The sequence below is a fragment of the Altibacter sp. genome (assembly GCF_019913785.1).
Classification (GTDB): Bacteria; Bacteroidota; Bacteroidia; order Flavobacteriales; family Flavobacteriaceae; genus Altibacter.
The window spans coordinates 1-48,864 of record NZ_JAIOHK010000012.1; the positions used below are offsets into that span (position 1 = coordinate 1).

Genomic DNA, 48,864 nt, shown 5'->3' on the forward strand with positions numbered 1-48,864 from the left:
CCGGAAGAAGTCGTTGCATTTTTAGAAAAGCTGGATGTAAAAAAATTCTACGGCGTAGGAAAGGTGACAAAGGAAAAAATGTATTTGCTGGGGATTTATACCGGAAAGGACCTAAAAAGTAAGTCTCGAGAGTTCTTGGAAGAACATTTTGGCAAAAGTGGCAGCTATTATTACAAGGTTTCGAGAGGAATTCACAACAGCAGGGTAAGTCCGGACCACACGCGGAAATCCTTGGCCGCGGAGCGCACTTTTAATGAAAATATCGCATCAGAATTGTTTATGATGGAGCGTTTGGAGGAAATCGCAAAAGAGGTGGAAAAGCGATTGCTAAAAAGTAAAGTGGCCGGAAAAACGATTACGCTTAAAATTAAATACAGTGATTTTACGTTACAGACTAGGAGCAAGACCCTGCCTTTATATGTTTCGAGCAAGGCCTTAATTATGGAGACTGTTAAAGATTTGTTATTTCAGGAGAAAATGAAAGATTCGGTACGTTTGTTGGGAATCTCTATATCAAATCTCAACAACGAAGATAAGAAAGAGGTGAAACCACCTCCCGATAAAACCATAGACGTACAACTTAAATTAGACTTTTAAATGCTGTGAAAACTACTTGATTTTGATTATTAACTAAAACCTTTTATGTTATGAAAAAAGTAGTTTTTTTCCTCCTCGCAGTTGCCTTATTAACTGCCTTCGTTTCGTGCAAGAACGAAACCAAAGACCCTCAAGCCGATCCGGCCGCCAACGATTTGGCCATTGCCGATTCGGTTCCTGAAACTTCCACTCCAGAATTTCTGTATGTTACCGCAGCCAGCGGACTCAGCCTTCGGGAATTCAACAACTTAAACAGTGAAAAGTTGGCCGTGATGCCTTATGGTACCAAATTAAAAATAATTGCTGCCGAATCCAATGCAACGATGACCGTTGGTGGAATAAAAGGCGGCATGAACGAAGTGGAATTCAATCACAAAAAGGGATATGCCTTTAATGGGTATTTGTCGAAATTTTTCCCGCCTGAACCGGATATTTCGGCGAAAAGCTATGTAGAAGAATTGCAAAAATTATTTCCGAAGGTTTCATATACTGAAACAACAGGAGGTACCGCTAGCAAACCTTCCAATACAGAAACCGTCCTATTGCCAACAACTCACTGGCACGAAGCCTTCTTTGTAGCACAACAGCTCTTCGATTTTCCGAAGGAATTTGCCTTCCCCGAACCCAAAGGCAAGGACGAACAGGTCATCAAAGACAAAAAACATAAGAAAGATGTCTGGGTAAGTGAACTTCTGGTAAATAGAATAGATGACAATCTTGAAAAAATTGCCTATATCTATAAAACAAAGCAATTTGCCACCACCGTAACCATTACCAAGGTAAACGATATGATGCAGCTAGAAAAGACCGAAGTTGTTGAATAGCCTATTTCACCTGCGAAACCCGTAGTGTATTTACCATTCCCTTGTCTACAATGGGCATGGCCGCCAAGTTAATTAAGTAGTCGCCTTTGGACACAAAACCACGTTCGAAGGCGATTTTATTAATGTCCTCCACGGTTTCATCGGTGCTCACAAACTTGTCGTAATAAAAGGCTTTCACTCCCCATAATAGATTGAGTCGGGAAAGAATACGGTGGTTTGAGGTATATACTAAAATATGTGCGGCCGGGCGCCAAGCAGAGATTTGAAAGGCGGTATAACCACTATTGGTCAAGGTACAGATCGCCTTTGCTTCAATTTCGTTGGCCATATGGGCTGCATGATAGCAAATAGATTTTGTAATATATCTATTGGTCCGTATCGTGGGTGGTTCTTGTGGTACCGTAATTAAAGAAGAGTTTTCTACGCTTTTTAAGATCTTTGACATGGTTTTAATCACTTCTACAGGGTATTTTCCAATAGAGGTCTCTCCGCTCAACATTACCGCATCTGCGCCATCCATAACAGAGTTAGCAACATCATTCACCTCGGCTCTAGTTGGAGTCAATGACGTAATCATGGTTTCCATCATTTGGGTAGCGATAATTACGGGAATCCGCGCCCGTTTGGCTGTAAGTACCAGTTCTTTTTGAATTAACGGCACCTCTTCGGCAGGCACCTCAACCCCTAGATCGCCTCGTGCCACCATCAACCCATCACAGAAGGCAATAATCGTATCGATATTGGCCACCGCTTCGGGTTTTTCGATTTTCGCAATGATGGGAATCTTATATTCACTATGCGCTTCTATAATTGCCTGGAGTTCCTTCAAATCGTCTGCGTTCCGCACAAAAGAAAGCGCGATCCAATCCACCTCCTGAGAAATAGCGAAGATGGCGTCTTTTTTGTCTTTGGCCGTCAGGGCCGGCAATGACACCTTAGTATTTGGAAGATTTACTCCTTTCTTCGACTGTAACGGACCACCTTGTACTACGATGGCCTTTACTTCATTTTTATTATTGGTTTCGAGGACTTTAAAAATGAGTTTTCCATCGTCAAGCAAGACACGTTCTCCGGGATTTACGTCTTTCGGAAACTTATTATAATTCATAAAGACCCTATCCCGTGTGCCTTCAAATTCTTCACCTGTACAAAACGTGATTTCATCACCTGGTTCCACGACCACTTCTTCTTTCATCACACCAACCCTCAATTTTGGGCCTTGAAGATCGGCCAAAATAGCGGTAGAAGTCCCCAGCTCCTCTCCAACTTTTCGGATCATGGCAATAGTATCTTTTACATTGTCATAATCGGCATGAGAAAAATTCACCCGAAACACATTGGCGCCTTCCAAGATCATCTCTCGAATGATCTCTTTGGAGGAACAGGCCGGACCTAGGGTGGCAACGATTTTGGTTTTTTTCTCTTTTGGCATCAGTCAAAAATTAGGTTACTTTTAGATTTTACGGACTCTGTATCGATTACATACGCCGAAATGACTTGTTTTATTTCGTTGATCCCTGCGACCAACTTCCGAATGGGTATCAGTTCAAAATCGGATGAAATCTTCAAAAAAAAATCTACTTTCTTATATTCGGGAAGCAGATAGGTTGTTACTGTTTCCGATGCAGTATCGCTAAACAGTCCGCTCGAGCTTTGCACATTTGCCACCAGCGACTTGCATTTATTCGCTACGAGATTATACGTAGTGTATTGCATTTCATTCTCATATTCATAGAGGGCAAAGGTAATTTCCAAACCGTTGTTGGAATACTCCAGATCCACTTCTCTGCGCTGCAGGTGTAATCCTATAAATTTGTTCAATAAATAAGCCATTTTATACGCCTCTTCACTACAATGCACCGCAATTAAGGAAAAAGGTTCCTTAAAATCATCATCTAATATAAGTTTGTGGTGTGCCATCGCCCAATTTAGCTATAAATGTAAGCGTTCCTAATCGGAATTTAAAAAAGATTATTCTCTTTCGGCATCTATTTTTGTTTGCAGCTTAAAGTAGGCTCGTTTGGCTGCCCGTTCTTCGGCCTTCTTTTTTGACGTCGCTCTCGCCTTGGCAACGGTAACACTTTCCAACTGTAACTTTACGGCAAAATGTTTAAGTGCATCGTTGCCGGTATCTTCATAGATGGCAAACTTAAAGTGTTTTTTATTTTTCTGACACCACTCGATGAATAAACTTTTGTAACTAATCACTTTCCCTTCCAGTTTTTCAATATCTACGTAGGGTCTAATCACGCGTTTGTGAATGAATTTTTCACAATAGGAAAACCCCCTATCTTGATAAATAGCGCCAATTAATGCTTCAAAAACATTCCCGTGAATATTTCCGCCAAATTGTTGGGTTGGAATCGTGGTTTTTACAAATTGAATAAGGTTGAGGTCCCTTCCCAATTCATTGAGATGTTCTCTACTCACCACCTTAGAGCGCATCTTGGTGAGGTAGCCTTCGTTTCCTCCCGGTACTTTTTTAAACAAGTGTGAAGCGATCACTGCGCCCAGCATGGCATCACCTAAAAATTCGAGGCGTTCGTAGTTTTGCGAATGACCCGCACTTGTTTTTTCGTTGGTTGATCGATGCGTAAAGGCTATTTCATAGATAGTGATATCTCTTGGTTTAAAGCCCAAAATTCGTTTTACAGCATAAAAAAAATCCCCGTCCTTTTCAGCACGGGAATTAAATATGTTTTTAATAGATGCCATTTATTTTTAGGCGTCCAACTTCTTAAAGAGGACACAGGCATTATGGCCTCCAAATCCGAATGTATTACTCATGGCTACTTTAATCTCCCTTTGCTGAGCTTTATTTAAGGTAAGATTTAAGGAGGGGTCAATTTCGGTATCGACTGTAGTATGATTAATAGTAGGGGGAACTAAGCTGTTTCTCATGGCCAGAATCGATGCGATCGCCTCAATGGCACCTGCAGCTCCTAATAAATGCCCGGTCATGGACTTGGTTGAATTAATATTAATGTCCTTGGCGTGTGCTCCAAATACCTTCCCAATAGCGATTAATTCGGCTACATCTCCAAGGGGTGTGGAGGTTCCATGCGTATTGATAGCATCTACATCTTCCGGTTTCATTCCGGCGTCATTCAGGCAGTTTATCATTACGCGTTCAACGCCAATTCCGTCAGGATGCGGAGCGGTCATATGGTAGGCATCGCTAGACATGCCACCGCCAACCACTTCGGCATAGATTTTTGCTCCACGCTTTTTTGCGTGTTCGTATTCTTCCAGAATAAGCGCTCCTGCTCCTTCTCCCAATACAAACCCATCACGGGTTGCATCGAAAGGTCTGGAAGCTGTTTCCGGGCTTTCATTTCGAGTGGATAGGGCATGCATGGCATTAAACCCGCCCATTCCGGCTTTGGTTACTGCGGCTTCACTTCCTCCGGTGACAATAATATCGCAATGACCTAAACGAATATAGTTTAAGGCATCGATCATGGCATTGGCAGAAGAGGCACAGGCCGAGACCGTCGTATAGTTTGGACCCATAAAACCATGTTTGATGGAAATATTTCCGGGGGCTATATCGGCGATCATTTTAGGAATAAAGAAGGGGTTGAAACGCGGTGTTCCATCCCCTTCTGCAAAATTTATTACTTCATCTTGAAAGGTTTCCAAGCCACCAATTCCAGCGCCCCAAATTACCCCAACTCTAAATTTATCTACCTCTTCAAGATTGATTCCGGCATCTATGATGGCTTCATCACTTGAAACTAAGGCGTATTGAGCAAATCGGTCCAGTTTTCTGGCTTCTTTCCTGTCAAAATGATTTAATGGATCGAAATTTTTAACTTCACAAGCGAATTTTGTTTTGAACTTTTCAGTATCAAAATACGTTATTGGCGCACAACCGCTCATCCCATTTTTTAATCCGTCCCAATATTCTGCAATATTGTTACCAATGGGGGTAAGGGCTCCAAGGCCTGTAACTACAACTCGCTTTAATTCCATAAAGAAGTTTTTTTATTTCGCTTCTTCGATATATGAAATTGCTTGACCTACTGTGGCAATGTTTTCAGCTTGATCGTCTGGAATTTGAATATCAAATTCTTTTTCAAATTCCATAATAAGCTCAACCGTATCTAGTGAGTCTGCTCCTAAGTCGTTCGTGAAGCTCGCTTCGTTTACAACTTCGTTTTCGTCAACACCTAATTTGTCTACGATTATCGCTTTTACTCTTGATGCAATGTCTGACATAATTCTTGATTTTTAAATTTAAGTATAAGTGGCAAAAATAAAATATTTTAATTTAAAACACCATTTTAAGTATAAAATGTGAAAGCAAATTAAACAATTTTGAGCGAAGTAAAACTCTATTGCCGTACTTTTGTTATTATTATTTTAAATACTTCTGTAAACACCCAAAGAAACTCTAAATGAAGAAGCGCATTGTTATTTTTGCTTCAGGTAGTGGTACCAATACTCAAAACATAATTCAACACTTTCAGCAAGGAGAAGTTGCCGAGGTTGTTCTCGTGCTCTCAAACAAGAAGGATGCCAAAGTCTTAAGCCGTTCTAAAAATCTGAATGTCAACACCTTCCATTTTACAAAGGAAGAATTAATTTCAGAAAAAGGGGTGCTGAAGCAATTAATAGATGTGCAGCCCGATCTAATTGTTCTTGCGGGCTTTCTATTAAAATTTCCCGATCTTATTCTGAAAGCCTTTCCAAATAAAGTTATAAATATTCATCCCGCCCTGCTTCCTAAATATGGGGGGAAAGGAATGTATGGACATCACGTACATGAAGCCGTTGTGGCAAATAGTGAAAAAGAAACAGGTATTACGATTCACTACGTGAATGAAAAATACGATGACGGGAAAATAATTTTTCAAAAAAGCGTGCCCGTTTCCATGATGGACACTCCCGAGAGTGTGGCTGAAAAAATTCACCAATTAGAATACGAATTCTTCCCAAAAGTAATTGAATCAATTTTACAAACTGACAAAGCAGCTTCGCGTAATGACTAAGAAAAAGGAGAAATTCTATGTAGTATGGTACGGAAATCCTGCCGGGATTTTTGGAAGCTGGGAAGAATGCAAAAGATCCATTAAGGGCGTTAAGGGCGCTCAATATATGTCGTTCGACTCTTTCGTCGAAGCAAAAAAAGCGTATAATAAAGAATATGCCGATTATAAGGGTAAAGGGGGTAAAAAGAAGAAGCTTCCTTCTGAAGAAGAACTGAAAAAGATAGGCGATCCCAACTTGTACTCCATAGCTGTTGATGCGGCATCGAGTGGAAATCCAGGAAAAATGGAATACCGCGGCGTAGATACACAAACTCACAAACAACTGTTTCATCAAGGACCTTTTCAACAAGGAACTAACAATGTGGGAGAATTTCTAGCGTTGGTACATGGTCTTGCCTTTCTAAAACAACAAAACAGCGATCGTATTCTCTATACCGATTCCCGAATTGCAATGGGGTGGGTCAAGAAAAAAAAATGCAATACCAAGCTCAAGGCTACTTCAAAAAATAAAAACCTCTTTGAGCTGATAGCCCGTGCTGAGCTCTGGTTGAAAAACACTGCATATACTACCAAAATTGTAAAATGGGAAACCAAAGCCTGGGGTGAAATTCCTGCAGATTTTGGACGAAAATAGCCCAATTATTATTTTGGTATATCAGGCAACAAAACTGTATCTTTGCAGCTTCTTAAAACGCTAGTATGAGTAAACTTGTAATCGTGGGAACCGTTGCGTTCGATGCTATTGAAACTCCCTTTGGAAAGACGGATAAAATCTTGGGTGGCGCTGCCACCTATATAGGATTGGCTGCCTCTCAATTTAATGTCGAAGGAGCCATTGTTTCGATAGTTGGGGGCGATTTTCCAAAAGAATACATCGACATGTTGGCGGCCAAAGGAATGGATGTTACCGGACTCGAAGTAGTAAAAGACGGCAAAACCTTCTTCTGGAGCGGAAAATATCACAACGATATGAATTCTCGCGATACGCTAGCCACCGAATTAAACGTACTGGCCGATTTTAATCCGAAAGTACCTAATGCCTATACCAGAGCTGAAGTGGTGATGTTGGGGAATTTACATCCGTTAGTTCAGCTAGGAGTTATCGACCAAATGGTAAATCCGAAGCTTGTTGTCTTAGATACCATGAACTTTTGGATGGATAATACATTAAAAGAATTGATGCAGGTAATTGCTAGAGTAGACGTAATTACTATCAACGATGAGGAAGCCAGACAGTTATCGGGAGAGTATTCTTTGGTAAACGCAGCTAAAAAGATCATGGAAATGGGGCCCAAATTTGTGGTAATCAAAAAAGGAGAACACGGCGCATTATTGTTTCACAAGGATGAGATGTTCTATGCACCTGCCCTGCCTTTAGCCGAGGTATTTGACCCAACCGGAGCCGGTGACACCTTCGCAGGAGGATTTTCAGGCTATTTGGCCAAAACGGAAGATTACAGTTATGAAAATATGAAGAACGCCATTATTTACGGAGCTGCATTAGCTTCGTTCTGTGTTGAAAAGTTTGGCACAGAGCGAATGCTTCAGCTAACAAATAAGCAAGTACACAAACGCTTGCAACAATTTAAGAGTTTAACACAATTTGATATCGAACTAACATAAAAAAACGCCCTGAACATTCGGGGCGTTTTTTGTAGCTTTAATAGATAAATCATTTCAGAAAAATGAGCGACGCTTTAAAACATGAATGTGGAATTGCCGTAGTGAGGTTGCTAAAACCATTGGAATACTACAAAGAAAAGTACGGGACCGCTTTCTACGGAATTAACAAAATGTACTTGATGATGGAAAAGCAGCACAACCGTGGACAAGACGGTGCAGGCTTTGCCAGTATTAAGTTGAACGTAAATCCCGGAGAACGCTATATAAGTAGAGTCCGTTCCAACGCAGCGCAACCCATTCAGGACATTTTCGCTCAAATTAATGATCGCATCAATCTCGAATTTGAAACAAACCCCGAATACAAAGAGGATGTCACTGCTCAAAAAAAGCATATCCCCTACATTGGTGAATTGTATTTAGGTCATGTGCGCTATGGTACTTTTGGCATTAACAGTGTTGAAAATGTACATCCATTTTTACGGCAGAATAACTGGATGCACCGAAATCTGATCATTGCGGGAAATTTTAATATGACCAATACGACCGAACTTTTTGATAGCCTTATAAAACTGGGAATGCACCCCAAGGAAAAGGCCGATACGGTTACGGTAATGGAAAAAATTGGTCATTTTTTAGACGATGCCGTCCGAAAATTATACAAAAAGGCAAAATCCAAGGGAATGACAAAAATAGAAGCCTCCCCTTATATAGCTGAAAATTTGAATTTGGCTAAAATCCTTCGGAAATCTGCAAAGAACTGGGACGGCGGTTATGCCATGGCCGGTTTATTAGGACACGGTGATTCTTTTGTACTACGAGATCCGGCCGGAATACGGCCCGCCTATTATTACCAAGACGACGAAGTAATTGTTGTGGCTTCAGAAAGGCCTGCGATCCAGACTGTTTTCAATGTCCCTTTTGAATCCATTCGCGAAATTGAACCTGGAAATGCCCTTATCATTAAAAAGGACGGAAGTTTCGAAACATCAGAGATCTTAGAGCCTTTAGAACGAAAATCATGTTCTTTCGAGCGTATTTATTTTTCAAGAGGTAGTGATGCCGAAATCTATCAAGAACGAAAAAAATTAGGTCGGTTGGTGATGCCAAAAGTGTTGAAGGCAATCGATTACGATACGGAGAATTCGGTCTTCTCGTTTATTCCTAATACAGCTGAAACTTCCTTTTATGGGATGTTGGATGCGGCGCAAAACGAACTCAACAAACAAAAGAATGAAGCTATCCTAAAAGAGAAAGATAGTTTGACCGAAGCGCGGCTTGAGCAAATACAGGCGCATAAGATTCGCACAGAGAAGATTGCAATCAAGGACGTCAAGCTTCGCACTTTTATTACCGATGACAGTAGTCGGGACGACTTGGTGGCACATGTATACGATGTCACCTATGGTGTGGTAAAGCCAACAGACAATTTGGTGATTATAGACGATAGCATTGTTCGTGGTACCACCTTAAAAAAGAGTATTTTAAAAATGTTGGATCGTCTAAATCCAAAACAGATTGTGGTGGTTTCTTCGGCACCTCAAATACGATATCCCGACTGTTATGGCATTGACATGGCGCGTTTGGAGCATTTGATCGCGTTTAATGCGGCCTTGGCATTACACAAGGATAGAGGAACCTATGATATCGTAGAAGAGATCTATCACAAATGTAAAAAGCAATTGGAATTGGTGGACAGTGAGGTGATCAATCATGTAAAAGAGCTATATGCCCCTTTTAGTGATGAAGAAATTTCAGACAAGATTGCCCATATTATTGGTGATAACAATATCAATGCAAAGGTTAAACTGATATTTCAATCGGTAAGTGACCTACACAAAGCCTGTCCAAATAATTTGGGTGATTGGTACTTTACCGGAGAATATCCAACGGCTGGTGGAAACAGGGTGGTGAATAAAGCCTTTATACATTTCTACGAAGGAAATCCTGAAAGAGCCTATTAAGACGTTAAATCTTCTTCAAAACAGGTCAAAAGCTGCTCTTTATCGAATATAGAAATCACTTTATCCAAAAGTAGGAAAAATCTGTAATTGAGATGCTTTTTTGACATATATTTGCTTCATACCATAGCATAAGTAGGTTAAGTTCATGGTAAGATTTGGGGCAAAAAGGTAAACATCTTGTTTACCTTTTTTTTTTGCCCCAAATCGTGGGGTGGCGACCGAAGGGAGCCGTTTTCTTTCTTCTACGCCTTGTTTACCTATTTGATTACTGTATGCCGCTGACGTGGGTATCTCTGTCAAAGGTCCACCCACCTTCGCGCTTTGTGTTATTTTGGGCAAGCCGGATCTTAGGTTTTGTCAAACAAAACTACACGCGGTTAGATGGCGACCGAAAGGAGCCGTTTTCTTTCTTCTACGCCTTGTTTACCTATTTGATTACTGCATGCCACTGACGTGGGTATCTCTGTCAAAGGTCCACCCACCTTCGCGCCTTGTGTTATTTTGGGCAAGCAGGGTCTTCGTTTTTGGAGATTAAGAGCTGAATCTGCCGAAAATTTTATAAATTTATGAAGTATTCTATCTTGCAAGTCATAAAGAATTTGGCAACGTTTTTTTATTATCCTACTGACTTAATAGATGATTCCTATACAATAACTGCTTTTCAACGAAAAAAACCGTTATTGGTCTAAAAGTTTATTTTATCAAAAAAATTATCGCATATATTTGATTATACCATAGCATAAGTAGGTTAAGTTCATGGTAGATTTGGGGCAAAAAAAGGTAAACGCTTGTTTACCTTTTTTTATGCGCCAAATCGTAGGGGTGGCGACCGAAGGGAGCCGTTTTCTTTTCCTCGACTGCATGTTTACCAATTTCATTACTGCTAGCCACTGACGCGGGTATCTTTATCAAATGTCCACCCAGCTTCAAGCTTTGCACTATTTTGGGTAAGCCGGATCTTAGGTTTTGTCAAACAAAAAAGTGGGCGACCGAAGGGAGCCGTTTTCTTTTCTTCGATTGCTTGTTTACTAATTTGATTACTGCTAGCAGCTGACGTGGGTTTCTTCATCAAATGTCCACTCACCTTCGCGCTTTGCGCTATTTTGGGCAAGCTGGATATTCGATTTTGCTGCGTAAAATTTCATTTCGATAAGGTGGCGACCGAAGGGAGCCGTTTCTCTTCTGTTACGACTTGTCTTCTAATTTAATTATTAAAAAACAAAAAGCCCACCAATGGTGGGCTTTTCAATAAATCTAAATCTAAGATTATTTACTTTTTTGATATCGCGCCGATACCTCTGTCCAATTGATTACATTGAAAAAAGCATTGACATAATCGGGTCTGCGATTTTGATAATTCAGATAGTACGCATGCTCCCAAACATCGAGTCCCAATATTGGCGTCCCGTTACATTTCACACCGGGCATTAAAGGGTTATCTTGATTTGGCGTAGAACACACAGTTACATCTCCTCCTTTATGAACACATAACCAAGCCCAACCCGATCCAAACTGAGTTTTCGCAGCATTTGAAAAGGCTTCTTTAAAGGCGTCAAAATTTCCGTACGCCTTTTTAATGGCGTCAGCCAATTCGCCGGTAGGCGCTCCGCCACCATTTGGTGACATCACCGCCCAAAACAAGCTGTGATTGTAATAACCACCGCCATTATTTCGAACAGCCATATTATTCATATCTAAATTCAATAGAATATTTTCGATGGTTTTACCTTCCAAATCGGTTCCGGCGATGGCCCCGTTTAAATTGTTGGTATATCCCTGGTGGTGTTTTCCGTGATGGATCTCCATCGTTCTGGCATCAATATGTGGTTCTAATGCATTATGAGCATAAGGTAAGTTTGGTAATTCAAATGACATGATTTTACTTTTTTTGGTGAGTACTTCATTTATAATTTCAAAAATACGTATTAATACCTTGAAAAACTGTTATAGCTTTTATAAGATTTCTATACATCTATAGATAATCTTGATAAAACAATGCTATACCTTCACTTTTTAATATCTTAGTAAAAAAGTCGTTTGCAAGAATCCGCCGCATTTACAATTTATAATGCCTCTGCCGGGAGCGGTAAAACCTTTACCCTGGTAAAGGAGTACCTCAAGCTCATATTACAGTCGCAAAAAGTAGGCTATTACAAGCATCTTTTGGCTATCACCTTTACGAATAAGGCCGTCGCCGAAATGAAACAGAGAATCATTAATAATCTCGTATTGTTTTCAGAACCTGAAGTGCTTTCAAATCCTCCCGAAATGTTACTCTTACTCAGTGAAGAAACAACCCTCTCTGTTGCTGAATTACACGAGCGATCTCAAAAAATACTGAAACACCTGCTCCACAACTATGCAGGGTTTACCATCGAAACCATTGATAGGTTTAATCATCAACTGTTGCGAACCTTTGCCAAAGACCTAAAACTGCCTCAAAACTTTGAAGTAAGTCTGGAAGCACCTCAATTACTTGCTGAAGCAGTGGACCAACTCATAGCCAGAGCGGGGATTAATGATGAAATCACCAGCGTCTTACTGGATTTTGCTATAGAAAAGACCGACGATGACAAATCCTGGGATATTGCCAAGGATATTGCCGAAGCTGCACAAATTATTCTGAATGAGAACGATGCACCCCATCTGGCGAAACTAAAGGACAAATCGTTAGCTGATTTTATAGCGTTTAAGAAGCAGCTTGTTGCCGGCAAATTGCAACTATCAGAAAAAATTAAAACAAAGGCTTCAGAAACATTGCAACTTATTGAAGAGGCAGGATTGCAATTTGATGATTTCAGCAGTGGCTATTTGCCAAAACATTTTCAGCATCTCGCTTCAGAGAACTTTGGGGTAAATTTTGGCGCCAAATGGCAAGAAACACTAAAGGACAAGCCACTGTATCCGGGGAGGGTGGCAAAAGAAACTCCGGAATTAGTTCCCGTTATAGATGAATTAGCCCCGGTATTTGCTGCAAATTTTGAATCTACCAAAGAATGGGTTTTTCAGGTATTCCTTTATGAAACTGTCTTAAAAAATATCACGCCGCTTTCGGTAGTGAATTTGGTGAATCAAGAATTGGAAACTATAAAAACAGAGAGAGGCTTGTTGCCGATTTCCGAATTTAACGCACTCATCAACAACGAAATAAAAAATCAGCCGGCTCCTTTTATCTATGAACGCCTGGGAGAGAAATACCGTCACTTTTTTATTGACGAATTTCAAGACACCTCCTTATTACAATGGCAGAATCTAATTCCGTTGATCGACAATGCACTCTCACAACAAACGGTAGATGAAGAACAAGGCAGTTTAATGCTTGTAGGAGATGCGAAACAGGCTATTTATCGCTGGAGAGGGGGGCTTCCCGAACAGTTTATTAATTTATATGGTACCGAAAACCCCTTTTCTATTTCCGAAAAAAAAGTGCTCAATTTGGAGACCAATTACCGCAGTTGTGATACCGTAATCGATTTCAACAATGCATTTTTCAGTTTTACGGCAGCCTATTTTGGGAATATAAACCACCAAGACCTTTATAAAATTGGGAACAACCAACATACTACTCAAAAAAAGGGCGGTTATGTAAAATTCGAATTTATTACGCCCGAAAACAAATCGGAAGCACACGAACAATACGCCGAAAAAGTTGTTGATACTATTAAAAATGTAACGGATAACGGTTTTAAATTTGGTGATATCTGTGTGTTGACCCGAACTAAAAAGGAGGGCATCTTGCTGGGAGCTTCGTTACTGGAACAGGAGATTCCCATTATTTCTTCGGAAACATTGCTGCTGCAACATTCTCCTTTGGCACAATGTGTTTTAGACGCTATTTCACTTCATGTATATCCCGAAAATGAAGAAGTGAAAATGAGCTTATTGACCTTTTTACATGAGCATTTTGAAATTTCTGAACCCAAACACACCTTTTTTAACAAACTACTTCCCAGATCACCCGAAGCATTCGAACAAGGCCTTAATGCCTACGGGATTACCTTTAGTTTTGAGGCATTGCGATCGATTTCCTTATACGAAAGTTGTGAATACTGTATCGAACGATTTCAATTGTATAAAAAAGCAGATGGTTACTTACTGGGCTTTATGGACCTAGTTCATGAATTTCAGCAGCAACCACAAGCCGGAAAATTGGCATTTATAAAATATTGGGAAACCAAAAAAGATACGGCCAGTGCCACTTCCGGTCTTGCCACCAATGCAGTCCAATTAATGACCATTCACAAGGCAAAAGGGTTGGAATTTCCGGTGGTTATATTTCCCTATGCCGATGTAGCCCTATATACCGAACGCAATGCAAAGACCTGGTACCCTTGGTTAGACGAAACCGATATCTTTGATGAAGTCTATATAAATTTCAATAAAAACATAGCCGAATTTGGAGATATTGGCGCTTCCATATACCAAGAACGGAGGGAAACCCTAGAATTAGACAATATTAATCTGCTGTATGTCACACTCACTCGAGCAATCGAGCAGCTGTATATCTTTTCAGAAATTCCAAAGCAAAGCAAAGCCGAAGCGCCAAAAACCTTCAATGACTTGTTTGGTGCCTTTTTAAAGGAACGTGGAATGTGGAACGAAAATATGTTGTTTGCCGAATTTGGCTCAGCCGAAAGATCTCTTCAGGCAGAAAAAGACGTACATATAGATCAGGTTTCTTTAGACTATCTGGTAAGCTCCCCCAATGCTCATGATTTGCGAATTGTATCTGCCGAGGCACGGTTATGGGACACAGATACCGAAACAGCCATTGCGATTGGAAATTTATTACATGAGACCATGGCACTCATTAAAACAACTGCCGATGTGCGTATTGTCCTCGACGCATTGAAGAAGAGGGCGATATATACGCCCGAAGAAATCGAAAGACTTCGAAAACTGGTCCTATCTATTGTAGAACAGCCCGAACTGATTCATTTATTTACAGCGTCTCAAGAGCAGGTAGAGAACGAGCGTGATATTATCACGGCCAAAGAAGAGGTTCTTCGTCCCGATCGTTTAATTTTTCATGATAATACTTCTGTAAGTATTGTAGACTACAAGACCGGACTTCCTAACGAATTGCACGAGTCGCAAATAAACAGATACGCTTCGGCATTAGAAGAAATGAATTTCAATATTTCAGAAAAAATATTGGTTTATGTTTCCGAAGAAAGCATTTTCATAAATAAAGTATAAATTTGAACTCTCAAAATTGAGCATAGTATGTACGGAAAAATAAAAGAACATCTTCAAAACGAATTACAGGATATAAAGGACAACGGCCTTTATAAAAAAGAACGGATTATCACATCTGCACAAGGCGCCGAAATTACCATTTCAACGGGGCAAAAAGTGATTAATTTTTGTGCTAACAATTATTTGGGGCTTTCCTCCGATAAAGAAGTAATTCAGGCTGCCAAAGACACCATGGATACACATGGTTTTGGGGTATCCTCGGTGCGTTTTATCTGTGGCACGCAAGACATTCACAAAGAATTAGAAAAAAAGATCGCCGATTTTTACAACACAGAAGACACAATTCTATATGCTGCCGCATTCGACGCTAATGGCGGTGCTTTCGAGCCACTTTTAGGCCCCGAAGATGCGATAATTTCAGATTCGCTTAACCACGCGTCTATTATCGATGGCGTACGTTTGTGTAAGGCAGCCCGTTATCGCTATGAAAATAATAATATGGCAGACCTCGAAAAGCAACTCATCGCCGCTAATGAAGCAGGTGCCCGATTTAAAATAATTGTTACCGATGGTGTTTTCTCCATGGATGGCTTGGTAGCTCCTCTCGACAAGATTTGTGATCTGGCTGATGCTTATGATGCCATGGTAATGATCGACGAATGTCACGCCACCGGATTTATTGGAGAAACTGGACGAGGAACCCTCGAAGAAAAGGGTGTTATGGGTAGAATTGATATCATCACAGGCACTCTAGGGAAGGCCTTAGGAGGTGCAATGGGGGGATATACTACCGGAAAAAAAGAGATTATTGAAATTTTACGGCAAAGATCGCGTCCATATTTATTCTCAAATTCGCTGGCACCGGCTATTGTTGGTGCATCTATTAAGGTATTTGATATGTTGTCGAAAGACACCCAACTTCGTGATAGGCTAGCACAAAATACTGCCTATTTTAAGAAGGGTATGAAAGACGCCGGATTTGATATAATAGATGGAGATTCGGCCATTGTTCCGGTGATGTTATACGACGCGCAACTATCTCAAAACATGGCAGATATGCTGTTGGAAGAAGGGATTTACGTGATCGGTTTCTTCTTTCCGGTAGTACCCAAAGGAAAAGCTAGAATTAGAGTGCAATTATCGGCTGCCCACACTAAGAATCACCTGGATAAAGCAATTGCTGCCTTTAAAAAAGTAGGGGTAAAACTTAATATAATTGAAGGATAAGTAGTTTTATTTATATATTATTGCATTTATATTTATAAAAATTTTAATAGATTTGCTTTTGTTTATAAGTTTTAACAACTTACTTTTGCTCTAATTAACACTTAAAAATTAAACAATCGAATATGAAACATCTTAACACTTTTTTAGTTGCTACACTTTTGCTTTTAGGAGTTGGAGTAGCTAACGCACAAGACGAAAACAATCCTTGGGCAATCGAGGTTGGTGCAAACGCTGTTGACACTTTCCCAGTAGGTCTAAGAGATGGTCAAACAGACTCTGATGCACTCAACGGAGACCTTTTTGAAGAATTTTATAATGTAAACGATCACTGGAATATTATTCCATCTGTTTCAAAAGTATCTATCGGTAGATACATTGGTAGTGGATTCACATTCGCTGCGGTTGGAACCGTGAATAAAATTGAAACAATGGGTGATGTACCTGTTGATGATTTATCATACATTGGTGTAGACGGTGAAATTAAGTACAGCTTCAGAGACTTGCTTGGTGGTAGCTGGTTAGATCCATCTATTGGTATAGGTGGTGGTTACACTTGGATTGATGATATCGGATTTGGTACTGCCAATGGTCTTGTATCTGTTCGTATTTGGTTAGCTGAAAACCTTGGCGTTAACTTACAATCTGCTTATAAGCACGCTTTCGAAGATGCATACGGTGTAAAACACTTCCAGCACTCTGCTGGTGTAGTGTTCAAATTCGGTGGAAAAGATACAGATGGTGACGGAATATTCGATAAGGACGATGAGTGTCCTGAAACTCCTGGTTTACCAGAATTCAACGGATGTCCTGATACTGACGGTGATGGAATCGAAGATAGAAATGACGCTTGTCCTAACACTCCTGGTTTAGCTGAGTTTAACGGATGTCCTGATACCGACGGTGACGGAATCCCAGATCCTCAAGATGCTTGTCCTACAGTTCCTGGTCTTGCCTCTTTGAATGGTTGTCCTGATGCGGACGGTGATGGTATTACCGATGCTGAAGATGCTTGTCCTAACGAAGCTGGTCCAAAATCTAACAACGGATGTCCTTACCAAGATAGAGATGGTGACGGTGTTCTTGACAAAGACGATCAGTGTCCAGATGTTCCTGGTACTGTTGCTAACAAAGGTTGTCCTGAAGTAACTGTTGAAATTATCCAACAATTGAATGACTACTCTAAAACAGTATTGTTCGATCTAGGTAAATCTACAATTCGTCAAGAATCGTACGCTGTTCTTCAAAACATCGCGAACATCATGAAGGAATATCCTAATGCTGATTTCGTAATTGAAGGTCACACAGATAGTCAAGGTAGTGATAAAACAAACCAAAAACTTTCTGATGATAGAGCTGCTTCTGTAAGAAACTATCTTACTACCATTGGTATGGATGCTAGCAGATTGTCTTCAATTGGTTATGGTGAGTCAAGACCTATCGCAACCAATGCTACTAAAGCAGGTAGACAACAAAACAGACGTGTTGAAATTTCTTTGAAGAAATAAGTAAACACCTTAATAAAATAGTAAGAAACGCCTCCATAAACGGAGGCGTTTTTTTATTTTAGTGGTATGCTAACATTTCTGGAAGAGACCCTGCAATCCATTAAAAGAAATCACTCCAATTTTTCTGAACTTACCCTTATTCTGCCCAGTAAACGCGCCTGTGGATTTTTACTGAATTACCTTCGCAAATCAAGTATTACAACCTCCTTCGCTCCCAAAATATATAGTGTTGAAGAGTTTATAGAGACACTCTCCGATTTAAAGATTATTTCAACTACCGAAATGCTTTTTAAAAGCTATGAGGCCTATCTAAACACCCATAGTATTTCAGAAAAGGAAGATTTTGAAACCTATACAACCTGGGCCACTACGCTCTTAAACGACTTTAACGAGATAGACCGGTATCTGGTAGAACCAACTGCCTTCTTCAGTTATTTAGGTAGCATTAAAGCACTTGAAAAGTGGAACGTCAAAGAACAGGATAAAACCGATCTAATCGAGCGATATTTACAATTCTGGGAACAACTTCCCGAGTTTTATGAAAACCTAAAAGAATTACTTATAACAGCCGGTGAGGGCTACCAAGGCCTTGTCTATAGGAAAGCTTCAGAAGATATCGAACACTACATCCAGCAGCACGGAAACAGCAAACACCTGTTTATTGGTTTTAATGCTTTAAACAATGCCGAACAACATATTTTTCAGGAATTATTAGAAACAGGAAATACCGAAATCTATTGGGATACCGATTCCTATTTCTACCTCGACAAAAAACACAGTGCCTCCCTTTTTTTTAGAAATTATACCAGCAATTGGCCCTACTATAGAAAAAATCCTCAATTAAGGCTTTCTTCTCATTTTGAGACCGAAAAATCATTTCAATTTGTTGAAGTCCAAAAGAATATCGGGCAGGCAAAGTATCTGGGATCTTTACTTTCTCAATATTCTCCTGAACAGCTGGACAAAACAGCCATCGTTTTGGCCGACGAAAAATTATTGCTGCCGGTGTTAACTTCGTTGCCTCAAAATATCCAACAAGTGAACATCACAATGGGTGTCTCTCTAAAAACCTTCCCGGCGGCCATTTTCTTTGAAACCCTACTTCACTTCCATCAAAAACCCTCGAATAGCCTTTACTATCAGGAGGTATTGGCTATTTTAAATCATCCACTGGCCAGTTTTATAATAGAAAGTCCGCAGGAAATCACTTCAAAAATAGTAGCGCGGAATAGCGCCTATCTATCTCTCGAGCAACTAGAAGAATTAGCCGGAGCGGCCAATATGGAATACATTCAATTACTATTTGGTAATTGGAAAAATAATAGTGTAATAGCCTTAACATCTTGCATCAAATTATTATTAAAGGCGAAAGAACAAGCTCCACAAAACGCTATAGACCGAATTGTTCTGTTCAAATTGTATTCGGTATTTATACAAATTCACGCCCTGAACGGTAAATACGCCCACTTAAAAACCATCAAAACCATCCATGGACTCTTTGTTGAACTTATTTCGACCACTTCACTCGATTTTGAAGGAGACGCTTATCATGGGCTTCAGATTATGGGAATTTTAGAAACAAGAGTGTTGGACTTTGAAAATATTATCATGCTGTCCGTAAATGAAGGCATTATCCCTGCCGGTAAATCAAATGCTTCCTTTATCACCTACGATTTGAAACAACAATTCAAGCTGCCCTCCTATTACGAAAAAGACGCCATTTACACCTATCATTTTTACCGCCTTTTACATCGTGCAAAAAATATAACGCTCGTTTACAACGCCCACGCCGAAGGGCTCAATACAGGAGAAAAAAGCCGATTTCTACTACAACTGGAAATAGAAAATCACCCCAAACATACTATAAAGCACCTGGTTGTAAGTCCGCCGGTTTCTTCCCTGTCTAAAACGCTTAAAACCGTCGAAAAAACCGAAGCGGTCATGGTGCGTCTTCGTGAGATTGCCGGAAAAGGCTTTTCGCCCTCCGCCTTGACCAATTATATTCGCAATCCGTTGGACTTCTATTATCAAAAAATTCTCAGAATAAATGAATTTCAAGAAGTGGAGGAAACAGTGGCTTATAACACATTGGGAACCATCGTTCACGACACCCTTCAGGAATTCTATGAGCCATGGGAGGGCACTTTTTTAACGGTGGAACTCCTTCAGAACAGAAAAGCTCAAATTGACACCGAAGTAAGGCGACAGTTTAAAAAAACTTTTAAAGAGGGTGATTTTACCAAAGGGAAAAACCTCATCGTATTTGAAGTGGCCAAGCGGTATATTTCAAATTTTATAGCCCGTGAAATTGCCGAAGTCAAAGCAGGTAACCAGATTAAAATCCTACAGGTTGAAAGTGAATTAAAAACCGAAATAGCCATACCAGAAATCAATTTTCCTGTACATATTGGCGGTAAGGTGGACCGGGTAGATGAATTTAATGGGATGCTACGGATTATTGACTATAAAACCGGCATGGTGAAGCAAGGCGAATTGGAAGTGGTAGATTGGGAACCCATCACCCAAGATTACAAGTACAGCAAAGCGTTTCAGGTACTTGCCTATGCACTTATGATAAACCATACCAATCCCATTGTAAAAGCCGAAGCTGGGATATTTTCCTTTAAAAACCTCAACAGTGGCTTTTTAAAATTCGGAACAAAGGAAAAGCCGGGAAGCCGCACAAAAGACCAATTGATAACACAGGAAACCCTCGCCTTGTTTATTTCTGAACTGAAAAAATTAATCGTCGAAATCTGTAACCCGGAACTACCATTTACCGAAAAAGAAATTGAATAAGATGCGCATTAAAAAGAATCGAATACTAAAAGCTGAAAGGAAAAAACCGATACTCTATGACCTGTATCAAAATGACGCCTTGGACGCAAAGCATGTGATCCTTTTTTGCCATGGTTATAAGGGCTTTAAAGATTGGGGCGCCTGGCATCTCGTTGCCGAAGCATTTGCTGAAGCGGGATACAGTTTTTTGAAATTTAATTTCTCCCATAATGGAGGAACGGTTGACCAACCCATCGACTTTCCCGATTTGGAAGCCTTCGCTCAAAATAATTTTTCCAAAGAACTAGATGATCTGGAGCGAGTTCTAGCTTTTGTTACGAACGAATTACACCCCGACTCCATAAGTGTAGTTGCCCATAGTCGTGGCAGTGGTATTGCACTAATTAAAACCGAAGAAGATTCCCGAATTAAAAACGTAATTACATGGGCCGGTGTATGCGACTATAAAATATTCTTTCATGAAGGGACTGAAACATTTCAGCAATGGAAGAAGACAGGACGCACCTTCGTTGAAAACACAAGAACCAAACAACGCATGCCTCACGATTGGCAATTTTATGAAGATTTTAAAGCGCATGAAGACCGTTTGACCATCCATCGTGCTGTAAAAAATCTAGACAAACCCCTACTTATTGTTCATGGAAGTGAAGATGCTACTATTCCGGTAAATGTGTCGCAACTACTCCATAGTTGGAATCCAACTAGTGAATTGGTTATTTTGGAGGGAGCCGACCATGTTTTTGGAGCATCTCACCCTTGGGAAAATGATGAGCTCCCCACCGATTTACGAAAGGCGGTAACGGCTTCCCTAAACTTCTTGAAATAAAAAATCCGTACTTCCGTACGGATTTCCTGCTTGATGAGGAGAATATCGGAGTCCCTGCGGCTTTCGCTCAGGATGAACTTCTCCTCCTGCTTTTTTGTAAACAAAAAAAGCAATGCGAAAGCATTGCTTCTTCTCCTGTGGAGAATATCGGAGTCCCTGCGGCTTTCGCTCAGGATAAACTTCTCCTCCTGTTTTTTTGTAAACAAAAAAAGCAATGCTTTCGCATTGCTTCTTCTCCTGTGGAGAATATCGGAGTCGAACCGATGACCTCTACGCTGCCAGCGTAGCGCTCTAGCCAGCTGAGCTAATCCCCCTGACAAATAATGCTGCGAATATATAAAAAATTATTCTTGTACAGGTAAAACCAACAAAGGTTTACTGGTGTGAAATTCACGCTTCATGATTTCATTTTTCTCCCATAACTTCTTAAAGAAACCTCTTCTTCTTCGAACCACACAAAGCATATCGGGGTGAAAGTGTTGAAAATGTTCTAAAACCGCTTGAAAGGTTGTCGCGTTTTCCGCAACAGTATACGATGTTTGCAATGCCTTTAGGTTTTCTGTCACCTGCATTAATTCTTCGGTGCTTTCGGGAGTTTCTACATGTAACATATGAACCTGTGTCTGAAAATAATTCACGAACTTATGTACAGGCTCTAACATATAATCCTTTTCAAAGTTCCCGTTCTTAAATGCCATAAGCATGGTCTTAGGTTCCGAAAAAACAGCCCCTTCAGGAACCACAAGTATTGGGATATTGGTGTGTTTGAGCAATTTGCCGGACGTTTTTCCTAAAAAAACTTCTTCTTTGATAGAATTACTGCGAGGTGCTAACACCATAAGGTCAATAGGTACTTGCTTATTCACCCGGTTAATGCCTTCCAAAACTTCTCCCTTGATAGGATGAGCGATCACCGAAACTCCCTTGTGATCGACCTTTGAAACTACTTCATCCAAATGCTGCTCCGTCTCCTCTTTTAAAATCGCATTTACTTTTGACAGGCCCGCCACCTTAGACAATTCTTGAAAGACCGAAACAACATATACATTTGCATCTATTGCCTTTGCAAGGTCGATGGCGTATTGTAAATTACTACCCGAATTTTCTGATGACCCAACAGGAACTAATATATTCTTCATCGCTATTAAAATTCTTTTATCTTTAATTCTGAGCTGCTACCGTAGGTAAACAGCTGCAAAATTAATTCATTCTATATGATTCGGCACGCGAAACCTTCAGAAATTGAGAAAATTATAACAATTACTCGTGCCTGTGCGGCTAAAATGATTGCTGCGTCCATTTTCCAATGGAATGAGCACTATCCCAATGCCGATGCCTTTCAGAAAGATCTCGCCAAAAATGAATTGTATGTTTTAGAAAAGGCCGAAACTATTTTGGGGTGTATTGTAATTTCTACCGAAAAGGACAAAGAGTACGATAAGGTTACTTGGCTGACAGAGGATACGAATCATTACTATATTCACAGGTTGGCCATTGACCCGATGTTTCAAGGGCAAGGCTGCGCAAGAAAGCTTATGGACTTTGCCGAAGCACTCGCTCTAAAAAACAAAATCACCTCTATTCGTTTAGACACCTTCAGTAAAAATATTCGCAATCAACGGTTTTATGAGGCGCGTGGTTATCAACGCCTTGGAAACATTTATTTCCCCAAACAGAGTGAGCATCCTTTTTACTGTTATGAGTTGCTGCTTCCCCCATCCTGATTGCAATAAATCCCCCTTACAATAAGATTGATTAAACCAATCTGTTTTAGTCGTTTTAAGAACCAAGAATCTCTATTTTTGTGCTATTCCAATGGAGAAAACAAACATTTCCTTTAAGCGCATTCAACAACTCGCCATTCCTGCTGTTCTCGCGGGTATTGCAGAGCCGGTACTTTCCAGTACCGATGCCGCAATCGTTGGAAACATTCCCGAGTTTGGCACCGAGGCATTGGCCGCTGTGGGTATTGTAGGCTCCTTCCTCTCCATGCTCATATGGATTCTAGCACAAAGTAAAAGCGCGATTTCGGCCATCGTATCCCAAAATCTGGGCGCGGGGAAATTGAGCGATCTACAAAACTTTCCTGCCCAAGCCATCTATTTCAATATCGCACTTAGTTTTATCGTATTATTTTCCACCTATTTTTTTGTGGAAGAGATTTTTGCCTTATTGAATGCCGACGGTTTAATATTACAGTACAGTATAGACTATTACAATATTCGCGTTTGGGGGTTTCCTTTAACACTCTTCACCTTTGCAGTTTTTGGACTTTTCAGAGGCTTACAAAATACCTTTTGGCCAATGATTATCGCAACTTCTGGAGCCGTATTAAACATAGGTTTGGATTTTGCCCTAGTGTACGGAGTTGACAACTATATTCCTGCGATGGGAATTGAAGGAGCAGCCTGGGCAAGTTTGATTTCCCAAATTATCATGGCGTTATTGGCGCTCCTTTTCCTTTTGAAAAAAACAGAAGTGAGTCTCCGTTTACGATTCCCGCTACACCCCGAAATAAAACGCCTGGTAACAATGTGTGTCAACCTATTTGTAAGATCACTTGCATTAAACATTGCTTTAATGCTTGCCGTTCGAGAAGCAACCGGGCTGGGAAAAGAATATATTGCGGCCCACGCCATCGCCATTAACGTCTGGCTGTTTACTGCCTTCTTTATAGATGGCTATGGTGCTGCCGGAAACATTCTGGGGGGAAAATTATTGGGAGCCAAAGATTATACAAACCTATGGAAGCTCACCAAAAAAGTAAATGTATACAATTTGGGAGTAGCTTTGTTTTTAATTGTTGTCGGTTTGATCTTTTATAAACCCCTCGGACTGTTATTCAACAAAGACCCTGAAGTGCTTACCATTTTCTACGGCATGTTCTTTATGGTGCTATTAAGTCAGCCATTCAACGCCATTGCCTTTACATTGGATGCGCTATTTAAGGGCTTGGGTGAAATGAGCTATCTGCGGAATGTCTTGCTGGGCGCCACCATATTAGGCTTTATTCCTATATTGTATCTCTCTAAATATATGGGTTGGGGGCTCATCGGTATTTGGGCGGCCATTCTAGTCTGGATAGGCTATCGCGCGGTGGCACTCGTAGTCAAATTCTGGAGAAAATACATCCCATTAGTAGAAAAATAAATACATTTACTCAAAAAATTAAACGATGGATTTTTTGCGTTTTTTAAGTGGAACCGGCCTCTTTCTTATCCTTGGAATTGTACTAATTATTGTGTTTATCTATAAAAAAATAAAGAAACGCTAGTGGTCTCCATTTAAAGCTTCACCCAGCACTTAATCGCTCTGAAGTTTTATCACTTTTACAAATACCGTATCTTTATACCCCAATAAAAATGTATGAGCAATATTCGCATTACCAAGCAATTTTCTTTTGAAACGGGACACGCCCTGTACGGTTATGACGGGAAGTGCCGAAATGTCCACGGACATAGCTACCGTCTGTCGGTAACGGTCTTTGGGGAACCAATAAGCGATACATCGCATGTAAAATATGGGATGGTTATTGATTTCAGCGACCTAAAAAAAATAGTAAAAGAAGAAATCGTGGATGTGTTTGATCATGCCACGGTCTTCAATAAAAACACCCCACACGTAGAATTGGCTAAGGAGCTCGCAGACCGTGGGCATAATGTATTATTGGTGAATTATCAACCTACCAGTGAAATGATGGTAATTGATTTTGCTGAAAAAATCAAGGCCCGACTTCCAAATAACATCTGGTTACATTCTTTAAGGTTACAAGAAACGGCTACCAGTTATGCCGAATGGTATGCTTCTGAAAATTAATCCTCTTCGTTGGAGTTGAAACTGATGTTTCCTTTTTAGTTATCTTTACGCAATGCAAATCCCGCAAGGAAAAAAGATTTATTTCTCCAGCGATAATCACCTCGGCGCCCCTTCGGCTGCCGAAAGTCTTCCGCGTGAAAAGAAATTTGTGAAATGGCTCGATACAGTGAAGGAAGACGCAGCAGCAATCTTTTTGTTGGGCGATCTTTTCGATTTTTGGTTCGAGTATAAAACAGTGGTGCCCAAAGGCTTTGTCCGAGTTCTGGGGAAACTCGCAGAACTAAGCGACAGTGGTATTCCAATCTATTTTTTTGTAGGGAATCACGATCTATGGATGCGTGACTATTTCGAAAAAGAACTACACATACCAACCTATCGAGATTCCAAAGAATTCACCTTTAACGGCAAGACATTTTTTATTGGCCATGGTGATGGAAAAGGCCCGGGAGATAAAGGCTACAAGCGCATGAAAAAGGTCTTTACCAATCCGTTTTTCAGGTGGTGTTTCCGATGGTTTCATCCCGAATTGGGTATGCGGTTGGCACAATACCTTTCCGTGAAGAATAAATTGATTTCGGGAGATGATGATAAAAAATTCCTAGGCGATGACAATGAGTGGCTCGCACAATACGCCAAGCGCAAACTAGAGACCAAGCACTATGACTATTTTATCTTTGGCCACCGGCATTTACCTATGGAAATTAAAGTGGGTGAAAATTCGACCTACTTCAATTTGGGGGATTGGATCTCGCATTACACCTATGGGGTCTTCGATGGAGAAAAATTTGAACTCAAGAGCTTCACACCCTAATATCTTTTAGCCGAAACTGAAGACTCACATTCCCCTGCCATTCGTTTTCGTCAATCACATAAGCCGCTTTAAACGGTTTCCCACTACAGGCGATTTCTTGTTTGTCGGCCATTCCGAAGCCGATACAGGTAAACGTGGGTGAATTCCCCTGTTGCACGACGAGTCGTAAATGCGTTTTATCTTCCCCTACCGCCTTTCCCCAGCCGGTATCCTTCAAGTGTTGCGTCATAAAGACCGGGGCCATATTTCCGGGACCAAAAGGAGCAAATTGCTTCAGTATCCGATAAAATTTCGGGCTTATATCCTTCAAATTAATTTCGGCGTCAATTTTTATTTCCGGGATCAAAAGCTTGGGATCTATGGTTTCAGAAACTACCTTTTCAAACTCCGCTTTAAATTTTTCAAAATCATCTTCCAACAAGGTAAGTCCAGCCGCGTATTTATGTCCGCCAAATTGCTCGATATATTCTGCGCAGGCTTCTAAAGCATTATACACATCGAAATCCCGCACAGAACGCGCCGAAGCGGCCAACTTCTCACCACTTTTCGTAAAGACCAGGGTAGGACGATAGTAAGTTTCTGTAAGTCGGGAAGCAACAATACCTATCACTCCCTTATGCCAATTTTCATCATAAACCACCGTGGTCATTCGGTTCTCTTCTTTATGCTCAATAATTTTTTGAAGTGCTTCCTCGGTGATTTGTTGATCCGCCTCCTTCCTATCCGTATTAAATTGTTCAATCTCTTCTGCCCAAAGCATTGCTTTATCCATATCGGTTTCTGTAAGTAAACGCACGGCATGATTCCCGTGTTTCATACGGCCCGCAGCATTGATACGCGGAGCGATGATAAAGACCACATCGGTAATGGTAAGGGTTTCCTTTTTTACCTGCTTCAGAATGGCTTTTATCCCTGTTCGCGGATTTGAATTAATAACTTTCAATCCATAATGTGCCAGAATTCTATTTTCGCCCGTAATGGGCACGATATCGGCCCCGATTGCTGTTGCGACTAGGTCGAGATAAAGCAATAGGTCGTCTATGGTCAATCCTCTTTTTACCGACAAGGCCTGAATGAGTTTAAAACCTACACCACAACCGCAGAGTTCTTTATAGGGATAGAGACAGTCATCCCGTTTGGGGTCCAATACGGCCACTGCCTTAGGCAACTCGGATCCTGGTCGATGGTGATCGCAAATGATAAAATCGATTCCTTTTTCGGAAGCATAGGCCACTTTTTCTATCGCTTTTATACCACAATCCAGTGCGATGATGAGTGAAAAATCATTGTCGGAGGCAAAGTCAATTCCTTTATAGGAAATTCCATAACCCTCGTCATATCGATCGGGTATGTACGTTGCCACATTTGGGTAATACGATGTTAAATAAGAAGAAAGCAAGGCCACGCTCGTTGTTCCATCGACATCGTAATCTCCATAAACTAAGATGTTCTCTTTAGCGGCTATGGCTTTTTCAATTCGCGCCACGGCTCTGTCCATGTCCTTCATTAAAAATGGATCGTGCAAATCATCAAGACTTGGACGAAAGAATTTCTTGGCCGCTTCAAAAGATCCGATACCTCGTTGTAATAATAAAATAGCAATTGTGTTTTCAACCCCTAATGCAGTCGCAAGGTCCTCAACTTTTTGAGAAGGGGGTTTTGGTTGTACTGTCCAGCGCATGTATTCTTGAAAGGATTAATTGGGGAGCGAAGGATAAAAATACAACTATTTTGGAATTAATACTGTTCCTTTTCATGTTCCGGAAAAGATTATTGCGTATTTTAGTTACTCCTAACCTGTAAAATTCCTAAAGGAAAGACCCTTAGATGGTTTCGATTGGTTTAAACAACAAGTTATGAATACTAAATATTCTTGGCCTATCATTGTTTTGATTCTCCTCCCTTCCTTGTTATTTTCTCAAGACGGGACTTTAGACACTTCATTTGGAGATAACGGTATAGTAGTCACTAATTTTAACGTAGAGTCCGATTTTGGATATACGGTGGCTGAGCAAGATAATGGCAGATTGGTAGTGGTGGGCGCTTCTACTCATTCGGTACAGGGAACAGAACCATTGGTTCTTCGATTCTTATCGAATGGTGATATCGACAATTCATTTGGGACAAATGGTATGGTTTTTACAGATTATGGCGACGGCTACAATCGTTATGAAGGAGTCGCTTTTCAGAGTGATGGAAAAATCATTGCGCATGGAATAATTGGCAATTCTCCCAATAGGAATTTTATCGCAGTTCGTTATTTGGCGTCAGGTGATCTTGATTCAGCATTTGCCACAAATGGTATTTTAACCATAAGTCAACAGGACTGGGTTGTGAGCGAGATGTTGGTACTAAATGACGATTCTTTATTATTGGCAGGTTTGACTAATAATGATACTTCTATAACATTTGCACACTACATGTCCGATGGGACTTTAGATTTAAATTATGGAGATAGTGGTTACGCAACTTCCGCTAATCCTGATGGATTTTTTTCCCTCAAACAACTTAAAAATCTTGATAACAATACCTTTATGGTACTTGGAACCAGAGATCTTGAAAATTTTACGCAAACTTTATTAATCAAATTCTTATCAACTGGGTATTTGGAAACAGGTTTCGGCGATAATGGTTTCGCCGTCCACAATTATGAAATGGTCTCCAGTGATGATTTTATGAGTGCAGGGTTTGATATAACATCAAATGGGAAAATTGTAATTGGCGGGAGTTTTGGCACCTGCGAAGGAAACTCAATCCCAATATTTCAACCTTTTTTATCACGTTATTCAGCAACCGGAATGTTGGATCCTTCTTTTGGAAATAACGGAATTGTTTTGCTCTCTGCCGGAAATTATATAATCAAGAAAATATTCAATCAGCAGAATGGGAGGTTGCTGGTTCAAGGAGTTTTACCCGATTGTTTTGAGGGATCGGTGTATAAATTACATCGTTATTTCTCAGATGGCTTTCCGGATTCTTCATTTGATGATAGCAATATTTTGGAATTTTACGACTTCGATACCATTATTCAAGAAGACGGTAAAATATTAGGGGTGGGTGCTACCTGGTGGTATAATGGCTCCGAAGACGTCTTCCTAGCGCGCTATAACAACGATGTTCTAGGTGTAGATGATTTTTCTTCTTATGGTTTCAAAGTGTTTCCAAACCCTTCCGAAGGCATTTTCAATCTATCCCATACTTTAACCGATTTTGAAACTATCCCTTATCAGGTGAGTGATATTTCAAGAAAAATTATTCAAAATGGAACTTTGGAGGGTGCGCATACTCAAATTAACCTTTCAATGGCACAAAGCGGTATGTATTTTCTGAAAGCTTTAAATCACACCATCCGGCTCATTAAAAATTAGCTGTTTTTAGTGATTGACTTTCGGAATTCGTATTTTCGAAACATCACAAAAACTAAATTCCATGCCGCTAGTCACTCCCTTATCCGCAGATCACGATCTTGAAACCAAAAAGCTCGCCGAATTTTTTAACGAAACACTTGGGTTCTGCCCCAACAGCGTATTAACCATGCAACGCCGCCCTGCCATCAGCAAGGCCTTTATCAATTTGAATAAGGCCGTCATGGCAAATGAAGGAAATGTGACTTCCGCCCTGAAGCGAATGATCGCCTGGGTGAGCAGCAATGCCACCGGCTGCCGTTATTGTCAGGCGCATGCCATACGCGCCGCAGAGCGATATGGTGCCGAACAGGAGCAACTAGACAATATCTGGGAGTACCGAACTCACCCGGCCTTTAACGAAGCCGAACGTGCCGCTTTGGATTTTTCGTTGGCGGCATCACAGGTGCCCAATGCTGTTACTGAAGACATTAAAACCCGCCTCTATCAACATTGGAACGAGGGTGACATTGTAGAAATGTTAGGTGTAATTTCCCTCTTTGGTTATTTAAACCGATGGAACGATTCCATGGGAACCTCCATCGAGGAAGGTGCTGTGGAAAGTGGCACGCAATATTTAGGGAAACATGGGTGGAATAAAGGGAAGCATGTATGATGGGAGACGAAAGTTATAAAATGAATTGAATACGTTTCTGTAATGCCGAAACTACTTCCTCTTCAAACCACGGATTCTTCGAAAGCCAAAACCGATTTCTAGGCGATGGATGTGGTAAGGGTAAATAATCTGGGAGGTAATCTTTATAGTGTTTTACGGTTTCAGTAAGTGTGTTTTTGGCATGCTGCTTTAAGTAATATTGCTGTGCATACATTCCTATTAAAAGCGTCAATTGTAGGTTGGGCATTTTTGAAAGCAGCGCATGATGCCACTGTGGCGCACATTCGGGACGGGGTGGTAGATCGCCGCTTTTCCCCTTCCCCGGATAACAAAACCCCATAGGGACTAGCGCGATCTTAGCAGGATTGTAAAAATCGTCGTTGGAAACGCCCAACCACTTTCGCAATTGATTGCCGCTTGGGTCGTCCCAAGGAATGCCCGTTTTATGAACTTTGATCCCCGGAGCCTGCCCAATGATAACAAGCTTAGCCTCGGGATGAGCTGCCACAATAGGACGTGGTCCTAGGGGTAAATACGCCTTGCAAATTTCACATGCTCGTATGTTCTTTAGTAAGGTTTTCATTGTTTTTTCCCGGCCAAGACCACGACAATTTCCCCTTTGGGCGGCTTCGTAGTAAAATGAGCCAGCACTTCGGAAATGGTTCCTCGGATAGTTTCTTCATGTAATTTGCTCAATTCCCGAGAAACGGAAATACTTCGGTCTTCACCAAAAAATTCCACAAACTGAGCCAGCGTCTTCAGCAATTTATGTGGTGATTCGTAAAAGATCATCGTTCTGGTTTCTTTAGCCAACAATTGTAGTCTGGTTTGTCGCCCCTTCTTTACAGGTAAAAATCCTTCAAATACAAATCTGTCGTTTGGAAGTCCGCTATTTACTAGTGCAGGGACAAAGGCAGTTGGTCCGGGAAGACAATCTACTTCAATCCCTGCTTCTACACAGGCTCGGGTCAATAAAAAGCCCGGGTCACTAATGGCGGGTGTTCCCGCATCACTGATTAGGGCAATAGTTTCACCGGCTTGAATACGTTTAACAATTCCCTCTGTTGTTTTATGTTCGTTGTGCATGTGGTGGGAATGCATCTGAGTAGTAATATCGAAATGCTTCAATAATTTTCCACTGGTGCGCGTATCTTCGGCTAGGATAAGATCTACCTGCTGCAATACCTCAACCGCCCGAAAGGTCATGTCCTTTAAGTTACCGATAGGTGTTGGGACAAGGTAAAGTTTCCCCATTTGTTAATTGAAGCTTTTCTCTACGATATTCATAAACCGATCGGCAAATTCTTCTTTTTCCAGCCAATTGTTGTAGTCGGGTTTTATCTTTCCCTTTATAAAGGTGGCTGCTTCTTCATACGATTTTAGGGTACTTAATTGAGAAAGCACCCGTGCATAGTCCTCAGTCTTTCCATCGAATAAATGTTTTATAAAGGCCAGACGGTCATTGAGTCCTATTTGCAATCCCTTCGTAACAGCATCGTTCAACGATTTTGGCTTTTGATCGGGAGTACCAATGTCCGGGATTAGTTGATGCGTTATTTTTGGAATCTCTCCTCCCTTTGACGGTTCTTTTCGCTCGAAAGTGGGGGTTGTTTGATACGTGGCCGCAAATTCCTCTAAATCGTTTTTTACGTATTTGGGCTGGGGAATCACTTCCTCCAACAAGGCGTCTAGCTGTTCTGATTCCTCCGGCATCTGAGCTACGATATCTTTGATCTTTTCCATTAATGGCTCAATGAGTTCTTCTTTGTTTTCAGGCTGTGGCACAGGCTCAGGTTCTTTAAACCAGTTTTCTTCACGAAAACTCTTCGAGTCTAAGGCCTGCGATATGGAAGCCTCCTTTTCATCTTCGATTTGAGATTCGAAATAATCTAACAGGGTGAGTTGCTCGTACAGGATTCGAGCTTTTTCTTTTAATGCACTTGTCGTTAGCACCTGCTCTTCGGAAATGAGTTGTGCTGCCAAGTACTTTATGTTGGCGCGAAGTTTCTTTTTCATCGTTTTATAATTTTTCTTTGAGGGACAATGTATCTTCAGAAACAAAAGTCCTTACTATGGTCAAGCAATTCGCAATTCATTTTATAACTTTTGAAATTATAATCTGAATTCTGAATTTTGTTTTTATAAATTTACGCATCCTTTATGTAAACGTCAACTATTTCTGTTTTCTTGTGTTTATAACAAAAAGTAGTGTTGAAAGATAAGGAGGTTTCGTTTAAAATCTATATATGTTTCTCGAGAATACGGTAAATCAAAAAGAGCAGTTTGGATGGATCGAGGTGATCTGTGGCTCCATGTTTTCGGGTAAGACAGAAGAACTTATTCGGCGACTGAAACGCGCAAAATTTGCACGGCAACGCGTAGAAATATTCAAACCCAATATCGATAATCGCTATCATGAAGACAAGGTGGTTTCTCACGACAGTAACGAGATTCGCTCTACACCTGTCCCCGCTGCTGCCAATATTCCTATTTTGGCCGATAATTGCGATGTGGTTGGGATTGACGAAGCACAATTCTTTGATGATGAGATTGTAAAAGTCTGTAATGATTTGGCCAATCGCGGTGTTCGTGTAATTGTTGCGGGTCTTGACATGGATTTTAAAGGAAATCCTTTTGGTCCCATGCCTGCGCTTATGGCTACTGCTGAGTATGTCACGAAAGTACATGCCATTTGCACCCGTACCGGAAACCTAGCCCATTACAGCTTTCGAAAAGCAAAAAGCGACGATCTCGTTCTGCTAGGGGAAACCGACGAATATGAACCGCTGAGCAGAGCAGCCTATTTTAAGGCAATGCTTAGAGAAAAAGTTAATAAGTTAGAGGTAAAGGACGCCGAAGAAATTTCCTCTAAAAAGCAATCATAAGCATGCCGAAAGCGAATGAAACCCTTCTGGAAATAGACCTTAATGCCTTAGGGGATAATTACAAATATCTCACTTCAAAAATTAAAAAGAACACCAAGGTGATGGCTGTTGTAAAAGCGTTTGGCTATGGTAGTGATGCGGTGGCCGTGGCCAAAGAATTGGTTCATTGTGGAGTCACCTATTTCGCCGTGGCCTATGCGGGCGAAGGTGCGACCCTCCGCAACGCCGGAATCCAAATTCCTATCCTTGTGCTGCACCCACTCCCGACGAATTTCGATTTAATTGTAAATAGCTGTCTAGAACCTAGTATCTACTCTCGCAAAATGTTACACGACTTTATAGCATACGCCGAAGCCAAAAGCCAAAAGGAGTATCCAATTCATTTAAAGATCAACACCGGACTAAACCGTCTTGGGTTTAAATCTGAAGATATTTCTTTTATTGCTGAAATGCTTGCAGAAACCAAAAGTGTAAAAGTGCGCTCCGTGTTTTCGCATTTGGCAGCCAGTGAAGATGCGGCACAACGTGAGTTTACGCTGCGACAAATTGAGGCCTTCCGAAGTATTTCAACTACATTGACGAACGCCCTGGGTTATCAAACCTTGTTACATACTGTCAACACTTCGGGCATCATTAACTTTCCTGAAGCACAGTTCGATATGGTGCGTACGGGGATAGGCCTCTATGGTTTTGGAAATGATCCTAGGGAGAATCAATTTCTAAAGCCCGTCGCGACGCTTAAAACGGTAATTTCTCAAATTCATACCATCGAAGCGGGTGAAAATGTAGGATACAATATGGGCTTTAATGCTAAATCTAGGACCAGGACTGCAACCCTCCCTATTGGACATGCCGATGGAATAAGTCGTGCCTTTGGGAAAGGAGTAGGTTGGGTGACCATTCATGGCAAAAAAGCACCCATTGTTGGAAATGTTTGTATGGATATGATCATGGTGGATGTTACAAACATAGACTGTGAAGAAGGGGATGAGGTCGAAGTATTTGGTGAAAATCCAACCGCAGAAGAATTAGCCCTTGCCATTCAATCGATACCATACGAATTACTCACGGCGGTCTCTCAACGAATAAAACGAGTAATTTGTCGAAAATAATAGTATGCTTGCATACTAGTTCTGCACTTCTGTTCTTTTTAATTAACTTCGTAGCTATTAACTCTTAAAACCCATCAAAAAAATGTTAAAAGAATTCAAGAATTTCATTATGACCGGCAATGTTATTGATTTAGCAGTTGCGGTACTATTGGCCGGCGCTGTTGGTCTGGCCGTAAACGGATTTGTAACCGATATCATGATGCCCATAGTGGGTCATTTTACTGGAGGTGTTGATTTTTCAGAACTAAAAATAGTGCTTGCAGAGGCTGTTGTCGCCGCTGATGGCACCGTTGCTACTCCCGAAAATGCCATTATGTGGGGGAAATGGGTAAATGCCCTAATTAATTTGATTATTGTTGGTTTTGTATTGTTTATGATTGTTAAAGCATATAACAAGACGAAAAAGCCGAAAGAAGAGGCTCCTGCAGCTCCTGCTGGTCCAACTGCGGAAGATCTACTTGCCGAAATTCGTGACGAACTAAGAAAGAAGTAACCGAAACGTAGCGATACCGCTGCACTATATATTCTTAACCAAACCCTTCTAAGTAGTCTGCTTAGAAGGGTATTTTTTTGTTTTTATTTGGAAAAATTTACATTCGAACACTTACTTTTGAGGTCTAAATAAAACTTGTATGAGAGTAGCGGTGGTTGGTGCTACCGGAATGGTTGGCACTGTCATGATTAAATTACTGGAAGAGCGAAACTTCCCTATTACTGAATTGATAGCGGTAGCTTCGGAAAAATCGGTTGGAAGCGAAGTTTCCTTTAAGGGTAAGGCCTATAAAATAATAAGCATGTCGGATGCTGTTGCTGCAAAACCGGATATTGCTATCTTTTCGGCAGGAGGTGATATTTCACTGGAGTGGGCGCCTAAGTTTGCAGAGGTGGGCACAACGGTTATCGATAATTCTTCCGCCTGGCGTATGGATCCCACTAAAAAACTGGTGGTCCCGGAAATAAATGCCAGCGCGCTTTCCAAAACCGACAAGATTATTGCCAATCCCAATTGTTCTACCATTCAAATGGTTATGGCACTGGCACCCCTTCATAAAAAATACAAAATGAAACGAGTGGTTGTTTCCACCTATCAATCGGTTTCAGGAACCGGAAGCAAGGCCGTCCAACAACTGGAAAATGAAATAAAGGGAATTTCTGGAGAAATGGCCTACCCCTATCCTATTCATAAAAACGCACTCCCCCATTGCGATGTTTTTGAAGCAAATGGCTACACCAAGGAAGAAATGAAATTGGCAAGAGAGCCGCAAAAGATATTGGATGACCGTACTTTTTCGGTAACGGCAACTGCAGTCCGAATTCCCACAGCAGGAGGTCATAGTGAGGCGGTTAATGTTGAGTTTCATACTGATTTCGAACTGAATGAGGTGCGAAGAATACTGCATGAAGTCCCGGGAATAACTGTTCAGGACAATCCCGAAACAAATACCTACCCAATGCCAATGTACGCCCACGACAAGGACGACGTATTTGTAGGGCGTATTAGACGTGATGAAACCCAGCCCAATACGCTAAATATGTGGATTGTGAGTGACAATTTGCGAAAAGGAGCTGCAACCAACGCCATCCAGATTGCAGAATATCTTGTAGAGAACAATATGGTATAGGCGTTTGCCTTACTTTGATAACTTTTAAAAACACCTAATCTTTAACAGGAATACGTGTTTTTATTTTGCTTATATTTAATTGTTTAACGCTAAATACCATCCGTATGAATTCAAATTTTACTAAAATCCTTCGTATGCTTCTCGGACTAGCCCTTATCATCTTTGGGTTAAACAAGTTTTTCGATTTTATGAATTTATTTGAAATGCCCACAGCTGCGGCTAATTTTATCGAATCCCTAAAAACCTCCGGTTACGTCTTCTATTTGATTGCTGTTTTAGAGATCGGTGTAGGCTTGCTTTTATTACTAAATAAGTGGGTGCCGTTTGCCCTTTTGGTATTGGTGCCAATTTCATTGAACATATTGTTATTTCATTTATTTTTAAATGTTTCAGATGCGTATATCGCTATAATAATTGCGGTGCTAAATACAATCCTCATTTTTAAATATTGGAAAGCGTATCGGCCCCTGTTTCAGTATTGAAAAATAGCTGCGATCTTTTCTGAAGTCCTTCGCGGGATAGACCACTTTGAAAGGCTAGTTTTTATTACTTTTACCGCTATAAATATTTCCGAACTATGAAAAAGTTACTCATACCTGTTTTTTTTGCACTTGCCCTTTCTGCAACGGCACAAAAAACAAAAACCGAAACGATTGCCGTGACCTATCCTCCAACCGACAAAGATGAAACTGTAGATAATTATTTTGGAACAGCTGTAGAAGACCCGTATCGGTGGTTGGAAGACGATAGAAGTGCCAAAACCGAAGCATGGGTTAAAGCCCAAAATAAAGTGAGTTTTGGGTACTTGGAAAAGATTCCATTTCGAGAAGCATTAAAGAAGCGTCTCTCCAATTTATGGAATTATGAAAAAGTGGGGGCGCCATTTAAGGAAGGAGATTATACCTATTTTTATAAGAATAACGGGCTTCAGAATCAATATGTGATTTACCGGTATAAAACTTCGGAAGACCCTGCTACCGCTCAGGTGTTTCTAGATCCGAACACCTTTAAGGAAGACGGAACGGTTTCTCTAGGAGGATTGAGCTTTTCAGATGATGGCAAAACTGCCGCTTATAGTATTTCGGAAGGTGGCAGCGACTGGCGAAAAGTATTGGTCATGGACGTTGAAACCAAAAAAGTTACGGAAGACACCATTGTCGATGTGAAATTTAGTGGTATCTCTTGGAAGGGCAATGAAGGCTTTTACTATTCAAGTTACGACAAACCTGAAGGCAGTGAATTATCGGCCAAGACAGACCAGCATAAGTTGTTCTATCATAAGCTGGGAACTACACAAAAGGACGATCAGTTGGTTTTTGGAGGGACAGAAGAAGAAAAGCACCGTTATGTAAATGGATATGTAACCGAAGATAATAGGTATTTGGTTATTTCTGCCAAAATATCAACTTCCGGAAACAAGTTGTACATAAAAGATTTGACAAACCCCAATAGCCAGTTCATAACAGTATTAGATCATACAGACAGCGACACCTTTGTGATTGAAAATGTAGGTTCAAAACTTTATTTAAGCACCAATTTAAATGCTCCAAATAAAAAGGTAGTGACGGCAGATGCCGCCAATCCTACGCCGGAAAATTGGGTGGATTTTATTCCTGAAACAAAACACGTATTAAGCCCCTCCACCGGTGGTGGTTATTTCTTTGCCGAATATATGGTCGATGCGGTTTCAACCGTACTCCAATACGATTATACTGGAAAGATGATCCGTGAGGTGCAACTTCCGGGAGTTGGGAGCGCCGGAGGTTTTGGTGCAAAAAAAGAAGAAAAAGAATTGTATTACTCGTTTACCAACTATGTGACTCCGGGAAGTATCTATAAATATAATATTGCTGAAGGTACTTCCGAATTATATAAAAAACCGAAGATCGATTTCAATCCGGATGATTATGTAAGTGTGCAGGTTTTTTATACCTCAAAAGATGGAACTAAGGTCCCCATGATCATTACCCATAAAAAAGGCATCAAACTCAACGGTAAAAACCCAACTATTTTATACGGTTATGGAGGCTTCAACATTAGCTTAACACCTAGTTTTAGTATTACCAATGCTGTTTGGATGGAACAAGGAGGGATCTATGCGGTCCCCAACTTACGAGGTGGTGGTGAGTATGGCAAAGAATGGCATAAGGCGGGTACCCAAATGCAGAAACAAAATGTATTTGACGATTTTATTGCTGCAGCCGAATACCTTATCGATAATAAGTATACCTCTAGTGATTATTTGGCCATTCGTGGAGGATCCAACGGAGGTTTGTTGGTGGGGGCGACTATGACACAGCGTCCCAATCTTATGAAAGTGGCACTTCCAGCCGTAGGCGTTATGGATATGTTGCGCTACCACACTTTTACCGCCGGAGCCGGTTGGGCCTATGACTATGGCACTGCTGAGGACTCCAAAGAAATGTTCGATTATTTAAAAGGTTATTCTCCGGTTCACAATGTAAAGCAAGGGGTGGCCTATCCGGCAACCTTAGTGACTACGGGAGATCATGATGACCGTGTTGTTCCTGCACATAGTTTTAAATATGCCGCCGAACTGCAGGCAAAACAGGCTGGTGACAATCCGGTGTTGATCCGAATTGAGACCGATGCCGGTCATGGCGCTGGTACTCCGGTTAGTAAGACTATCGAACAGTACGCCGATATTTTCGGGTTTACCTTGTACAATATGGGCTATCGGGAACTTCCGGAAAGTATCGAATCTGTGACAAAGGAATAGCACATTTTGTATGCTAAACATATCAATCGAATCCTTTGCCTATTCCGAGAGAGAAATTCTACAAAATATCTCATTCACACTGCAACAAGGAGATCATTTGGTGCTTTTAGGGGAGAGCGGTTGTGGTAAGTCTACACTACTGCATCTTATCTATGGGCTGCTTCACTTAGAACACGGGACAATCCACTGGAATAAAAAGCAACTCATGGGACCAACACATACGCTTATTCCGGGTGAGCCTTTTATAAAATTGGTCGCCCAGGAATTCAATGTGATGCCTTTTATAAGTGTTTCGGAAAACATTGCAACCTATCTTTCGCGTCAAGACAGTAAGGCCGATGCGGTTCGCGTGGCCGAACTGTTAAAGGTAGTTGATTTGGAGGATGCTTCAGAAACCATGGTAAAACACCTCAGTGGTGGTCAAAAGCAGCGAGTGGCTCTGGCGAAAGCCTTGGCAAACGAACCCGAATTGCTGTTGCTTGATGAACCGTTTAGCCATATAGATAGTTTCAGAAAAAATAAATTAAAGCGGAATTTGTATGAATATCTGAAAGAGAACAACATCACCTGTATTACGGCTACACACGACAGTGATGAAGCGTTGTCCTATGCCGATGAAATTATTATGCTGAAAAATGGAACGATAGAAACATCGGGAAAACCTGAAGATGTCTATAAAAATGTTTCCACCGAATATCAGGCCAGTTTTTTTGGAGAAATGAACCTGCTTCCTCTAAGCCTTTTCAGCACAACGAATACTTCTGAAGAATGCATTCTTTTTCCGCACCAATTGGAAGTCACAAAAAAGAAGACAAATCTTCAGGTTTCGGTCAAAAAATCGTACTTTAAAGGTGGTTTTTACCTGATTTTAGGTCATTGGAAGGGCAAAAACGTGTTTTTTACTCATTCAGAAGTCATAAAGCGAGGAACGGTAATTCAACTACAGCGAAAATGAAAAAAATCATTTTACTCATCATATTAACAGGCGGAATTACAGCTACTGCTCAAGATGCTTCAGCAACATATCTCGACAAGGTGAAAACACTTGATGGTACCATCGAAACATTGTATGGGGTCATTTCGGGAGAAAAAGGCGAAGCCCGAAACTGGGAGCTCTTCCGCTATTTGTTTACCGCTGAGGCCAAGTTGATCCCCACAGTAAAGAACAAAGAAGGTGCTTTTGTTGCGCGATATATGTCGCCCGATGAATATATTAAGACTGCCGATAGTTGGTTGATCGAAAACGGCTTTTTTGAAACCGAAATTCACCGTGTAACACAGACATTTGGTAATATAACACACGTATTCAGCACCTACCAATCTTTTCATTCTCAAACAGAAACGGTACCTTTTATGAGAGGTATTAACAGCATACAACTGCTCAACGATGGGGAGCGATGGTGGATTGTTAACATTTACTGGATGCAAGAGGCCCCTGACAGGCCCATACCAAATGATTATTTGCCAAAAATCTGACCTTTATGCCTTTCTTAACTGCCGAATGGAAAAACCTTATCCTCGTAAATTACGAAATGCCGCCTTCTGTATTGGAGAAATACCTCCCTTTTGGAACCGAATTGGATCTATGGAATGGCAAGTGCTATGTTAGTGTGGTAGGTTTTCTATTCGTGAATACGCGACTCTTAGGCATTAGAATTCCATACCATACCACCTTTGAAGAAGTAAATCTTCGATTCTATGTACGTCGGAAAATCGATGGCCAATGGAGACGCGGTGTTGTTTTTATAAAGGAAATAGTACCGAAGCCGGCCATTACATTTGTAGCAAACACTGTTTATAAAGAAAACTACCAAACCCTTCCTATGAAACACCTTTGGAGTGGGGATTCGTCATTCATTTCGGTGGAATACCAATGGCGGCTATCGGGAGGGTGGCAATTCATAAAGGTAATCGCCAATAAACAACCTTCTGTTATTGAAGAAGGAAGTGAGGCCGAATTCATTACCGAACATTACTGGGGCTACGCAAAAGTTTCAGAAAAGAAAACGAACGAGTATGAGGTAACGCACCCAAGGTGGTTACAGCACGAAGTAATAGAGTACTCTTCACATATAGATTTTCAGGCGAATTACGGTTTGGATTTTGAGTTCTTGAATCGTGAAAAACCGATTTCGATTTTACTCGCAGAAGGTTCCGCCATAACAGTGAAGGACAAAAACACATTTTCCTCTTGATTTTTCCAAACTTCGTCCAATAAATGAACGAACCGCATTATATAAGACATCCTTGGCATAGGTCTAAATATATTTGAGAAACTCAAAAATTATAATCCTATGTATTTAAAAAAGATTCTTTCGTTTCTCGTCCTAGCTCTAGTTGTGCTTGCATGTAGTAAAAGTAATGACGGTGGCGATGATGAGCCCGCCGAAGATTTAGGAGATCTTGTATTCTATATTGAAGAGGTTTTTCCTTGTAGTGTTATCTATATCAATATTTTTGATTCAAGTGGTGGCGTAGTTGCCAATGCGCAATTGTCTGGAAGCGCTGTAAATACAGGGGAAGTTGGATGTGATCAAGCCAATTCGGTGACTATTCATGACCTTCCATATGGGGTTTATAACTTTGAATATTCATGCAATAGTACTACGCTAGGTGGTCAAATAGGAGTGAGTAGAGATTGCTACGCCATATTGATGATCCATTAAGCTACTTGCGTAATTACGTATTCAATATTGTTGAAAGAAAAGGAGTCCCCCTTTTTCTTTCCGGATAATTGACTGCCAATGGGCGACTGCAAAGCAACACAGATATAGTTTGTTTTTCCGATGGTAACTTGTCCAACAGAAATTCCAATAAAGTAAGCGCCTCTATTGGTATAGACCAAGCTTCCTAAACGGGCGTAATCCGATGAGGTACTAACATCTATTCTCTTTAAAATAGATTGAATATTTTCTACCTCTTGCAATTGTTTTCCTGCGTTTTCGCGATCAATTTGCAACATGGCTCGTCCCGTTTCGTGTTTATCTCCGGCACTACTACTCGTTTCTTCGAGTAAGGATTCTTCGATATCGGAAATAGTTTGCTTTATTTTCTGAAATCGCTTTGTCACAACCAGGGAGCATTGCTCCAATAAGGCTGCTTTTAGTTCTTTAACGATCATTCTTTCTTCTTTTCTAATGTAAAAGGTCCATAATTCGACATTTGTCTCGAAATCCAATTCTTTCGCCCCTCAATATAATTTGACCGTGGCTGTGCTTTATATTTTCGCGGATTGGGCAATATCGCGGCAATCGCGGCTGCCTGCTCTCGGCTTAGGTTTTTGGCGGACTTGTGGAACCAATAATTTGACGCAGCTTCAGCGCCATATACCCCGTTCCCCATTTCGATGCTGTTGAGATATACTTCTAAAATACGTTCTTTGCTCCACAAGGTTTCTATCAGAAATGTAAACCAAACTTCCATCCCTTTCCGAAACCAACTTCGTTCAGGCCATAAAAATACATTCTTTGCTGTTTGTTGAGAAATAGTACTCGCTCCCTTTATTCTTTTGCCTTTTTTATTATTTTCATAGGCCTTTTCGATGGCTTTTCTATCAAAACCACTATGATTTAAGAAATTTTGGTCTTCCGCGCAGATAACGGCAAGTTGTAAGTTGGCTGAAATATTTTCAATAGGAGTCCAATCGTGTTGCTCTTCATATTTGTCATCTGCATTAAAATAACGAATCGCCATCAATGGTGTATATGCGACCGGGACAAACTTATAAAGAAGCACCCAAAGCACACTCAGCCCTATAAACCACAGGATAAATTTAAACAAAAAGCGAAATACCCGTTTCATCCTACTGCTAATTTAGCTAATTCTTGTTCAACGGCACTACCCTTAATCGGCCGTATACCTCCCAAACGCAACCCACAGTGTGTATTTGGCTTCACTTGTTTGACAATAGGCTTCTTTTGAAAGCCTACACCCATGTCACCTTCCATCGCATGTCTAATTCTAACTGTCAGCTTGGTTACAAGATTTTGTATTCGTGTTGGCATAAAATCTTCAATTTTAAAATTGTTTTACAAAGCAGTTTGTACGATATGGTCCTTTTTACTGAAAATTGCACAAAATTGTTCATTTTTGGCGAAATTTGCTCATTTTCTGATGGAATCGACCCAATTTCTGCATTATTTAGTGTAAAATCCCCTCTTTTGAAGCTTTTTGTGCCAGCGCATTCCACCTGCTGTCTCTATCTAAATACCTTTCAAAATGACTAAAACTGAAATGATTTTGGTCGTTTTTAAAGCAAGATTTGTAGATTTTGGCTGAAATACGTTGTTTTTTGGCAAATTTCACAATTTTCCCTCATAGATATTTTTTCCGAAGTGATATCACACAATTCAACCCTACAATACTACTTCCCAAGAACGGTAGAATCAGTATGCTGTACCCAAGTGTCGTCTTCCCAATGGGAGAAATTCATTGTCAGGTGTTTGGTAAAAGTCACAAAAAAGCACCGAACTTCTAAGCGATTTGCTTTTAGAAATTAGGTGCTCTAAGTCTGTTTCCGAACGACTATTCGTCTTCGGGTTCTTGCATTTTAAATGTATTCATAAATGCGGTGGTGTAATTACCGGCTACATAGTCCGGATGATCCATCAATTGGCGATGGAAAGGAATGGTGGTCTTCACTCCTTCAATAACAAATTCGTCCAAGGCTCGCTTCATCTTGTTAATGGCTTCGTCCCGTGTTTGAGCCGTAGTAATGAGCTTTGCGATCATGGAATCGTAGTATGGCGGAATGACATAACCTGCATACACATGCGTATCTAGTCGAACTCCGTGTCCTCCCGGCGCATGTAAAACGGTGATTTTTCCCGGACAGGGTCTAAAGTCGTTGTAGGGATCTTCGGCATTGATACGACATTCTATTGAATGCAAGTTGGGTGTATAGTGTTTTCCTGAAATGGGAACGCCGGCCGCTACCAAGATTTGTTCGCGAATTAGGTCAAAATCGATAACCTGTTCGGTAATAGGGTGTTCCACCTGAATACGGGTATTCATTTCCATAAAGAAAAAGTTTCGGTGTTTATCCACCAGGAACTCTACCGTACCGGCCCCTTCGTATTTAATATATTCTGCAGCCTTAACTGCCGCCATCCCCATGTCGTTTCGAAGCTTTTTGGTCATAAACGGACTCGGAGTTTCTTCGGTCAATTTTTGATGACGACGTTGGATAGAACAATCTCGCTCACTTAAATGACATGCCTTACCGGTACTGTCTCCAACTATTTGGATTTCGATATGCCTCGGCTCTTCAATGAGTTTTTCCATATACATATCATCATTCCCAAAGGCAGCTTTACTTTCTTGTCGCGCCGATTCCCATGCAGCCTGAAGGTTTTCTTCTTTCCAAACCGCTCTCATCCCTTTTCCACCACCTCCGGCACTTGCTTTCAGCATAACCGGATATCCGGTTTCTTTTGCTACTTTTTTACAGGTTTCGAAATCGGGTATAACCCCTTCACTTCCGGGAACACAAGGAACACCTGCCTCGATCATAGTCGATTTGGCAGTGGCCTTGTCGCCCATTTTTTCAATCATTTCGGGGGAGGCGCCAATAAACTTAATATTATGTTCTTCACAGATCTTTGAAAATTTGGCATTTTCAGCTAAAAATCCATATCCGGGATGAATGGCATCTGCGTTGGTAATTTCGGCAGCTGCAATTATATTCGAAATCTTGAGGTAACTCTCACTACTTGGTGGAGGCCCAATACAAACGGCTTCATCGGCAAAACGAACGTGCAAACTCTCTGCATCGGCCGTTGAATATACCGCAACGGTTTTTATCCCCATTTCCTTACACGTACGAATAATACGAAGTGCAATCTCTCCCCTATTGGCTATTAATATTTTTTTAAACATAGCTTCTTTTTAAAAATTCAATTCCCAAGCGCCAAATTCCAATAATTGAGTTTTGGAATTCGTGGATTGGAATTTTAAATTGTTATGATGGATCTACCAAAAACAAAGGTTGATCAAATTCTACAGGAGAAGCATCGTCGACAAGTATCTTTACTATTTTACCGGAAACTTCACTTTCTATCTCATTAAACAATTTCATCGCTTCAATCACGCAAAGCACGTCTCCCGTATTGATTTGGCTTCCAACCTCTACAAACATGGGTTTGTCGGGTGCCGGTTTTCTATAAAACGTGCCTATGATTGGAGATTTAATAGTGATATATTTTGCATCTGCGGCAGCTGCTACTGGCGCAGCTTCCTGCGAAGCTGGAGCAGTGGCTGATGCCTGTGCAACTGGCTGCGCCTGCTGCGTTGGCATAGACGGAATTTGCTGAATATAGGTAGTTTCACCTTTACTGTCTCCGCCGGTTCTTATTGTAATCTTTACATCCTCGGTTTCCAATTTAACTTCGCTGGCGCCCGATTTCGCTACAAATTTTATTAGGTTCTGAATATCTTTTAAATCCATAATATCAGTGTTTTGATTTGATTTTGTTCGTTATTTAAGAATTATAGGCCCATTTAACATATACCGCTCCCCATGTAAATCCGCCTCCAAAGGAGGCAAAGACAAGGTTGTCGCCTTTTTTTAATTGTTTTTCATAATCTCGAAGGCAAAGCGGTAGCGTTGCAGAGGTGGTGTTTCCATATTTATGAATGTTTATCATCACTTTCTCTTCTGGAAGCTTCATTCGGTTTGCGGTTGCATCAATAATTCGTTTGTTGGCTTGATGTGGCACTAACCATTGCACATCTTCTCCCGAAAGGCCATTGCGAACCATAATCTTTTCGCTTACGTCGGCCATATTGGAGACAGCAAATTTAAAAACGGTTTTTCCATCCTGAAATACATAGTGCTGCTTGTTAGCCACAGTTTCGGCGGAAGCAGGTAGTATAGAGCCTCCCGCGTCTATCTTAAGGTGCGGTCTACCCGCACCATCCGTTCGTAGAATTTCGTCCTTTACACCAAGGCCTTCCGTGTTTGGCTCAAAAAGCACTGCCCCGCCACCATCTCCAAAGATAATGCAGGTTGCTCTATCTTCATAGTCAATAATCGACGACATTTTATCGGCACCTATAAGAAGTACTTTCTTATATCTTCCCGATTCTATATATTTTGCGGCCGTTGACATTCCGAAAAGAAAACTGGAACAGGCGGCAACTAGATCATATGAAAAAGCGTTTACGGCACCTATCTGGGTGGCTACGTAAACGCCAGTTACCGCAACAGGCATATCGGGCGTGGCGGTTGCCATAATTACCATATCGATATCCTTTGGGTCTGTATTACTTTTTTTAAGAAGGTCTTTCGCTGCTTGAATCGCCAGATATGACGTGCCCTTGTCTTTGTCTTTTAAAATTCGCCGTTCCTTTATTCCAGTACGCGTAGTTATCCACTCGTCATTCGTGTCCACCATAGTCTCCAAAATCTTATTGGTGAGAACGTAGTCCGGTACATAGCCCCCTACAGCTGTAATTGCTGCTGTGATTGTACTCATATAGTTGAATTAGATTCGCTAAATGCTCAAAATCCTTTGAAAAAGAGTGAAAATTACTAAAATTTAATCAAAAGTAGACCAAAATTAGCTTGTTTTTGGGATTTTGGCTCTAATTAACAAAAAAACTCTCACAACAATGTGAGAGTCTTATAGTATTTAAAAAATAGATAATTATGCTTCTACCTCTTCAGTAGCATCAATAACTACTTGGCCACGATAGTACAATTTACCTTCATGCCAATGTGCTCTGTGGTACAAATGCGCTTCTCCAGTTGTTGGATCTGTTGCTATTTGTGGCGCCGTGGCTTTGTAATGTGTTCTTCTTTTATCTCTTCTGGTTTTCGAGATTTTTCTCTTAGGATGTGCCATTACTCTGTATTATTTATCCGTTAATAGTTTTTTTAATGAGTCCCATCTTGGGTCTGTTTCATCACCGTCTTCTGGTGTATTCTCAATTTCAATAGCCTTGGGGCTCAATTCTTCAAGTTTTGCAAGTATGTCGCTTTGTAATGTTCCGTCTGTCACCCCGGGATGAATTCTTCTGGATGGCATTGCCAGCACAATCGATTCATATACATATTGCTCAATATTCACTTCGTAACTTCCGTGAGGAAGTATTAACAAGTCCTCATTCTCATCGTTAAATTCGTTGCCAAACTTCACCACAAAGTGATAGTCTCCGGAGAGACTTTGATCGTAGGGTTCGTTGGTTATATCGCATTGGACATTTACAATTCCGTTAAATGACAATGTAATCTCCAGCAGTGTTGTTTTTTTATTCAGCAATACGCCGAGTTTAATGTCAACATCATTAAATTCGTCATACTCAAAATGCTCAAAGAACGATTTTCCGATTTTAAAATCAAACTGATGCTCTCCTAATTTCAATCCCACAAATGGGATAGTAAATTCTTTCAGTTCCTTCATTATCACACCAATTTTACGCATTCACCTTCGGAATAAGGCGGGTGCAAAGATAAAAAATTATTTTAATAGCAAATCATATTATTCTTTCTTTTTTGAATAGCTTTTTCTTCTGTTCGTTTGAAGTGGATTTTTTGAATATTCCTCAAATTCATTTCGCGTTTTATATATCTGAATCGCACTAAACACGGCCTCTTTAAATGAATCCGGTTTGGCCAAATTCTTTCCTGCTACGTCATAGGCTGTGCCGTGGTCTGGTGAGGTTCTAATCTTGTCAAGACCCGCTGTATAGTTGACGCCTGAGCCAAACGCCAACGTCTTAAACGGAATGAGTCCCTGGTCGTGGTATGAGGCAATCACCGCGTCAAAATTTTTGTAATTCCCCGAACCAAAAAAACTATCTGCAGCGTAGGGCCCGTAAACAACCTTACCGTTATTTCGTAAATTTTCCAAGGTAGGGATTAAAACAGTGTCGTCTTCATCTCCTATAACCCCATTGTCGCCAAGATGCGGATTTATTCCCAACACAGCGATCTTTGGACGTTCTATCCCAAAGTCTTGCACTAAGGTGCGATGAATCGTATTGATCTTTTTTTCTATGAGCTCTCTCGTTATTGTTTTGGCAACGTCTTTGACGGCAACATGATCGGTAAGTAGGCCCACCCGAAGATTTTCGGAGATCATTAGCATTAGGCTCTCGCCTTCTAGTTCACTGGCTAAAAAATCCGTATGTCCGGGGAAATTAAAAGTATCCGATTGAACATTGGCTTTATTGATTGGCGCCGTTACCAACACGTCAATCATATTCTCCTTTAACGCAGTAACCGCTGCTTTTAAAGATTTGATAGCATAGGCCCCTATTGTTTTATCTTCCGTTCCAAAGTGAATATCTACCGGCTCCTTCCAGACATTTAGGACATTTATTTTCTTCGGAAGAACATCCTGCAGTTGGTCAATCCCGTGAAAACTGATATCAAGTTCATAGGCCTTTTTTAAAAACGACATGGTCTTTACCGAAGCAAATAATACCGGAGTGCAAAATTCCAGCATTCGTACATCTTCAAAGGTTTTCAAAACCACTTCACTTCCTATCCCATTCAAATCTCCAATAGAAATTCCAACGACTATCTTATCTTGCTTGTTCATTCTTGCGATACCCCTCTATTTTATTGTTACTTTTGTGCTACAAATGTAACTAAATGAACTAATGTTTACAGGAATTATTGAAGCAATTGGCGAAATTAGCTCCCTTGTTCGAGAGGGTGAAAATCTTCATATTGATGTTTTAAGCCCCTTTACTTCAGAATTAAAAATTGATCAGAGTGTTGCTCATGACGGCGTATGTCTTACGGTCGTGGATATCAAAAAAGACGTATATACGGTCACCGCCATTAAAGAAACACTTGAGAAAACAAATCTCAGTGCGCTTCAAATTGGCAGTATTGTCAATTTGGAACGCGCGATGAAGTTAGGAGATCGACTAGATGGGCACTTGGTGCAAGGGCATGTGGACCAAACTGCCGTTTGTAAAAACATAGAAAAGGTTGATGGTAGCTGGTATATTACTTTTGAATACGATGCTTCTCAAGGAAATATTACTATTGAAAAGGGCTCTATTACTATAAATGGTGTGAGCCTAACGGTGGTTAATTCGGGTGAGACCAGTTTTTCTGTGGCCATAATTCCCTTTACGTACGAACACACTAATTTTAATTCCTTAGATGTGGGAAGTGTTGTTAACTTAGAATTTGATGTGATAGGAAAATACTTGAAAAAGCTTATGCGTTCTTACGATTAGCTTGAAATTTCTTGTTTGCCATATAACAACCATACACCAAACCGACTGCCAATAAAAGCAAAATGCCATTATCGAGTGGCAATTCAGGTGGGGGGTCTGTAGGGGG

Annotated in this window: 47 protein-coding genes, 1 tRNA gene and 1 pseudogene; 28 read left to right on the forward strand and 21 right to left on the reverse strand. The window is 40.8% G+C overall.

Translation table 11 applies throughout. The features are described from left to right. Together K8F54_RS01860 and K8F54_RS01865 are read left to right on the forward strand one after the other, a co-directional pair. Positions 1-597 (forward strand): annotated as a pseudogene (locus tag K8F54_RS01860) (DNA polymerase IV); the annotation flags it as partial. A 50-nt stretch (positions 598-647) separates the two neighbouring features. After that, positions 648-1,421, forward strand: a complete 774-nt coding sequence (locus tag K8F54_RS01865; protein WP_290786260.1) for an SH3 domain-containing protein — start codon at positions 648-650, stop codon at positions 1,419-1,421. Between the two features lies 1 nt (position 1,422). Here the strand turns inward: K8F54_RS01865 and pyk are convergent, their stop codons facing one another. Genes pyk through K8F54_RS01890 form a run of 5 tightly spaced genes read right to left on the reverse strand, consistent with a single transcriptional unit; the run spans position 1,423 to position 5,642 of the window. Next, positions 1,423-2,853: a pyruvate kinase gene (pyk, locus tag K8F54_RS01870; RefSeq protein ID WP_290786263.1), complete on the reverse strand. Its 1,431-nt coding sequence runs from the start codon at positions 2,851-2,853 to the stop codon at positions 1,423-1,425. Continuing rightward, positions 2,853-3,341: an IPExxxVDY family protein gene (locus tag K8F54_RS01875; RefSeq protein ID WP_290786266.1), complete on the reverse strand. Its 489-nt coding sequence runs from the start codon at positions 3,339-3,341 to the stop codon at positions 2,853-2,855. Before K8F54_RS01875 ends, pyk begins: the two co-directional genes overlap by 1 nt. Before the next feature lie 51 nt (positions 3,342-3,392). Next, a complete protein-coding gene (rnc, locus tag K8F54_RS01880) occupies positions 3,393-4,136 on the reverse strand; it encodes a ribonuclease III (RefSeq protein ID WP_290786268.1) in 744 nt (247 codons plus the stop codon). Positions 4,137-4,142: 6 nt separating this feature from the next. Next, on the reverse strand, positions 4,143-5,396 hold the full coding sequence (gene fabF, locus K8F54_RS01885) for a beta-ketoacyl-ACP synthase II (RefSeq protein ID WP_290786271.1): 1,254 nt from the start codon (positions 5,394-5,396) through the stop codon (positions 4,143-4,145). 12 nt (positions 5,397-5,408) lie between these two features. Next, complete coding sequence (locus tag K8F54_RS01890; protein ID WP_034259990.1) at positions 5,409-5,642, reverse strand: acyl carrier protein; 234 nt, start codon at positions 5,640-5,642, stop codon at positions 5,409-5,411. Positions 5,643-5,821: 179 nt separating this feature from the next. Between K8F54_RS01890 and purN the strand changes: the two genes are divergently transcribed. The 4 genes from purN to K8F54_RS01910 all read left to right on the forward strand — a co-directional run bounded on the left by purN (position 5,822) and on the right by K8F54_RS01910 (position 9,999). Continuing rightward, positions 5,822-6,415 (forward strand): phosphoribosylglycinamide formyltransferase, encoded by a 594-nt coding sequence (gene purN, locus K8F54_RS01895; protein ID WP_290786274.1) that lies wholly within the window; start codon positions 5,822-5,824, stop codon positions 6,413-6,415. Further along, a complete protein-coding gene (locus tag K8F54_RS01900; RefSeq protein ID WP_290786276.1) occupies positions 6,408-7,049 on the forward strand; it encodes a ribonuclease H family protein in 642 nt (213 codons plus the stop codon). Before purN ends, K8F54_RS01900 begins: the two co-directional genes overlap by 8 nt. A gap of 65 nt (positions 7,050-7,114) precedes the next feature. Beyond that, positions 7,115-8,038, forward strand: a complete 924-nt coding sequence (locus K8F54_RS01905; protein ID WP_290786279.1) for a PfkB family carbohydrate kinase — start codon at positions 7,115-7,117, stop codon at positions 8,036-8,038. Between the two features lie 62 nt (positions 8,039-8,100). Beyond that, positions 8,101-9,999 carry an amidophosphoribosyltransferase gene (locus K8F54_RS01910; protein ID WP_290786282.1) on the forward strand — a complete coding sequence of 633 codons (1,899 nt, stop codon included), beginning with the start codon at positions 8,101-8,103 and terminating at the stop codon, positions 9,997-9,999. A gap of 1,266 nt (positions 10,000-11,265) precedes the next feature. Here the strand turns inward: K8F54_RS01910 and K8F54_RS01915 are convergent. Next, complete coding sequence (locus K8F54_RS01915) at positions 11,266-11,874, reverse strand: superoxide dismutase (RefSeq protein WP_290786285.1); 609 nt, start codon at positions 11,872-11,874, stop codon at positions 11,266-11,268. Between the two features lie 162 nt (positions 11,875-12,036). On the opposite strand from K8F54_RS01915, the gene K8F54_RS01920 reads away from it, so the two are divergent. The 5 genes from K8F54_RS01920 to K8F54_RS01940 all read left to right on the forward strand — a co-directional run bounded on the left by K8F54_RS01920 (position 12,037) and on the right by K8F54_RS01940 (position 21,555). After that, complete coding sequence (locus K8F54_RS01920) at positions 12,037-15,198, forward strand: UvrD-helicase domain-containing protein (RefSeq protein ID WP_290786287.1); 3,162 nt, start codon at positions 12,037-12,039, stop codon at positions 15,196-15,198. 27 nt (positions 15,199-15,225) lie between these two features. After that, on the forward strand, positions 15,226-16,425 hold the full coding sequence (kbl, locus tag K8F54_RS01925; protein ID WP_290786290.1) for a glycine C-acetyltransferase: 1,200 nt from the start codon (positions 15,226-15,228) through the stop codon (positions 16,423-16,425). 122 nt (positions 16,426-16,547) lie between these two features. Further along, positions 16,548-17,930 carry an OmpA family protein gene (locus K8F54_RS01930; protein WP_290786292.1) on the forward strand — a complete coding sequence of 461 codons (1,383 nt, stop codon included), beginning with the start codon at positions 16,548-16,550 and terminating at the stop codon, positions 17,928-17,930. Positions 17,931-17,996: 66 nt separating this feature from the next. Next, the gene (locus K8F54_RS01935) at positions 17,997-20,729 is read left to right on the forward strand and encodes a PD-(D/E)XK nuclease family protein (protein WP_290786294.1); all 2,733 of its coding nucleotides are present in this window, start codon (positions 17,997-17,999) and stop codon (positions 20,727-20,729) included. 1 nt (position 20,730) lies between these two features. Next, entirely contained in the window at positions 20,731-21,555 is an 825-nt protein-coding gene (locus tag K8F54_RS01940; RefSeq protein ID WP_290786297.1) for an alpha/beta fold hydrolase, read from the forward strand. Positions 21,556-21,795: 240 nt separating this feature from the next. Here the strand turns inward: K8F54_RS01940 and K8F54_RS01945 are convergent. Beyond that, positions 21,796-21,869 (reverse strand) — tRNA-Ala (locus K8F54_RS01945). Positions 21,870-21,899: 30 nt separating this feature from the next. After that, entirely contained in the window at positions 21,900-22,694 is a 795-nt protein-coding gene (locus K8F54_RS01950) for a universal stress protein (protein ID WP_290786300.1), read from the reverse strand. A 75-nt stretch (positions 22,695-22,769) separates the two neighbouring features. On the opposite strand from K8F54_RS01950, the gene K8F54_RS01955 reads away from it, so the two are divergent. The 4 genes from K8F54_RS01955 to K8F54_RS01970 all read left to right on the forward strand — a co-directional run bounded on the left by K8F54_RS01955 (position 22,770) and on the right by K8F54_RS01970 (position 26,182). Continuing rightward, positions 22,770-23,279: a GNAT family N-acetyltransferase gene (locus K8F54_RS01955; protein ID WP_290786303.1), complete on the forward strand. Its 510-nt coding sequence runs from the start codon at positions 22,770-22,772 to the stop codon at positions 23,277-23,279. A gap of 91 nt (positions 23,280-23,370) precedes the next feature. Beyond that, positions 23,371-24,705 (forward strand): MATE family efflux transporter, encoded by a 1,335-nt coding sequence (locus K8F54_RS01960; protein WP_290786305.1) that lies wholly within the window; start codon positions 23,371-23,373, stop codon positions 24,703-24,705. Between the two features lie 216 nt (positions 24,706-24,921). Then, the gene (locus K8F54_RS01965; protein WP_290786307.1) at positions 24,922-25,371 is read left to right on the forward strand and encodes a 6-carboxytetrahydropterin synthase; all 450 of its coding nucleotides are present in this window, start codon (positions 24,922-24,924) and stop codon (positions 25,369-25,371) included. 52 nt (positions 25,372-25,423) lie between these two features. Then, the gene (locus K8F54_RS01970; protein ID WP_290786310.1) at positions 25,424-26,182 is read left to right on the forward strand and encodes a UDP-2,3-diacylglucosamine diphosphatase; all 759 of its coding nucleotides are present in this window, start codon (positions 25,424-25,426) and stop codon (positions 26,180-26,182) included. Here the strand turns inward: K8F54_RS01970 and recJ are convergent. Next, a complete protein-coding gene (gene recJ, locus K8F54_RS01975) occupies positions 26,172-27,863 on the reverse strand; it encodes a single-stranded-DNA-specific exonuclease RecJ (RefSeq protein ID WP_290786312.1) in 1,692 nt (563 codons plus the stop codon). The genes K8F54_RS01970 and recJ overlap by 11 nt on opposite strands. 175 nt (positions 27,864-28,038) lie before the next feature. Between recJ and K8F54_RS01980 the strand changes: the two genes are divergently transcribed. Both K8F54_RS01980 and K8F54_RS01985 read left to right on the forward strand, forming a co-directional pair. After that, the gene (locus K8F54_RS01980) at positions 28,039-29,550 is read left to right on the forward strand and encodes a T9SS type A sorting domain-containing protein (RefSeq protein ID WP_290786315.1); all 1,512 of its coding nucleotides are present in this window, start codon (positions 28,039-28,041) and stop codon (positions 29,548-29,550) included. A 61-nt stretch (positions 29,551-29,611) separates the two neighbouring features. Beyond that, on the forward strand, positions 29,612-30,202 hold the full coding sequence (locus tag K8F54_RS01985) for a carboxymuconolactone decarboxylase family protein (RefSeq protein WP_290786318.1): 591 nt from the start codon (positions 29,612-29,614) through the stop codon (positions 30,200-30,202). Positions 30,203-30,215: 13 nt separating this feature from the next. Here the strand turns inward: K8F54_RS01985 and K8F54_RS01990 are convergent, their stop codons facing one another. Genes K8F54_RS01990 through K8F54_RS02000 form a run of 3 tightly spaced genes read right to left on the reverse strand, consistent with a single transcriptional unit; the run spans position 30,216 to position 32,218 of the window. Continuing rightward, on the reverse strand, positions 30,216-30,785 hold the full coding sequence (locus tag K8F54_RS01990; protein ID WP_290786320.1) for a uracil-DNA glycosylase family protein: 570 nt from the start codon (positions 30,783-30,785) through the stop codon (positions 30,216-30,218). After that, positions 30,782-31,456: a 16S rRNA (cytidine(1402)-2'-O)-methyltransferase gene (gene rsmI, locus K8F54_RS01995; protein WP_290786323.1), complete on the reverse strand. Its 675-nt coding sequence runs from the start codon at positions 31,454-31,456 to the stop codon at positions 30,782-30,784. Before rsmI ends, K8F54_RS01990 begins: the two co-directional genes overlap by 4 nt. A gap of 3 nt (positions 31,457-31,459) precedes the next feature. Then, entirely contained in the window at positions 31,460-32,218 is a 759-nt protein-coding gene (locus K8F54_RS02000) for a hypothetical protein (RefSeq protein ID WP_290786326.1), read from the reverse strand. A gap of 230 nt (positions 32,219-32,448) precedes the next feature. On the opposite strand from K8F54_RS02000, the gene K8F54_RS02005 reads away from it, so the two are divergent. The 10 genes from K8F54_RS02005 to K8F54_RS02050 all read left to right on the forward strand — a co-directional run bounded on the left by K8F54_RS02005 (position 32,449) and on the right by K8F54_RS02050 (position 41,227). Further along, complete coding sequence (locus K8F54_RS02005; RefSeq protein ID WP_290786328.1) at positions 32,449-33,087, forward strand: thymidine kinase; 639 nt, start codon at positions 32,449-32,451, stop codon at positions 33,085-33,087. A gap of 2 nt (positions 33,088-33,089) precedes the next feature. Further along, positions 33,090-34,199, forward strand: coding sequence for an alanine racemase (alr, locus tag K8F54_RS02010; RefSeq protein WP_290786331.1), 1,110 nt, complete (start codon positions 33,090-33,092; stop codon positions 34,197-34,199). A gap of 82 nt (positions 34,200-34,281) precedes the next feature. Further along, positions 34,282-34,692, forward strand: a complete 411-nt coding sequence (mscL, locus tag K8F54_RS02015) for a large conductance mechanosensitive channel protein MscL (protein ID WP_290786334.1) — start codon at positions 34,282-34,284, stop codon at positions 34,690-34,692. Positions 34,693-34,831: 139 nt separating this feature from the next. Then, positions 34,832-35,821, forward strand: a complete 990-nt coding sequence (locus K8F54_RS02020; protein ID WP_290786337.1) for an aspartate-semialdehyde dehydrogenase — start codon at positions 34,832-34,834, stop codon at positions 35,819-35,821. Between the two features lie 104 nt (positions 35,822-35,925). Beyond that, positions 35,926-36,303 (forward strand): DoxX family membrane protein, encoded by a 378-nt coding sequence (locus K8F54_RS02025; protein ID WP_290786340.1) that lies wholly within the window; start codon positions 35,926-35,928, stop codon positions 36,301-36,303. A 95-nt stretch (positions 36,304-36,398) separates the two neighbouring features. Continuing rightward, positions 36,399-38,561, forward strand: a complete 2,163-nt coding sequence (locus K8F54_RS02030) for a prolyl oligopeptidase family serine peptidase (RefSeq protein ID WP_290786342.1) — start codon at positions 36,399-36,401, stop codon at positions 38,559-38,561. Positions 38,562-38,571: 10 nt separating this feature from the next. Continuing rightward, on the forward strand, positions 38,572-39,516 hold the full coding sequence (locus K8F54_RS02035) for an ABC transporter ATP-binding protein (protein ID WP_290786345.1): 945 nt from the start codon (positions 38,572-38,574) through the stop codon (positions 39,514-39,516). Next, positions 39,513-40,037, forward strand: a complete 525-nt coding sequence (locus K8F54_RS02040; RefSeq protein WP_290786348.1) for a hypothetical protein — start codon at positions 39,513-39,515, stop codon at positions 40,035-40,037. The genes K8F54_RS02035 and K8F54_RS02040 overlap by 4 nt, the downstream gene beginning before the upstream one ends. Before the next feature lie 5 nt (positions 40,038-40,042). Then, positions 40,043-40,756 (forward strand): DUF2071 domain-containing protein, encoded by a 714-nt coding sequence (locus K8F54_RS02045; RefSeq protein ID WP_290786350.1) that lies wholly within the window; start codon positions 40,043-40,045, stop codon positions 40,754-40,756. A gap of 99 nt (positions 40,757-40,855) precedes the next feature. Then, complete coding sequence (locus tag K8F54_RS02050; protein WP_290786353.1) at positions 40,856-41,227, forward strand: hypothetical protein; 372 nt, start codon at positions 40,856-40,858, stop codon at positions 41,225-41,227. Here the strand turns inward: K8F54_RS02050 and K8F54_RS02055 are convergent. The 9 genes from K8F54_RS02055 to pdxA form a co-directional block, all read right to left on the reverse strand. After that, complete coding sequence (locus tag K8F54_RS02055) at positions 41,224-41,682, reverse strand: 3-oxoacyl-ACP synthase (protein ID WP_290786356.1); 459 nt, start codon at positions 41,680-41,682, stop codon at positions 41,224-41,226. The genes K8F54_RS02050 and K8F54_RS02055 overlap by 4 nt on opposite strands. Further along, complete coding sequence (gene mtgA / locus K8F54_RS02060) at positions 41,679-42,362, reverse strand: monofunctional biosynthetic peptidoglycan transglycosylase (RefSeq protein ID WP_290786359.1); 684 nt, start codon at positions 42,360-42,362, stop codon at positions 41,679-41,681. Before mtgA ends, K8F54_RS02055 begins: the two co-directional genes overlap by 4 nt. After that, a complete protein-coding gene (locus K8F54_RS02065) occupies positions 42,359-42,565 on the reverse strand; it encodes a hypothetical protein (RefSeq protein WP_290786362.1) in 207 nt (68 codons plus the stop codon). The genes mtgA and K8F54_RS02065 overlap by 4 nt, the downstream gene beginning before the upstream one ends. A 520-nt stretch (positions 42,566-43,085) precedes the next feature. Next, on the reverse strand, positions 43,086-44,438 hold the full coding sequence (accC, locus tag K8F54_RS02070; RefSeq protein ID WP_290786365.1) for an acetyl-CoA carboxylase biotin carboxylase subunit: 1,353 nt from the start codon (positions 44,436-44,438) through the stop codon (positions 43,086-43,088). Between the two features lie 82 nt (positions 44,439-44,520). Next, on the reverse strand, positions 44,521-45,006 hold the full coding sequence (gene accB / locus K8F54_RS02075; protein WP_290786367.1) for an acetyl-CoA carboxylase biotin carboxyl carrier protein: 486 nt from the start codon (positions 45,004-45,006) through the stop codon (positions 44,521-44,523). Positions 45,007-45,040: 34 nt separating this feature from the next. Beyond that, positions 45,041-46,036: a beta-ketoacyl-ACP synthase III gene (locus tag K8F54_RS02080; protein ID WP_290786370.1), complete on the reverse strand. Its 996-nt coding sequence runs from the start codon at positions 46,034-46,036 to the stop codon at positions 45,041-45,043. A gap of 171 nt (positions 46,037-46,207) precedes the next feature. Further along, positions 46,208-46,405 (reverse strand): 50S ribosomal protein L32, encoded by a 198-nt coding sequence (rpmF, locus tag K8F54_RS02085; RefSeq protein WP_084677470.1) that lies wholly within the window; start codon positions 46,403-46,405, stop codon positions 46,208-46,210. A gap of 9 nt (positions 46,406-46,414) precedes the next feature. Beyond that, entirely contained in the window at positions 46,415-46,963 is a 549-nt protein-coding gene (locus K8F54_RS02090) for a DUF177 domain-containing protein (RefSeq protein WP_290786374.1), read from the reverse strand. A gap of 78 nt (positions 46,964-47,041) precedes the next feature. After that, on the reverse strand, positions 47,042-48,106 hold the full coding sequence (pdxA, locus tag K8F54_RS02095; protein WP_290786376.1) for a 4-hydroxythreonine-4-phosphate dehydrogenase PdxA: 1,065 nt from the start codon (positions 48,104-48,106) through the stop codon (positions 47,042-47,044). A gap of 61 nt (positions 48,107-48,167) precedes the next feature. On the opposite strand from pdxA, the gene K8F54_RS02100 reads away from it, so the two are divergent. Continuing rightward, on the forward strand, positions 48,168-48,758 hold the full coding sequence (locus K8F54_RS02100; protein WP_290786378.1) for a riboflavin synthase: 591 nt from the start codon (positions 48,168-48,170) through the stop codon (positions 48,756-48,758). Positions 48,759-48,864 lie beyond the last annotated feature (106 nt).

What these genes read in the sequence shown, in the direction of transcription:
- K8F54_RS01865 (WP_290786260.1), top strand. Translation starts at nt 648, where the DNA reads ATGAAAAAAGTAGTTTTTTTCCTCCTCGCAGTTGCCTTATTAACTGCC.
- pyk (WP_290786263.1), bottom strand. Translation starts at nt 2,853, where the DNA reads ATGCCAAAAGAGAAAAAAACCAAAATCGTTGCCACCCTAGGTCCGGCC.
- K8F54_RS01875 (WP_290786266.1), bottom strand. Translation starts at nt 3,341, where the DNA reads ATGGCACACCACAAACTTATATTAGATGATGATTTTAAGGAACCTTTT.
- rnc (WP_290786268.1), bottom strand. Translation starts at nt 4,136, where the DNA reads ATGGCATCTATTAAAAACATATTTAATTCCCGTGCTGAAAAGGACGGG.
- fabF (WP_290786271.1), bottom strand. Translation starts at nt 5,396, where the DNA reads ATGGAATTAAAGCGAGTTGTAGTTACAGGCCTTGGAGCCCTTACCCCC.
- K8F54_RS01890 (WP_034259990.1), bottom strand. Translation starts at nt 5,642, where the DNA reads ATGTCAGACATTGCATCAAGAGTAAAAGCGATAATCGTAGACAAATTA.
- purN (WP_290786274.1), top strand. Translation starts at nt 5,822, where the DNA reads ATGAAGAAGCGCATTGTTATTTTTGCTTCAGGTAGTGGTACCAATACT.
- K8F54_RS01900 (WP_290786276.1), top strand. Translation starts at nt 6,408, where the DNA reads ATGACTAAGAAAAAGGAGAAATTCTATGTAGTATGGTACGGAAATCCT.
- K8F54_RS01905 (WP_290786279.1), top strand. Translation starts at nt 7,115, where the DNA reads ATGAGTAAACTTGTAATCGTGGGAACCGTTGCGTTCGATGCTATTGAA.
- K8F54_RS01910 (WP_290786282.1), top strand. Translation starts at nt 8,101, where the DNA reads ATGAGCGACGCTTTAAAACATGAATGTGGAATTGCCGTAGTGAGGTTG.
- K8F54_RS01915 (WP_290786285.1), bottom strand. Translation starts at nt 11,874, where the DNA reads ATGTCATTTGAATTACCAAACTTACCTTATGCTCATAATGCATTAGAA.
- kbl (WP_290786290.1), top strand. Translation starts at nt 15,226, where the DNA reads ATGTACGGAAAAATAAAAGAACATCTTCAAAACGAATTACAGGATATA.
- K8F54_RS01930 (WP_290786292.1), top strand. Translation starts at nt 16,548, where the DNA reads ATGAAACATCTTAACACTTTTTTAGTTGCTACACTTTTGCTTTTAGGA.
- K8F54_RS01935 (WP_290786294.1), top strand. Translation starts at nt 17,997, where the DNA reads ATGCTAACATTTCTGGAAGAGACCCTGCAATCCATTAAAAGAAATCAC.
- K8F54_RS01940 (WP_290786297.1), top strand. Translation starts at nt 20,731, where the DNA reads ATGCGCATTAAAAAGAATCGAATACTAAAAGCTGAAAGGAAAAAACCG.
- K8F54_RS01950 (WP_290786300.1), bottom strand. Translation starts at nt 22,694, where the DNA reads ATGAAGAATATATTAGTTCCTGTTGGGTCATCAGAAAATTCGGGTAGT.
- K8F54_RS01955 (WP_290786303.1), top strand. Translation starts at nt 22,770, where the DNA reads ATGATTCGGCACGCGAAACCTTCAGAAATTGAGAAAATTATAACAATT.
- K8F54_RS01960 (WP_290786305.1), top strand. Translation starts at nt 23,371, where the DNA reads ATGGAGAAAACAAACATTTCCTTTAAGCGCATTCAACAACTCGCCATT.
- K8F54_RS01965 (WP_290786307.1), top strand. Translation starts at nt 24,922, where the DNA reads ATGAGCAATATTCGCATTACCAAGCAATTTTCTTTTGAAACGGGACAC.
- K8F54_RS01970 (WP_290786310.1), top strand. Translation starts at nt 25,424, where the DNA reads ATGCAAATCCCGCAAGGAAAAAAGATTTATTTCTCCAGCGATAATCAC.
- recJ (WP_290786312.1), bottom strand. Translation starts at nt 27,863, where the DNA reads ATGCGCTGGACAGTACAACCAAAACCCCCTTCTCAAAAAGTTGAGGAC.
- K8F54_RS01980 (WP_290786315.1), top strand. Translation starts at nt 28,039, where the DNA reads ATGAATACTAAATATTCTTGGCCTATCATTGTTTTGATTCTCCTCCCT.
- K8F54_RS01985 (WP_290786318.1), top strand. Translation starts at nt 29,612, where the DNA reads ATGCCGCTAGTCACTCCCTTATCCGCAGATCACGATCTTGAAACCAAA.
- K8F54_RS01990 (WP_290786320.1), bottom strand. Translation starts at nt 30,785, where the DNA reads ATGAAAACCTTACTAAAGAACATACGAGCATGTGAAATTTGCAAGGCG.
- rsmI (WP_290786323.1), bottom strand. Translation starts at nt 31,456, where the DNA reads ATGGGGAAACTTTACCTTGTCCCAACACCTATCGGTAACTTAAAGGAC.
- K8F54_RS02000 (WP_290786326.1), bottom strand. Translation starts at nt 32,218, where the DNA reads ATGAAAAAGAAACTTCGCGCCAACATAAAGTACTTGGCAGCACAACTC.
- K8F54_RS02005 (WP_290786328.1), top strand. Translation starts at nt 32,449, where the DNA reads ATGTTTCTCGAGAATACGGTAAATCAAAAAGAGCAGTTTGGATGGATC.
- alr (WP_290786331.1), top strand. Translation starts at nt 33,090, where the DNA reads ATGCCGAAAGCGAATGAAACCCTTCTGGAAATAGACCTTAATGCCTTA.
- mscL (WP_290786334.1), top strand. Translation starts at nt 34,282, where the DNA reads ATGTTAAAAGAATTCAAGAATTTCATTATGACCGGCAATGTTATTGAT.
- K8F54_RS02020 (WP_290786337.1), top strand. Translation starts at nt 34,832, where the DNA reads ATGAGAGTAGCGGTGGTTGGTGCTACCGGAATGGTTGGCACTGTCATG.
- K8F54_RS02025 (WP_290786340.1), top strand. Translation starts at nt 35,926, where the DNA reads ATGAATTCAAATTTTACTAAAATCCTTCGTATGCTTCTCGGACTAGCC.
- K8F54_RS02030 (WP_290786342.1), top strand. Translation starts at nt 36,399, where the DNA reads ATGAAAAAGTTACTCATACCTGTTTTTTTTGCACTTGCCCTTTCTGCA.
- K8F54_RS02035 (WP_290786345.1), top strand. Translation starts at nt 38,572, where the DNA reads ATGCTAAACATATCAATCGAATCCTTTGCCTATTCCGAGAGAGAAATT.
- K8F54_RS02040 (WP_290786348.1), top strand. Translation starts at nt 39,513, where the DNA reads ATGAAAAAAATCATTTTACTCATCATATTAACAGGCGGAATTACAGCT.
- K8F54_RS02045 (WP_290786350.1), top strand. Translation starts at nt 40,043, where the DNA reads ATGCCTTTCTTAACTGCCGAATGGAAAAACCTTATCCTCGTAAATTAC.
- K8F54_RS02050 (WP_290786353.1), top strand. Translation starts at nt 40,856, where the DNA reads ATGTATTTAAAAAAGATTCTTTCGTTTCTCGTCCTAGCTCTAGTTGTG.
- K8F54_RS02055 (WP_290786356.1), bottom strand. Translation starts at nt 41,682, where the DNA reads ATGATCGTTAAAGAACTAAAAGCAGCCTTATTGGAGCAATGCTCCCTG.
- mtgA (WP_290786359.1), bottom strand. Translation starts at nt 42,362, where the DNA reads ATGAAACGGGTATTTCGCTTTTTGTTTAAATTTATCCTGTGGTTTATA.
- K8F54_RS02065 (WP_290786362.1), bottom strand. Translation starts at nt 42,565, where the DNA reads ATGCCAACACGAATACAAAATCTTGTAACCAAGCTGACAGTTAGAATT.
- accC (WP_290786365.1), bottom strand. Translation starts at nt 44,438, where the DNA reads ATGTTTAAAAAAATATTAATAGCCAATAGGGGAGAGATTGCACTTCGT.
- accB (WP_290786367.1), bottom strand. Translation starts at nt 45,006, where the DNA reads ATGGATTTAAAAGATATTCAGAACCTAATAAAATTTGTAGCGAAATCG.
- K8F54_RS02080 (WP_290786370.1), bottom strand. Translation starts at nt 46,036, where the DNA reads ATGAGTACAATCACAGCAGCAATTACAGCTGTAGGGGGCTATGTACCG.
- rpmF (WP_084677470.1), bottom strand. Translation starts at nt 46,405, where the DNA reads ATGGCACATCCTAAGAGAAAAATCTCGAAAACCAGAAGAGATAAAAGA.
- K8F54_RS02090 (WP_290786374.1), bottom strand. Translation starts at nt 46,963, where the DNA reads ATGAAGGAACTGAAAGAATTTACTATCCCATTTGTGGGATTGAAATTA.
- pdxA (WP_290786376.1), bottom strand. Translation starts at nt 48,106, where the DNA reads ATGAACAAGCAAGATAAGATAGTCGTTGGAATTTCTATTGGAGATTTG.
- K8F54_RS02100 (WP_290786378.1), top strand. Translation starts at nt 48,168, where the DNA reads ATGTTTACAGGAATTATTGAAGCAATTGGCGAAATTAGCTCCCTTGTT.